At 62.2% G+C, this 57,671-nt stretch carries 44 protein-coding genes and 2 tRNA genes (2 of these 46 cut by a window edge); 26 read left to right on the forward strand and 20 right to left on the reverse strand.

The features are described 5' to 3' along the window. Both BW11_RS03120 and BW11_RS03125 read left to right on the forward strand, forming a co-directional pair. Positions 1 to 1,938, forward strand: the 3' portion of a protein-coding gene (locus tag BW11_RS03120; RefSeq protein ID WP_140444490.1) for a glucose PTS transporter subunit IIA. It extends 189 nt beyond the left edge of the window; 1,938 of the gene's 2,127 nt are visible here — the last part of the coding sequence; its start codon lies beyond the left edge, outside the window; the stop codon is at positions 1,936 to 1,938. Between the two features lie 33 nt (positions 1,939 to 1,971). Further along, on the forward strand, positions 1,972 to 2,805 hold the full coding sequence (locus BW11_RS03125; RefSeq protein WP_140444489.1) for a PRD domain-containing protein: 834 nt from the start codon (positions 1,972 to 1,974) through the stop codon (positions 2,803 to 2,805). Positions 2,806 to 2,816: 11 nt separating this feature from the next. On the opposite strand, the gene BW11_RS03130 is transcribed toward BW11_RS03125, so the two are convergent. Then, positions 2,817 to 3,941 (reverse strand): diacylglycerol kinase family protein, encoded by a 1,125-nt coding sequence (locus tag BW11_RS03130; protein WP_181162451.1) that lies wholly within the window; start codon positions 3,939 to 3,941, stop codon positions 2,817 to 2,819. A 124-nt stretch (positions 3,942 to 4,065) separates the two neighbouring features. Here BW11_RS03130 and BW11_RS03135 point away from each other — a divergent pair, with 124 nt between their 5' ends. Beyond that, complete coding sequence (locus BW11_RS03135; RefSeq protein WP_140444487.1) at positions 4,066 to 5,529, forward strand: class I SAM-dependent DNA methyltransferase; 1,464 nt, start codon at positions 4,066 to 4,068, stop codon at positions 5,527 to 5,529. A 323-nt stretch (positions 5,530 to 5,852) separates the two neighbouring features. After that, positions 5,853 to 7,073, forward strand: a complete 1,221-nt coding sequence (locus BW11_RS03140; protein WP_140444486.1) for a restriction endonuclease subunit S — start codon at positions 5,853 to 5,855, stop codon at positions 7,071 to 7,073. Between the two features lie 568 nt (positions 7,074 to 7,641). Here the strand turns inward: BW11_RS03140 and BW11_RS03145 are convergent. Further along, a complete protein-coding gene (locus tag BW11_RS03145; RefSeq protein WP_140444485.1) occupies positions 7,642 to 8,061 on the reverse strand; it encodes a PIN domain-containing protein in 420 nt (139 codons plus the stop codon). Further along, the gene (locus BW11_RS03150) at positions 8,051 to 8,344 is read right to left on the reverse strand and encodes a type II toxin-antitoxin system RelB/DinJ family antitoxin (protein ID WP_043164442.1); all 294 of its coding nucleotides are present in this window, start codon (positions 8,342 to 8,344) and stop codon (positions 8,051 to 8,053) included. The genes BW11_RS03145 and BW11_RS03150 overlap by 11 nt, the downstream gene beginning before the upstream one ends. 219 nt (positions 8,345 to 8,563) lie before the next feature. Here BW11_RS03150 and BW11_RS03155 point away from each other — a divergent pair, with 219 nt between their 5' ends. From BW11_RS03155 to BW11_RS03170, 4 genes are all read left to right on the forward strand, one after another. After that, positions 8,564 to 12,235: a DEAD/DEAH box helicase family protein gene (locus BW11_RS03155; RefSeq protein WP_140444484.1), complete on the forward strand. Its 3,672-nt coding sequence runs from the start codon at positions 8,564 to 8,566 to the stop codon at positions 12,233 to 12,235. Positions 12,236 to 12,289: 54 nt separating this feature from the next. Further along, positions 12,290 to 13,576, forward strand: coding sequence for a serine--tRNA ligase (serS, locus tag BW11_RS03160; RefSeq protein WP_043167619.1), 1,287 nt, complete (start codon positions 12,290 to 12,292; stop codon positions 13,574 to 13,576). A gap of 115 nt (positions 13,577 to 13,691) precedes the next feature. Further along, a tRNA-Ser gene (locus BW11_RS03165) sits at positions 13,692 to 13,779 on the forward strand. A 350-nt stretch (positions 13,780 to 14,129) separates the two neighbouring features. Then, positions 14,130 to 14,966: an SGNH/GDSL hydrolase family protein gene (locus BW11_RS03170; RefSeq protein WP_140444483.1), complete on the forward strand. Its 837-nt coding sequence runs from the start codon at positions 14,130 to 14,132 to the stop codon at positions 14,964 to 14,966. A gap of 30 nt (positions 14,967 to 14,996) precedes the next feature. On the opposite strand, the gene BW11_RS03175 is transcribed toward BW11_RS03170, so the two are convergent. Both BW11_RS03175 and BW11_RS03180 read right to left on the reverse strand, forming a co-directional pair. Then, the gene (locus tag BW11_RS03175; RefSeq protein WP_373453050.1) at positions 14,997 to 15,716 is read right to left on the reverse strand and encodes a LuxR C-terminal-related transcriptional regulator; all 720 of its coding nucleotides are present in this window, start codon (positions 15,714 to 15,716) and stop codon (positions 14,997 to 14,999) included. A 91-nt stretch (positions 15,717 to 15,807) separates the two neighbouring features. Then, the gene (locus BW11_RS03180; protein ID WP_258184501.1) at positions 15,808 to 17,142 is read right to left on the reverse strand and encodes an ATP-binding protein; all 1,335 of its coding nucleotides are present in this window, start codon (positions 17,140 to 17,142) and stop codon (positions 15,808 to 15,810) included. 245 nt (positions 17,143 to 17,387) lie between these two features. Between BW11_RS03180 and BW11_RS03185 the strand changes: the two genes are divergently transcribed. The 3 genes from BW11_RS03185 (at position 17,388) to BW11_RS03195 (ending at position 21,817) form a co-directional block, all read left to right on the forward strand. After that, the gene (locus tag BW11_RS03185; protein WP_140444481.1) at positions 17,388 to 19,256 is read left to right on the forward strand and encodes a PspC domain-containing protein; all 1,869 of its coding nucleotides are present in this window, start codon (positions 17,388 to 17,390) and stop codon (positions 19,254 to 19,256) included. Continuing rightward, positions 19,249 to 20,037 (forward strand): hypothetical protein, encoded by a 789-nt coding sequence (locus BW11_RS03190; protein ID WP_140444480.1) that lies wholly within the window; start codon positions 19,249 to 19,251, stop codon positions 20,035 to 20,037. Before BW11_RS03185 ends, BW11_RS03190 begins: the two co-directional genes overlap by 8 nt. 76 nt (positions 20,038 to 20,113) lie before the next feature. After that, positions 20,114 to 21,817 (forward strand): alpha/beta hydrolase, encoded by a 1,704-nt coding sequence (locus tag BW11_RS03195; RefSeq protein WP_258231280.1) that lies wholly within the window; start codon positions 20,114 to 20,116, stop codon positions 21,815 to 21,817. 4 nt (positions 21,818 to 21,821) lie between these two features. On the opposite strand, the gene BW11_RS03200 is transcribed toward BW11_RS03195, so the two are convergent. The 4 genes from BW11_RS03200 to BW11_RS03215 form a co-directional block, all read right to left on the reverse strand. Further along, positions 21,822 to 22,475 carry a DUF4125 family protein gene (locus BW11_RS03200; protein WP_140444479.1) on the reverse strand — a complete coding sequence of 218 codons (654 nt, stop codon included), beginning with the start codon at positions 22,473 to 22,475 and terminating at the stop codon, positions 21,822 to 21,824. A gap of 75 nt (positions 22,476 to 22,550) precedes the next feature. Beyond that, positions 22,551 to 24,701 (reverse strand): DUF4037 domain-containing protein, encoded by a 2,151-nt coding sequence (locus BW11_RS03205; RefSeq protein ID WP_140444478.1) that lies wholly within the window; start codon positions 24,699 to 24,701, stop codon positions 22,551 to 22,553. 93 nt (positions 24,702 to 24,794) lie between these two features. Further along, positions 24,795 to 25,982, reverse strand: a complete 1,188-nt coding sequence (locus BW11_RS03210; protein WP_140444477.1) for an MFS transporter — start codon at positions 25,980 to 25,982, stop codon at positions 24,795 to 24,797. A gap of 75 nt (positions 25,983 to 26,057) precedes the next feature. After that, positions 26,058 to 26,131 (reverse strand) — tRNA-Pro (locus tag BW11_RS03215). Positions 26,132 to 26,368: 237 nt separating this feature from the next. Between BW11_RS03215 and lysS the strand changes: the two genes are divergently transcribed. The 3 genes from lysS (at position 26,369) to BW11_RS03230 (ending at position 30,144) form a co-directional block, all read left to right on the forward strand. Further along, on the forward strand, positions 26,369 to 28,045 hold the full coding sequence (gene lysS, locus BW11_RS03220) for a lysine--tRNA ligase (protein ID WP_140444476.1): 1,677 nt from the start codon (positions 26,369 to 26,371) through the stop codon (positions 28,043 to 28,045). 115 nt (positions 28,046 to 28,160) lie between these two features. Next, positions 28,161 to 29,261 (forward strand): 1,4-dihydroxy-2-naphthoate octaprenyltransferase, encoded by a 1,101-nt coding sequence (gene menA, locus BW11_RS03225; protein ID WP_258231281.1) that lies wholly within the window; start codon positions 28,161 to 28,163, stop codon positions 29,259 to 29,261. 142 nt (positions 29,262 to 29,403) lie between these two features. Beyond that, positions 29,404 to 30,144 (forward strand): phosphoglyceromutase, encoded by a 741-nt coding sequence (locus tag BW11_RS03230; RefSeq protein ID WP_043167709.1) that lies wholly within the window; start codon positions 29,404 to 29,406, stop codon positions 30,142 to 30,144. A gap of 283 nt (positions 30,145 to 30,427) precedes the next feature. Here BW11_RS03230 and phoU read toward each other — a convergent pair whose 3' ends face one another. Next, positions 30,428 to 31,108, reverse strand: a complete 681-nt coding sequence (gene phoU / locus BW11_RS03235) for a phosphate signaling complex protein PhoU (RefSeq protein ID WP_140444475.1) — start codon at positions 31,106 to 31,108, stop codon at positions 30,428 to 30,430. Positions 31,109 to 31,310: 202 nt separating this feature from the next. On the opposite strand from phoU, the gene BW11_RS03240 reads away from it, so the two are divergent. Then, the gene (locus BW11_RS03240) at positions 31,311 to 32,600 is read left to right on the forward strand and encodes a cell wall metabolism sensor histidine kinase WalK (RefSeq protein WP_140444474.1); all 1,290 of its coding nucleotides are present in this window, start codon (positions 31,311 to 31,313) and stop codon (positions 32,598 to 32,600) included. A 42-nt stretch (positions 32,601 to 32,642) separates the two neighbouring features. On the opposite strand, the gene BW11_RS03245 is transcribed toward BW11_RS03240, so the two are convergent. Next, entirely contained in the window at positions 32,643 to 32,897 is a 255-nt protein-coding gene (locus BW11_RS03245) for a DUF2530 domain-containing protein (protein WP_043167721.1), read from the reverse strand. Between the two features lie 52 nt (positions 32,898 to 32,949). After that, positions 32,950 to 34,098 carry a phosphoserine transaminase gene (gene serC, locus BW11_RS03250; RefSeq protein ID WP_140444473.1) on the reverse strand — a complete coding sequence of 383 codons (1,149 nt, stop codon included), beginning with the start codon at positions 34,096 to 34,098 and terminating at the stop codon, positions 32,950 to 32,952. Positions 34,099 to 34,409: 311 nt separating this feature from the next. On the opposite strand from serC, the gene BW11_RS03255 reads away from it, so the two are divergent. From BW11_RS03255 to BW11_RS03265, 3 genes are all read left to right on the forward strand, one after another. Next, positions 34,410 to 35,546 (forward strand): CHAP domain-containing protein, encoded by a 1,137-nt coding sequence (locus tag BW11_RS03255; protein ID WP_043167714.1) that lies wholly within the window; start codon positions 34,410 to 34,412, stop codon positions 35,544 to 35,546. A 170-nt stretch (positions 35,547 to 35,716) separates the two neighbouring features. Continuing rightward, entirely contained in the window at positions 35,717 to 36,490 is a 774-nt protein-coding gene (locus BW11_RS11955; protein ID WP_274518242.1) for a C40 family peptidase, read from the forward strand. Positions 36,491 to 36,708: 218 nt separating this feature from the next. Continuing rightward, positions 36,709 to 37,737, forward strand: a complete 1,029-nt coding sequence (locus tag BW11_RS03265; RefSeq protein ID WP_043167715.1) for a universal stress protein — start codon at positions 36,709 to 36,711, stop codon at positions 37,735 to 37,737. Between the two features lie 150 nt (positions 37,738 to 37,887). Here the strand turns inward: BW11_RS03265 and BW11_RS03270 are convergent, their stop codons facing one another. After that, positions 37,888 to 38,301 (reverse strand): OsmC family protein, encoded by a 414-nt coding sequence (locus BW11_RS03270; RefSeq protein WP_043167717.1) that lies wholly within the window; start codon positions 38,299 to 38,301, stop codon positions 37,888 to 37,890. A gap of 222 nt (positions 38,302 to 38,523) precedes the next feature. On the opposite strand from BW11_RS03270, the gene BW11_RS03275 reads away from it, so the two are divergent. The 4 genes from BW11_RS03275 (at position 38,524) to BW11_RS03290 (ending at position 42,828) form a co-directional block, all read left to right on the forward strand. Beyond that, positions 38,524 to 39,327 carry a thymidylate synthase gene (locus BW11_RS03275; RefSeq protein WP_181162456.1) on the forward strand — a complete coding sequence of 268 codons (804 nt, stop codon included), beginning with the start codon at positions 38,524 to 38,526 and terminating at the stop codon, positions 39,325 to 39,327. Between the two features lie 57 nt (positions 39,328 to 39,384). Continuing rightward, complete coding sequence (locus BW11_RS03280; RefSeq protein WP_140444471.1) at positions 39,385 to 40,053, forward strand: dihydrofolate reductase; 669 nt, start codon at positions 39,385 to 39,387, stop codon at positions 40,051 to 40,053. A 79-nt stretch (positions 40,054 to 40,132) separates the two neighbouring features. Beyond that, entirely contained in the window at positions 40,133 to 40,693 is a 561-nt protein-coding gene (locus BW11_RS03285) for a low molecular weight protein-tyrosine-phosphatase (protein WP_140444470.1), read from the forward strand. Between the two features lie 662 nt (positions 40,694 to 41,355). Next, the gene (locus BW11_RS03290) at positions 41,356 to 42,828 is read left to right on the forward strand and encodes an ATP-binding protein (RefSeq protein WP_258184475.1); all 1,473 of its coding nucleotides are present in this window, start codon (positions 41,356 to 41,358) and stop codon (positions 42,826 to 42,828) included. Positions 42,829 to 42,870: 42 nt separating this feature from the next. On the opposite strand, the gene BW11_RS03295 is transcribed toward BW11_RS03290, so the two are convergent. Beyond that, positions 42,871 to 43,209, reverse strand: coding sequence for a hypothetical protein (locus BW11_RS03295; protein ID WP_140444468.1), 339 nt, complete (start codon positions 43,207 to 43,209; stop codon positions 42,871 to 42,873). A gap of 1,040 nt (positions 43,210 to 44,249) precedes the next feature. Between BW11_RS03295 and BW11_RS03300 the strand changes: the two genes are divergently transcribed. Next, positions 44,250 to 45,494: a site-specific integrase gene (locus BW11_RS03300; protein ID WP_140444467.1), complete on the forward strand. Its 1,245-nt coding sequence runs from the start codon at positions 44,250 to 44,252 to the stop codon at positions 45,492 to 45,494. A gap of 109 nt (positions 45,495 to 45,603) precedes the next feature. On the opposite strand, the gene BW11_RS03305 is transcribed toward BW11_RS03300, so the two are convergent. Further along, positions 45,604 to 45,783, reverse strand: a complete 180-nt coding sequence (locus BW11_RS03305; protein ID WP_140444466.1) for a YjzC family protein — start codon at positions 45,781 to 45,783, stop codon at positions 45,604 to 45,606. A 303-nt stretch (positions 45,784 to 46,086) separates the two neighbouring features. Between BW11_RS03305 and BW11_RS03310 the strand changes: the two genes are divergently transcribed. Next, positions 46,087 to 47,148 (forward strand): ATP-binding protein, encoded by a 1,062-nt coding sequence (locus tag BW11_RS03310; protein ID WP_140444465.1) that lies wholly within the window; start codon positions 46,087 to 46,089, stop codon positions 47,146 to 47,148. An 85-nt stretch (positions 47,149 to 47,233) separates the two neighbouring features. Continuing rightward, on the forward strand, positions 47,234 to 49,426 hold the full coding sequence (locus tag BW11_RS03315) for a S8 family peptidase (protein ID WP_258231282.1): 2,193 nt from the start codon (positions 47,234 to 47,236) through the stop codon (positions 49,424 to 49,426). A 189-nt stretch (positions 49,427 to 49,615) separates the two neighbouring features. Here BW11_RS03315 and BW11_RS03320 read toward each other — a convergent pair whose 3' ends face one another. From BW11_RS03320 to BW11_RS03335, 4 genes are all read right to left on the reverse strand, one after another. Next, positions 49,616 to 50,353, reverse strand: a complete 738-nt coding sequence (locus BW11_RS03320) for an ATP-binding protein (RefSeq protein ID WP_140444463.1) — start codon at positions 50,351 to 50,353, stop codon at positions 49,616 to 49,618. Then, on the reverse strand, positions 50,350 to 51,945 hold the full coding sequence (istA, locus tag BW11_RS03325) for an IS21 family transposase (RefSeq protein WP_140444462.1): 1,596 nt from the start codon (positions 51,943 to 51,945) through the stop codon (positions 50,350 to 50,352). Before istA ends, BW11_RS03320 begins: the two co-directional genes overlap by 4 nt. 362 nt (positions 51,946 to 52,307) lie before the next feature. Further along, positions 52,308 to 52,832 carry a DUF5626 family protein gene (locus BW11_RS03330; RefSeq protein WP_140444461.1) on the reverse strand — a complete coding sequence of 175 codons (525 nt, stop codon included), beginning with the start codon at positions 52,830 to 52,832 and terminating at the stop codon, positions 52,308 to 52,310. Positions 52,833 to 53,215: 383 nt separating this feature from the next. Further along, on the reverse strand, positions 53,216 to 54,604 hold the full coding sequence (locus BW11_RS03335; protein ID WP_140444460.1) for a DUF2142 domain-containing protein: 1,389 nt from the start codon (positions 54,602 to 54,604) through the stop codon (positions 53,216 to 53,218). A 558-nt stretch (positions 54,605 to 55,162) separates the two neighbouring features. Here BW11_RS03335 and BW11_RS03340 point away from each other — a divergent pair. Beyond that, a complete protein-coding gene (locus BW11_RS03340; protein WP_140444459.1) occupies positions 55,163 to 56,419 on the forward strand; it encodes a site-specific integrase in 1,257 nt (418 codons plus the stop codon). A 332-nt stretch (positions 56,420 to 56,751) separates the two neighbouring features. Here the strand turns inward: BW11_RS03340 and BW11_RS03345 are convergent, their stop codons facing one another. Beyond that, on the reverse strand, positions 56,752 to 57,671 hold the 3' portion of the coding sequence (locus tag BW11_RS03345) for a sensor histidine kinase (protein ID WP_140444458.1). Its footprint extends 280 nt past the window's final position; 920 of the gene's 1,200 nt are visible here — the last part of the coding sequence; its start codon lies off the right edge, out of view; it ends in the stop codon at positions 56,752 to 56,754.

Raw genomic sequence — 57,671 nt, forward strand, 5'->3', positions numbered from 1 at the left:
GTCGTCATCGGCGGTCAGGTGGCCACCGTGTACGACGAGATCATGCACCTGCCCGAGATGGCGGGCGTCGGCGCCGGCAGCGTCGACGCCGACGCCGCCGACGGCGAGATGAGCGACGCCGAGCTCAAGGCCGCCAAGCGCAACGAAGGCGTGCGCGGCAAGGTCGCGTGGCTCGACAACTTCTTCGAGTACCTGGCCGACTCCTTCCGCCCGATCCTGGGCGTCCTGCTCGGCGCGTCCATCATCATCGCGCTGGTCAACCTGTTCATCTCGATCGGCGTGATCCCGAACGACGAGGCGAACACCGGCCTCATGTTCATCAAGGCGCTGTGGAAGGGCGTGTTCTACTTCCTGCCCATCATGGTCGCCTACAATGCCGCCAAGAAGCTCAAGGTCGACCCGTGGCTGGGCGGCGCCATCATGGCCGCGCTGATGACCCCGCAGTTCACCGCGCTGTCCGACACCAAGACGTGGGGCGACGCCGTGCAGTGCGTCACCAACGAGACCCTCGGCACCTCCTCCTGCACCGCGACCGTCTTCGGCCTGCCGATGCAGCTGTCCGACTACTCCGGCAACGTGTTCGTGCCGCTCATGATGGCCGCCGTGCTGGCCCTCGTCTACCACGGCATGAAGAGGATCATCCCCGAGAGCATCCAGCTGGTCTTCCTGCCGTTCTTCTCCATGATCATCGTCGGCGCCCTGACCGCCTTCCTCATCGGTCCGCTGGGCGTGTGGGTCGGCAACGGCCTCGGTGTCGGCCTCGCCTGGATGAACGGCCACGCCCCCTTCATCTTCGCCATCGCGATCCCGCTGCTCTACCCGTTCCTCGTGCCGCTCGGCCTGCACTGGCCGCTCAACGCCCTCATGCTCATGAACATCCAGTCGATAGGCTACGACTTCATCCAGGGCCCGATGGGTACGTGGAACTTCGCCTGCTTCGGCGCCACCGCCGGCGTGCTGTTCCTCTCCATCCGTGACAAGGACGACCAGATGCGCCAGACCTCGATCGGTGCGCTCGCGGCCGGCCTGCTCGGCGGCGTCTCCGAGCCGAGCCTCTACGGCATCCACCTGCGCTACAAGCTCATCTACTCCCGTATGCTCGTCGGCTGTGGCGTCGGCGGTGTCGTGATCGCCGTCCTCGGATGGCTGTTCCCGTCCACCATCGCCTCCGGCGAGACCGTCCACGGCGTGACCACCACCGCGTTCGCCTTCACCTCCCTGCTGACCATCCCGGTCTTCGACCAGATGTGGGTCTACGCCATCGCCATCGCCGCCGCGTTCATCACCTCCATGGTCCTGATCATCACCTTCGACTACCGCACCCCGGAGCAGAAGGCCGAGGTCAAGGCCCGCGTCGCCGCCGCGGTCGCCGCCAAGTCCGATGAGGGCTCCGTCGAGTCCGCCGCCGCCCCGGCCCCGGTCGCCGCTCCGGCCGCTCCTGCTGCCGAAGCCGCTCCGTCCGCTCCGGCCTCCCAGAGCGAGCCGACCACCGCAGTCCTGTCCCCGGTCAACGGCCATGTCGTCTCCCTGGACGACGCCGGCGATCCGGTGTTCGCCTCCCGCGCCCTCGGCGAGGGCGTCGGCGTCCAGCCGACCGACTCCATCGTCAAGGCTCCGGTCTCCGGCGTCCTGCAGACCGTCGCCGAAACCGGCCACGCATTCGGTCTCAAGACCGATGACGGCGTCGAGGTGCTCGTCCACGTCGGCATCGACACGGTCAAGATGAACGGCGAGGGCTTCGCCGTGGCCGTTGCCAAGGGCGATCGCGTCAACGCCGGTGACACGCTGGTGACCGTCGACTTTGATAAGGTCAAGGCATCCGGTTACAGCACCACCACCCTGATGACGGTGCTCAACACCGCAATGCTCACGGCGGTCACTCCGAAGACGGGTGTGGACGTCAAGGCCGGCGACGAGGTCATCGCCATCGAGAAGTAATCCGGGATTCGTCCCGGGATCGGGAGGAACGCCATGGAAGTACTTCGCGTCTTCAACAACAACGTCGTTCTGGCGAAGGACGGGAGGCGCGAAGTCATCCTCACCGGGCGCGGCCTTGGCTTCAAGGCCAAACCCGGCATGAAGGTCGACACGACCAAGGTGGCACGCGTGTTCGTGCCCGCCGACGGTCGCGGTCCCGACCACATGGCCCAGCTGCTGGGCGACATTCCTCCCGAGATCATCAGACTGGTCTCCGACGCCATGGACGAGATCGGACTCGGCGCCCAAGCGGCGCAGAATCCGACGCTCGTCATGGCGCTCGCCGACCACGTATGCGGCGTGTTGCGCCGCGTCAGGAACGGCATTCCGGCCGTTGCCTACCCATTGAGCGAAGAAGTGAGTTCCCTCTACGAGCGTGAATACACGCAGGGACGGGAACTGCTCGTCTCCCTTAATCGCAGACTTAACGGAGCGTTACCCGACAGCGAGGCCGTGGCGTTCGCGCTCCATCTGGTCAACGCTGGATTCGCGACCGGCGACCTCTCCCACACGTATGCGATGACCGGCGTCATCCAACAGCTGCTCGCCGTCATCGAAGGCACCTACGACATCAAGCTTGATGAGCATTCGGTCAACGTCGGCCGATTCATCACCCATCTGCGCTACCTGTTCGTGCGCATCCACCAGCACAGCCAGCTCGAGCGCGAACCCGAGGCGATCGTCACGTCGATCACCCAGTCCTATCCGAAGGCGTTCGACTGTGCCCGACGCATCGCCGCACTCATCGAACTGCGTCTCGACACCACACTCACCGAGGACGAGATCGCCTACCTCACCCTCCACGTGGCCCGTGTCACCGCCGCATAGCGGCATTGGATTCACTTTACCGGCGGGATCGTGCCCGTCGCCGACAGATCCGGCGTCACCTCCGGCACGCGTACGATCAGCGCCCTGCGCTCCACATCGAAGCGGATATGACGCGTCTCGGGCAGCATATCGCCGTCCACCTGCGCGAGAGCCGGCTTCTCCAACGTCAGCTCGGCGCTCACGCCCTGGATCTGGTCGATCGTCGAATTCGTCGACAGCGGATTCTGCTCCGCACGGCCCGTGATCGTCTGATGCACCACGTCGCCGAACAGGTTCGCCCAGCCGAGGATGCCACCGGTCGTGTCGATGATCTCGAAATCAAGCAGGCCGTCGTCGTACGAGGCGTTCGGCATCAGCGAGAACACGGGGATCTGCCCGCAGTTGCCGGCCATGAACGTGCGGAAGATGAGACCGCGCGTCGAATGGGTGCTGCCGTCGCGGCTGGTGATCGTCACGTTCGCGTGATACCGCGGCGTGAACAGGTTCTTGACGCCACCTACGAAGTAGGCGAGCCAGCTGATGTTCTTCTTGAGCTGGGGATCCGTGTCGTCGATCATCGCCGCGTCGAAGCCGACGCCGGCGATAATAAGGAACGCGTGCCCGTGATCCTCCTCCGGATGGTCCAGCAGCGTGAGCCTGCCCATATCCACCGTGCGCGAGCCATGCGAGGTGGCCACCGTCAGCGCCGCGTCGATGTCGTCCACCGGAATGCCCATGTTGCGGGCGAACAGGTTGCCGGTGCCGATCGGCACGATGCCCAGCGCGTGACCGGTGCCCGAGACGGCGGAGGCCACCGTCCTCACCGTGCCGTCGCCGCCGACCGCGATCACCACGTCAGCGCCGTGCCTCAGCGCCTCCAGCGCGCATGCGCGGCCGTCCTTGTCCAGCTGCGTGTCGATGAACTCGACCTCCGTCAACCCCTTCGATGCGCAGAACTCCTCGATATGCTGACGTCTCACCTCGGCCTGCGGCTTGGACGGGTTCACGATGAACGCGTAATGCACCTGATCGTCGTCGCGCTCGACAAGCTTCTCGGCAAGAAGCTGACGACGGTACGAACGGTACGCCAAGGCCGCCGCCACGAGGATGGCGACACCGATGATGACTGCAATGACGATGATGACGGCTGTGGGCATGACTCCCATTGTTCACGCAAACCCCACCGCGACATGCAACGCCACGACGAAATTCGACGATTCCTCTACGTCGGCTTCTTCTGGCTCCCCGTCAGGCCTCCCCGTCCCGCTATGATCGGATGTCATGCTTGGTTCCGAAGTACGCAACAAAATCGACCGTGTCTGGGACGCCTTCTGGTCCGGCGGCATCTCCAATCCGCTCGAGGTGATCGAGCAGATCACCTACCTGCTGTTCATGCGCCGACTCGATATGAACCAGCAGCGAGAGGAGAACAAGGCGCGCCGGCTCCGCCGCCCGATCGAACACGCGGTGTTCACCGAGGATCAGCGGAACCTGCGCTGGAGCGTCTTCTCGCAGAAGGACCCGGAGACCATGTACGAGATCATCTCCGAACAGGTGTTCCCGTTCCTGCGGATGATGGGCGGCGCGGAATCCTCCTACGCGGAGCAGATGAAGGATGCGCGATTCACGATCCCCACGCCGCTGCTGCTCGCCAAAACCGTCGACATGCTCTCTGACATCGATATGTCCAACACGGACGTGAACGGCGACCTCTACGAATACCTGCTCTCGAAACTCTCCAGCTCCGGTGTGAACGGACAGTTCCGCACGCCGCGACACATCATCCAACTCATGGTCGCGATGATGGCGCCGACCCCTCGCGATACCATCTGCGATCCCGCGTGCGGCACCTGCGGCTTCCTCGTCGCATCCGCCGAATACGTGCGCGAACATCACCCGGAGGTATACAGCGACCCGCTGCTGCGAGAACGGTACGCCACCGACATGTTCCACGGCTACGACTTCGACCGCACCATGCTGCGCATCGGCAGCATGAACCTCATGCTGCACGGCATCGACGATCCCAACGTCCACTACAAGGACTCGCTGAGCGCATCCGGCGACGAGGACGAAGGCCGCTACTCGCTGATCCTCGCCAACCCGCCGTTCTCCGGCAGCCTCGACTACGAGACGACCAGCGCGAAACTGCTGCGCCAGGTGAAAACCAAGAAGACGGAGCTGCTGTTCCTCGCGCACTTCCTGCGCATGCTCGAACCGGGTGGACGCGCGGCCATCATCGTGCCCGAAGGCGTACTGTTCGGCTCGACCGGCGCACACAAGAAACTGCGCAAGGCGCTCGTCGAGGAGCAGAAGCTCGAAGCGGTGGTCAAACTGCCGTCCGGCGTTTTCAAACCGTACGCCGGCGTCAGCACCGCGATCCTCGTGTTCACCAAAACCGACGGCGGCGGCACCGACGACGTATGGTTCTACGACGTGCGCGCCGACGGATACTCCCTCGACGACAAGCGCTCGCCGATCGAGGCCAACGACCTGCCGGACGTGCTCGAACGCTGGACGCATCGACGTGACGAGTCCGAGCGATCCCGGGCGCGGACGGAGCAGTCGTTCTGCGTACCGAAGGAGGAGATCGCCGGACAGGAGTACGACCTGAGCCTCAATCGGTACAAGGAGATCGAATACGAGGAGGAGGAACATCGGTCGGTCTCGGAGATCCTGGACGACATCGACTCGCTTGATTCCGGGATCGCGGCCGATGTCGCGGCATTGCGGGAGCTGCTTTCGTGACGGGTGTGATTCCGGCTCCCTCTGATGAGGGAGCTGTCGCGCGAAGCGTGACCGAGGGGGAGATCTCCTTCGACGTCAGCCGTGTCGGTGTTGGTCGTGTCGAGGCGGCGTATGCGATGCTCGACACACTCAAGGCCGTTCGGCCAAGCCTACGGTCGAGCATCGCATACGCCGCCCCGACACTCGTTGCGTGGGGATGTTGTTTTCTCTCGGCTCCCCTTGTCAGGGGAGCTGGCCCGCGAAGCGGGACTGAAGGGTAGTTCGGTTGGTTGAGAAATGTGCGGTGCGGAATAATGGTTCGTGGGTGTTGAAAGGGTTATTCGATGGCTGATTTCATGAGTGACCCCTCGAAGATGAAGGTGAATATGTCGCGAAACGGTGACGGAGAAAAACCGCGTATGGTGAAGCTGGGGGATGTTCTTCATCATTGGAAGGATATGGTCCATGTTGATGACCCGCTTTCGGTGCCGTTGATTTCTGTGAAACTGTATGGCAACGGTGCTGTACGCCGTGAAATTGGCGATGGTAAGGCTCCCAAGCCGTTCACGGGTAATCGCGGCCACGCTGGTCAATTTGTGTTTTCACGGATTTGGGCTCGTCGTGGTGCCATGGCACTTATTCCTGAAGAGTTGGATGGAGTCGTTGTTACGAATGAATTCCCGTTATTCGATGTTGATGAGAAAGAACTTGATTCAAGATACTTGAACTATCTTGTTCAGACTCAGTCATTTTTGGGAGAATTGGAACGAATAAGCGCTGGGGCATCAGGGCAGAACCGAGTCAAAGAAGCAGCATTCTTGAATATCCACGTTCCTCTGCCGTCGCTGGAGGAGCAGAGGCGGATTGTGGCTGTGCTTGATCGGGCCGATGCCATTCGCGCCAAGCATCGTCAGATCCTTGTAGATCTTGACGAGCTTAAGCAGTCATTTTTTGATGAAATGTTTTTGAGTGATGATTTCCCGATTGTTGAGTCGGGTGATCTGATGCCAGTGATGCGTAATGGACTATCTCCTTCAAAAAGCGGAACTGTAAGCGCTCGGGTTCTTACCTTATCGGCAATTACTCAAGGGAAGTTTGATGTGAGCGCTGTAAAAGAAGGAACTTTTGATACTGAGCCTCCTGCTGATAAGCGTGTAACCGGTCAAGATTTCATGATGTGCCGAGGGAATGGTAATAAATCACTAGTTGGTGTTGGCGCATACAGTAATAAGGATTGTCCGGATCTTGTTTTCCCTGATACGATTATTGCAGGACGAGTGAATACGGACAAAATATTATTGCCTTATTTGGAAATAGTTTGGCATAGTGGGTCAGTTCGTAGTCAAATTGAGAGGTCGGCGAGGACAACGAATGGAACATATAAGGTCAATCAGCAGGCGCTTTCACAAATAAATATCCCCCTGCCGCCGATCGAGTTGCAAAAAGAGTTTGCTCGGCGGGTGGAGTCAATTGCGGCGGCTCGGGCCAAGGTCGAGCGGGCGCTGGCCTTGGACGACGAGCTGTTCGCCGCTTTGCAGTCTCGGGCCTTCCGTGACGCCTTGTGACAGGGGCGGATCTGATATATGGACATGGTGCGTCGGCTGCGGCCATCTCGCCATGCCGAGGGGTGCAACATACAGGTGATTCGCTCACGCGGAACGCCGGATGTCGCCGTCAGGAAATCGTCGCCGATACGGTGCGGTCACAACGTGCGGTCACAACGTGATTCCGGCTTGCCTTTTGACGTGTTGTGACAATTTTCGTTGTCACAACGTATCGGAATCGCTGCGAATCGTACGTTGTGACAAGAACGGCGGATTGACGACGATTGACGACCGACGCCGGATCGTCAGAACGCTTGGAATTCCGCCATTTCATAGACTGCGTCATTTGTGTGATCGCATTCGTCGCCGGCGATCCGTGTCACAACTCGAAAAAATCGACGTGAATCGCACGTCGTGACAGCTTTTCTTGTCACAACGTGACCGGAACTGACGTGAATCGCACGTTGTGACAATTCTCCCCGCCTTTCTCCCTGCCGCAGAGTCCACCGATGGTCGCGACGTGTGCATACGCAGGGCGTCGCAGGCCATACGCAGGCTGGCCTCCTTGACCGAAATCAGCGGAAGCGGTTCACCGGGGGAACAGTTTGAGGTACTGGCGGGCGGTCATGCTCTTTACCGATGAATGGGCGAACGCCCCGGAATCGCGGGTGATGATGAAATCGATGTCATTGCGTTCGGCGACGGCGCGGATCAGACCGTCCTCGAAATCGGGTTCGTCGGAGTAGGCGGAATCGTCGCACTCCCGCTGACCGACGGGAAGGACGTCTAACAGCACCAGAAAATGGCGGATGAGCTGTCTGCATGCGGGTTCGCCCAGCGGCTTCCTGCACAGGTAGTAGAAGTCCTTCAGGGAACCGGAGGTCACGTATCCGGCGGCCTCGGACTTCGCCACCCGTTCCATGAGGGCGGTGGCGGGGTCGTGCTCCGGACGGTTCGCGACCGCGTAGTCCACAAGGATGTTCGTGTCGAACAGGAGCCTAGATGTCACGGTTCTCGAACTCCTTGCGCATGTCGTCGTAGGTCATGGTGTCCAGCTCGGTGCCGCGTGGCAGGTTCGCGATGATGTCCTGGGCGTCCTTGAAGGCGGCCAGTCGCGCCTGCCTGCGCGTGTTTCCCGAATCGTCGAACTCGGGGACGACCCCCGTGTTGGCGATGCTCTCCCACAGGTCGCGGATCAGCTCGTTGGGAGTGAGACCGGCCTTCCTGATGTAGTCGTTGGCCACGGCCTTGACCTTGGCGTCGACACTTGCGGAGACTGTAGCGGTCGCCATCGCATCCTCCTGTCTACTATCTACATATAGATAGTAGACAGTCTATTCGCACGCCTCGCGCCGGTCAATTCGTGGCACATATGGAATCGCCCTTCGCCTCATGCCGATATTCATGTTTTTCTGATGGGAATCCATCGGTGATTCTCGCGTGCGGAACGTACACTGAACAGCAAAAGTGGCGCAATGACGGCGTCGGCGTGAGGGGAAGGATGGCAAGTGATGGGCAACTTCGATTTCGTGCGTGCGGTGTTCCCGAACTGTGCGGACGACTGCATGAAGGCCGAATCGTACATCTTCTCCGACCCGATAGCGGCCTGCGCCTTTGCGAGGCGCGCCATCGACGTGCTGGTTGAGTACCTGCATTACGACGTGCTTGATCTGGACAAGCCGGATCATGACAACCTGGACGGGCGCACCAACAATCCCGAATTCAGGCGGCATGTCGATTCGGCCATCATCAGAAAGCTCAACATCGTCAGGAGAATCGGCAATATCGCCCTGCATGACGAGGATCCGAACATCTCCGTGGAACAGGCCAATGTCGTTGCGCGTGAGCTGTTCCAGATCATGCTGTGGACTGGATACCGGTTCACAGCGTCGCCGGACAAGGTGCCGCTGGATCGGCAGTTCGATCTGAACCTTGCCAGACGGGCGATGGCGCTCAATCCTCAGCAGCGTAACAAGTTGATCGCGAGCATAAAGAACGAACGTGAGAAGCACGCTCAGGAGATCGCCGAGCGGGACAATCGAATCAAATCGCAGGATGCGACCATCCTCGCGCAGCAGGCGGAGCTTGAGCGAATGCGCGAGCAGATCAAGGTCATGCAGCAGACGGTCAAGCCCGACAGACACGATTACACCTATAAAGAGGACGAGACGCGAACGGCCCTCATCGACCTGATGCTCGCCGAACAGGGGTGGAACCTGCGGGACGCGCGCAGTCGCGAATTCAAGGTCGAGAACATGCCGAAGACCGCGAAGAACCCCAGTGGCGTCGGATATGTCGACTACGTGCTGTGGGGCGACGACGGTCTGCCACTCGCCGTTGTGGAGGCGAAACGCACCTCCATCAGCCCGTCGGAGGGGGAGCAGCAGGCGCAAGCGTACGCCGACGCCTTGGAGGGGCTGTACCACAGGCGTCCCGTCATCTTCATGACCAACGGATACAAGACGCGCATCTGGGATGACCGGGGCAGCGGTGACAAGAAGTCGGTTGGGTATCCGCCGCGTGACGTGGAAGGATTCTATAAGAAGGACGAACTGGAACGGCTCATCGCCCGTCGGAAGGATGCGCGCGTGCTGTCCGCCGAGCCGATCTCCCTGCGCATCGCCGGACGGCCCTACCAGCAGGCGGCCATCAAGGCGGTCGATGAGGTGTTCGACGCTCGACAGCGTGCGGCGCTGCTCGTCATGGCCACGGGCACGGGCAAGACCCGAGTCGTCGTGTCACTCGTCGAACAGCTGATGAAGGCCGGATGGGTCCATCGTGTGCTGTTCCTCGCGGACCGTACCGCGCTCGTCAATCAGGCGTCGAACGCGTTCAAGGACAAGGACCACGGTCTGGGAAAGACCGTGCCGGTCGTCAATCTGCTCGAGGATGACAAAGCGGCTTCGGGCCGTGTGTACCTGAGCACGTACCAGACGATGATGAACCTCGTCAACGCCCGTGAGCTGGGAGAGGACGGCGGTGACGGCGGTGCGCGCGGCAAGTCGCTGCGCTTCGGCCCCGGCTTCTTCGATCTGGTCATCATCGACGAGGCGCATCGTTCCGTATACGCGAAATACGGGTTCCTGTTCCGGTACTTCGATTCGCTGCTGGTGGGGCTCACCGCAACGCCGAAGAACGAGGTGGACCGCAACACGTACCGGCTGTTCGGGTTGGAATACGACGAACACACCGGAGGCGTGCCTACGTTCGCCTACGATTTCGAGCAGGCGGTGAAGGAAGGCTATCTCGTGCCGGCGCGGGTGCTGCCCGTTAACACGAAGTTCATGGATCGCGGCATCACCTATGACGAGCTGTCGCCCGAGGAACAGGAGGAGTGGGACTCCAAGGACTGGGATGAGACCGGCGAAGTGCCGGACAAGGTCGATGCGAACGACGTCAACCGTGTACTGTTCAACGAGGACACCATCGACAAGATCCTCGGCACGCTCATGACGCACGGCATACACGTCGAAGGCGGCGACACGCTCGGCAAGACCATCATCTTCGCGCGCAACCAGGCGCACGCCGAAGCCATCAAGGCGCGATTCGACGCAGGCTGGCCACAATACGGCGGCACGTTCGCGCGCATCATCACGCACGCCACGCGCGACGCCCAGGCGCTGATCGAGTCGTTCGAGGACCCGGAGGGGGAACCGCATATCGCCATCAGCGTCGACATGCTCGACACGGGCGTCGACGTGCCGGAGGTCGTCAACCTCGTCTTCTTCAAACCGGTGATGAGCCGTACGAAATACTGGCAGATGCTCGGACGCGGCACACGCCTGTGCGCGGACCTCTTCGGGCCGGGCAAAGACAAGACGGAGTTCCTCATCATCGACTGCTGCCGCAACGTCGCCTTCTTCAACGAGCATTTCGAGGAGAGCAACGGCTACACAGGGCGATCCGCGAGGGAACGCCTGTTCCTGCTGCGGCTGGGGCTGCTGGAGACGCTTGATCGGGCTTCGGCGGAGAATGCGGGGAACTCGGAGCGTCTGGCATCGGCCGCGTTCGGCGGCTCCGACGACGATCTGACCCACTACCGCAGTGGGCTGGTGCGCATCCTCAATGGCACCGTCGGCGGCATGGACCCGGACGGCAACGTGCTGGTCAGGCCGCATCGGCTCGACATCGAAACCCTCTCGAACAAGGACTGGTGGACGTCGGTCACGAACGACAAGACGGTGCGTGCGGCGGGACTCGCCGGACTGCCGACCACGTTCGACGACGGCGAGAACACCGGTACGATGTCGAACCGCACGAGCGCGCGCTGGTTCGATCTGCGCGTGTACACCTACGAGCTGGCGCTGCTGCGTGCCAAGGCCGAAGCGGCGGGAGCCGCGGGCGGTGTCGACGGCGTCGACGGCGGCGCATCGGGATATGGCGTCGAGGAACCGGGCATCTCCCCGGACAAGGCGTGTCAGGACATTCGCGGTGTCGCCGAGCAGCTGCTTGACCCGCAAAAGCGCAACATCCCGGCCATAGCGGAATGTGCCGAGCTGCTCGAAGCGGTGGCAGGCGAGGACTGGTGGACGGACGTCACCGTGCCGATGCTGGAGACTGCGCGCAAACGCATCCGCACGCTCGTACGCTATGTGAACAACACGCGACGCAACATCGTCTTCACCGACTTCGAGGACGAACTCACCATCGAAGCGGAATCAGGCGTGACCGGCGGAGGCGACGTCGCCGCGGTCGATATGGAACGCTTCCGGGAAAAGGCGGGAGCGTTCCTCAAGGAACTGGAGAACGACATCACCCTCGCGCGCGTGCGCATGGGAAGCCAACTCACCGAACTGGACCTCCGACGGCTCGAACGCATGCTACTCGATAACGGCGTGGGCAGCGAACAGGACATAGAGGCGGCCGCCGAACTCAGCGGCGGCTTCGGCCTGTTCATCCGTTCGCTCGTCGGACTGGACCGGAACGCCGTCGAAATGGCGTTCGCACGGTTCCTTGACGGCAAACGCTACAACGCTAGGCAGATCCGCTTCGTGAACCTCATCGTGCGCGAGCTCACCGCGAACGGGGTGATGGATGGCAGCCGGCTGTACGAGCCGCCGTTCATCGACATGGACGCGAACGGCCCCGAAGGGGTGTTCCCCGACGGACGGGACATCGACGTAATCTGCGACATCCTCGACGGTGTGAGGCGTACGGCCATCCCGTTGCAGAAAACGGCGTGACGGGACGGCGATACGCTCGTCCCGCGTGTCGGCTTACGGCGGTAGGCTTGGCGCATGCTTGATATTCAATTCATTCGCGAACACGCCGATATCGTCAAGGAATCCCAGCGCAAGCGCGGCGAATCCGTCGAACTCGTCGACGAGGTGCTGCGCTCCGACGAGACGCGCCGCTCCTCCCTCAAGGAGTTCGAGGCCGCCCGCGCCCAGCAGAAGGAGATCGGCAAGAAGGTCGCCGCCGCCCCGGCGGACGAGAAGGCCGCACTGATCGCCCAGACCAAGGAGCTCGCCGCCAAGGTCGCCGAATACAAGGCCGCCGCCGACGCAGCGTCCGAGGAATACACCACCGCGATGTGGAAGCTGTCCAACATCGTCGAGCCGGAGGCTCCGGAAGGCGGCGAGGACGACTACGTCGTCGTCAAGAAGGTCGGTCAGATCCGCGACTTCGAGGCCGAAGGCTTCGAACCGAAGGACCACCTGACCCTCGGCACCAACGTGGCCGGCATCGACATGCGCCGCGGCGTCAAGGTCGGCGGATCCCGCTTCTACTTCCTGCGCGGCGCGGTCGCCCGCATGCAGATCGCCATGCTCACCATGGCCGTCGATCAGGCCGAGAACCACGGCTTCGTGCTCGCCATCACCCCGACGCTCGTGCGCCCCGAGGTCATGGCCGGCACCGGCTTCCTCAACTCCCACGCCGACGAGATCTACCGTCTGCGCGAGCCCGATGACCAGTACCTCGTCGGCACGTCCGAAGTGGCGCTGGCCGGCATGCACGAGAACGAGATCCTCGATCTGTCCAACGGTCCGCTGCGCTACTGCGGCTGGAGCTCCTGCTACCGCCGCGAGGCCGGCGCCGCCGGCAAGGACACCTCCGGCATCATCCGCGTCCACCAGTTCGACAAGGTGGAGATGTTCGTCTACGCCAAGCAGGAGGACTCCTACGCCGAGCACCAGCACCTGCTCGAGATGGAGCAGGAGATGCTCGCCAAGGTCGAGGTGCCGTACCGCATCATCGACACCGCCGCCGGCGATCTCGGCTCTTCCGCAGCCCGCAAGTTCGACTGCGAGGCATGGGTGCCGACCCAGGGCCGCTACCGCGAGCTCACCTCCACCTCGAACTGCACCGAGTACCAGGCTCGTCGTCTCAACATCCGCGAGCGCACCGAGGACGGCTCCACCCGTTCGGTCTCCACGCTCAACGGCACCCTCGCCACCACCCGCTGGCTTGTCGCGATCCTCGAGAACCACCAGCAGAAGGACGGCTCCATCGAGATCCCGAAGGCCATGCGTCCGTACATGGGCGGCAAGGAAGTCATCGAGCCCACTAAGTGGGAGGCGTGACGCGCCCTGCGCCGTCCGTCACGCCTGCTGTGTTTCGCGACGCGCGCGACAAGAGGCCGTCCCGTCTGTATAATTGAACGTCGTGCGCGATGCCGAAATGGTTCGCGCGCGTCACGGGTAGATGTCTGAGTGGTCTAAAGAGACGGTCTTGAAAACCGTTGAGGGGCAACCCTCCGCGAGTTCGAATCTCGCTCTGCCCGCCATCGGGGTTCCGGGTTCATGCCCGGAACCCCTTTTGTTGTGTTGCGTCTGTTCGTGACCTCCATTACGTGGTCTGACGTCACATCGCGCGATGAAATCCCCATGGAGTAGTGACGCGATTTTGCGGATTGGCGGAATAAAGCCGTTCTGCGACACCGCGCCATGGGATAAACACCGCGCCATGGGAATTTCACCGCGCCATGGGTGCCAAAACCGCGCCCAAACCACGCAGACGAAATGGAATTGGCCGTTTCCTTTGAGTGATTCCCGTACATATAATGCGTCGCAGGCACCTGAAGCTGCGGATGAAGCGGTGTGCCGAATCAGTCGGGGACGTTAAGGGAAGAAGAATATGTCGTTGCCGTTATGGGAGAGGCCGATCGCGTTGGCCGAGGCGTTGATGGCGAAGCACACCGTCAAATTGGCTCCGGAGCCTGCGGGAGAGCGCGAGGGGCTCGTCATCGTCTCGCACGCGGTGCAGTCGGATGCGGTGCAGGCGCAATCCGGCTCCGCAAGCGACTCCGTCACCGATGTGTTCGCATCGTCACGGGATTCGGTGGATCGGTCCGATCCGTCCGCAACCAGTCCGATCACGCTGGTCACGGTCGGTGACTCGCTCACCGTCGGATGCGGCGTCGCCAGCCAAAGCGAGGGACTGACTCCCAGCATGGCCCACGCGCTCGCCGCCAAGGTGGGGCGTCCGGTGCACTGGGCGACCCATGGCAAACTCGGCGCCACGATGCGCCGCGTGCGCTTCCGTCTGCTGCCGGAGGTTACGGAGAGCCCCGATCTGCTCGTGCTGTGCGCCGGATCGAACGATCTGATGGCGCGACGCAGCATGAAGGAGTGGCGTGCCGACCTCACCGCCGCCATCGACGAGGCCAAGGCGTTGTGCCCGCACGTCGTGGTGATCAGCTCCGGTCAGGTGTATCGTTCCCCGGCGCTCGGCCGTACGCTACGCAAGGCGATTCTCGACATGACGGATGCGCAGACCGCGGTCAGCCGTGAGATCTGTGCGGCCAAGCAGGTGACGTTCGTTGACATGACGCATTACGACACCGGCCTGACCGACGCCGAGTTCTGGGCCGACGACGATTTCCACCCTTCCAAGCGCTGCTATCAGCTGCTCGCGAACGGGGTCATCGAGCAAAGCGCGCCCGATCTGCTCGATTTCGCCAAACAGGCCTGACAGCAGGCCTGACAGGGGAAGCTGGAGGGCTCACACGATGCGGCGGTCGGCGGCCCAGCGGGTCAGTTCGGTGCGATTGGACAGCTGCAGCTTGCGCAGCACCGAACTCATGTGCGTCTCGACGGTCTTGATGGAGATGAACAGTTCGGCGGCGACCTCCTTGTAGGTGTAGCCGCGTGCGATCAGCCGCATGACCTCCTGTTCGCGAGCCGAAAGCCGGTCGAGCTCATCGTCGTGGATGGGCGAATCGGCTCCGAAACCGGCTCCGGCCGTGCCGTCTGCCATACCGCCGTTGCCGAATCCCACGGCGCTTCCAATACCCTCTCCGCCTCCGGTGGCCCCGGCCGAACCGGATCCCGCTCCGCCCTGGAACACGGACAGTACGAATCCGGCCAGTTTCGGCGAGAACACCGCATACCCCTCATGCACCTGCTTGATCGAGGAGATCAGGTCCGCGCCCGTGATCGTCTTGGTCACGTAGCCGCGGGCTCCGGCGCGGATCACCGAGCCCACGTCCTGCGGCGAGTCCGACACGGACAGTGCGAGGAACGCGGAGGCGGGGGAGAGCGGATGCGATTTGAGCAGGATCTCCGTGCCACCTGCGCCCATGCCTCCGGGCACGTGCACGTCGAGGAGCACCACGTCCGGCTTCGTCGCGGCGATCATCGCGATCGAACCGTCCACGTCGGCTCCCTGTCCGACGATGTCGAACGTCGACGAGAGTGTCGCGATCACGCCCGCGCGGAACATCTCATGGTCGTCAACCACCGCCACGCGGATCGGTTTGTCGATTCCGGGTTTGTCGATTCCGGGTTTGTTGGTTCCGGCTTCACTTGTCGTGTCAGTCGTCGGATTCTGTACGTTCATCGCTTCGCTCCTTGCCTTGCATTGCGTCTGCCTGCGACCTGCCGTCCACCCTGATCGGCATGTGCATGCGCACCTCGGTGCCCCATCCTGGCCTCGATACGATCTCCACTTTACCGCCGCGGCGTCGGATGCGTCCGATGATCGATTCGCGGATGCCCAGACGATCGGGAGGGATCGCGTCCACGTCGAAACCGGCACCGTGATCGCGCACGAACACCTCCACCAGCGCGGGTCCCGCCTCGCAGTACACCGATATCGGTTCGCCGCCGTGCGTGACCGCGTTGACGAGCGCCTGCTGCGTCGCGTCGAGCAGCGCGTCGGTCGCGGCGCTCGGGCGCGCGTCACCGACCGTCACCACTTCGATCGGCCTGCCGTGCTCGTCCTCGACATGCGCCGCGATCTCCTTCAGTCCAGCGCCGACCGACCGGTCGGACGTGACACGCGTCTGATACAGCCATTGCCGCAGCTCGCGCTCCTGTCCGCGCGCCAGTGTGAACACGGTGTCCGGTTCGCTGCTGTGCAGCTGGATCAGCGCCAGCGTCTGCAGTACGCCGTCGTGTAGATGCGCGGTCATGTCGGCGCGCTCCTCCTCGCGTTCCTTCGACGCGCGTTCGGCAGTCAGCGATCGCAGCATCGAATTGGCCCACGGCAGGATCGCAAGCACCACGCCGACGAGCAGCAGGAATCCGGCGAGGATGATCCGCTTCGGATAGGAGAGAAGCCCCGAGTACATGACGTTCGTCACGTAGCTCACGTAGGCGAGGAAGATGAGGATGATGCCGCCGACCATGGTCGGCAGCTGTCCGGTCCTCGCGTCGAATCGCGACCACGCCACCAGCAGTCCCGCCGCGGCGAGCAGCGCCGCGGGAATGAGTTCGCCGTGGTTCGTCACGCCGAGTACGAGACTCAACGCGATGAGCGTCAGACCTGACAGTGCGAGCAGCGCCGGTTTCGGCGCGCGTTTAAGCGCCTCCGTCACCGTTTCGGCCGTGCCCAGCGCCGTTTCCTCACGTGATTCGGCTCTCGTCTTGCCGGTGGCCATATCGCGATTGCCGCGTGCGAGGGGCGCGTCGGACACTTTGGCCGACTGCGATCGCGCGGCCGCGGCGGCGGCCGGATCACCCACCGGTACGAACATCCACAGGAACAGATAGGCCACGATGCCGGCCCCGAACAGGAACGTCATGAGGACGAACGCCAGCCGGACCCACGCCACGGAAACACCCAGATGCAGACTGATGCCCCGGCAGACGCCGGTCAGCATGCGGCCGTGCTTCGGCCGCATCAACGGCAGCCGTGCGGGCAGCATCGGGGGCAGCTGCGGCTGAGAACGTGCGTACGCGGCATGCACGCCGTACCTGCAATATTCGGCGTACGCGTCGTTCGCGCGGCCGTGCGGCGTCGGCTGGGCCTGTGACGAGGGGGTCGGGGTGGAGGTCATGCTCCCATTGTGCCCGATTCGGGGCGGTTTCCAAGGGTTTTGAGCCCGCGTTCAGGGAAGAATCAGGGTGTTCCCGGACGCCTGTGCAAGATCCTGACTGCTGTAATGGAAGCATGAACGACAACAAGAATCTCAAGGAACGCTTCTTCTCCTGGATACGCTCCACCGGCGTGATGCGCGGCGATGGCCGCTGGATCGGCGGCGTATGCAGTGGTCTGGCCGTCCGCCTTGGTTGGAGCCCCGCGCTGACCCGCGCGCTGCTCCTCGCCTCGACCCTGCTGTTCGGGTTCGGCGCGGCCCTCTACGCCATCGCCTGGGCGCTGCTTCCCGACGCCCGCAACGGACGCATCCTCGCCGAGGACGTCATCGCCGGACAGTGGGATTGGACCTGCGTGGGCGTGATCGTCATGTTCGCGATCGCGCTGATCATCCCCGGCGCCGGATGGGTGGCGATCGCTCTGGCCGTCATCACGCTGTGGGCGATCTGCCAGAGCAGCGTCCGCCAGCAGCACGGCTACGGCTTCGGCGCGCGCAATGGCCGCGGCGGCGGTCCGAACGGCGGCAATGGTCCGCAGAGCGGACCGCAGCCCGGCATGCAGGGACCGGGATTCCCCGGCGCGAACCCGTATGGCCAGCCCCAGCCGGGCGTGAATCCCAATCCCGTCAACCCGCCGCTGTGGCAGGGGGCGCCCAATCCGACGGCACCGATCGGTGTACCCGTGAACCCCGATGGGCGCCCGATCCCGAACCCGATGCAGCAACCGGCGCGGCCGGCGGCCGGCGCGATGCCGGCATCCGGGTTCCCCGTCGGCTCTCCGACACCGCCGAACACCGCGTATCCGTATGCGTCGGCGGTCCCCGGCTCCCCGTACATCGCACAGCCGACCGCCGCCTCCACCGCACCCTCGCGTCCGCAGACGGCTGCCGCGGCCAAGCGCCGTCCTCGCCGCAAGCCGGCCGGTCCGCTCGTCGTGCTGATGGTATTGGGACTGACGCTCGTCTCCGCCGCCTGGCTGATCCTGCACGTGTACGCCGGCGGCATGCACACCGCCGGCGCCATCGAAACGGTGCTGGCCCAGTCGACCATGTGGATCTCCGGCGTGTGCATCCTCATGGGGCTCGTGATCCTCATCCTCGGCATCGCCGGAAGACGATCCGGCGGCATGATCCCGCTGTCGATCATCGCGGCGGGCGCAGCGGTGGCGATGGTCATCGCCACCATCGCCTACGGGGGCACGGTCAACGGGGTGCTCTCCGATGCGCGCCGCAGCGGCTACACACAGGTGCAGATGGGCGGCAACCACGGTTTGTCCAACGCGAACGGCATGATCGCGCTGCAGGAGAAATACAAAGACGCCAAGGTCAACTACTGGGTGTCCGACGCCAGCCCCAAGACCTACTCGCAGCTCAAGAACGGCGTCTGGTTCGACGGCACCAACTACTTCGACGCCACCGCCAACATCGACCTGAGCCGGTTCAACCGCTGGTACCACGCCGACGGGGACAAGAACCGCTTCATCAACTGGTGCCCCGCCGGACAGATCAACCTCATCGTGACCAACGCCAACGTGCAGGTCACGCTCCCTGACGGCTGCCCCTACAGCTTCGGACGGGACGGCATGCTCCTTGACGAAGCCTCGGCGATCGGCGGATGGGGGACGCTGGTCCGGGACAACAACGTAATGTTCGTAACGCCTGGGTATTCCGGATACGAGTGGAGCTATCGTCCGGACGACTGGTTCAACAACGGCAAATCCGATGACGACGTCTCGTTCCAGATCAACTTCCTGCAGGGCAATTCCGGCAAGGTCTCGGTGGTATACGCCTCGGACAGCGGCATGCCGTCCTACACGGACTTCGTCAAATCCCACGTGAAGAACGACGACTGGGCCTCGGTCGACGCCACCACGAAACATCACTACGACGTGGAGACCGGCAGGTCCGGACCCACCGCCGACGACAAGGAGGACACCAATGAGTGACGACACCACCAAGGTCCTGCCCATGCACGATGCAGGCGACGAGAAGACCACCGTCCTGCCCGCGGCGGCCCCGACCGAACCGACCGAACCGGCCGATACGACCGTACTGCCGGTGCCGGAAGCGGCGACGGCCGCCGATTCGGCCTCGTCGGCCGACACCGAGGTGATGGAGCCGACGATCGCGGTCACATCGCAGACCCGCGAGGACGAGCAGACCACGCAGGCGCTCAGCCAGATCCCCTCCACGATCGACGACTTCGCCGATACGACTCCTTCAATCGCGAGCGTCGAGCCGATCCCGCTCGACGTGCCGCTGTCCGAGGCGATCCCCGCGGCCGCGCAGGCCTCCGCCTCGCCGTTCGTGTCGACGGCTCCCGATCCCGCGCCTGTGCTGGAATCCTCCGGTGCGACTCCGGCGCCGCAGGCCGAAGCCTCGACGCCCGTCGAGTCTTCCGCGCCTGTCGAGTCCTCCGCGCCCGTCGAACCCGAACCTCCGGTCTCCGGGCCGCGGACTGCGGCCCCGACCCAGAACAACCCCGAACCGCCCAAGGGCGCCAGCAGGTCGACCATCGTATTCGGCCTGATCATGCTGCTCATCGGCGCGTTCGGCATGTTCACCGGACTCAATCCTGCGGTGCTCGGCAAGTGGTTCTACGACATGACCCCGCAGACGGCCATCGCGATCATGTGCGCGGCGGTCGGCGTGATCCTGCTCGTCGTCGCCCTGATCTGGTCCATCGCCAAGGCGGTGGCGAGCCGCAAGGAGAAGTCGAAGCGGTAATCAACACAATGAATTCATCCGACATATGTCCACAGGACGCTCCCGGTCGGACTGAAGAGGCCTACAGTAGGGAACCATGATGGAAACGGTGAGGAAGACACTCTCGGCGGTCGCGGCCACCGTAGTGCTCCTCGCCGTTTTCGCCGTTCTCGGCCAGCTGATGATGCCGCGATGGAACGTCGAACCCTATCGGGACCACATTCCGGTCGCCTCGCCCGACACGGCCATCGCCCCGCGATCCGCGGCGATTGCGCACGAGGGCACGTTCCGGACGCGCGAACGCGACATCACCATCCATCTCGATGACGGCGCCAGCGTGCCCGCCGTCCTGCGCGAACCGGTCGGCGCGCCCGGCAATCGCCCCGCCTGCCTGTTCGTGCACGGTTCTGGCACCGGTGACGCCGAGGACTTCGGCGATATCGCCAACGCGATGAGCTCCGCCGGCATCGTCACCCTGGTACCGGCCAAACGCACCGACGACTACACGCCGCTGCACCGCGACTACTTGCGCTTCGCCCATGACTATTCGACGGCCTTCGACTTCATGAGGCTGATCCCCGGCGTCGACCCGTCGCACTCCGGCGTCTACGCCGAATCGGAGGGCACATGGATCTCGATGCTCATGGCGCAGCAACGCCACGACATCGCCTTCTCGATCCTCTCCTCCGCGCCCGTATTCAAGGGCCGCGAACAGATGGCGATGGCGTTGAGCGCCTACATGAGCCAGGCCGGCGTACCCAAGCCCGTGGTGCGGGACGCCGCCAAGCTCATCTCCCTCGACTTCGCGCCGTTCGACTTGAGATACGCAGATTTCGACGCGGAATCCACCTTCGACGGGCTCACCATGCCGATTCTCGTCAACTACGGCGTATACGACACCGCGATGCCGATCGAACAGGGCGCATCGACCATCGTCGACCAGGCGGCACGCCACGGCAATCGCAACGTGACCGTCCGCTACTTCGCTGCCAATCATCAGATGCGCGCCGGAACCGGACTGTTCTCGCCCGGACTGCCGTTGGCCGACGGGTATACGAAGGCCCTGTCCGACTGGGTGAACGGAATCGCCGTCGGCACGGACGCGCAGGGATGGGCCACCCCGCAGGTGGCCGGCGTGCGGCCGCATCAGAGGTACGCCGCGCCGGATGTGATCAGATCAGGCATCATCGGCTCGCTGGGCGTGCTCGTCGCTCTCATGGCCGCGCCGATCCTGTGCTTCGTCATTGCGGCGATCGGGGGAGTATGCTTCCTCCTCGCCGAAATACTGCGCAGACGCAGAATCGCCGCCTCGAACGCCGACGGCACCGGTCACGGACGATTCCCCGTGGTCGACAAGCATGGTCGGGCATTGCGCGCATGGCCCGGCACCAGCCGCAGTTTCACGCGCATGGTCGGCTATTCATGCGGGCTGCGGGCGCTGCTGATCGTCGGAAGCGCGACCGCGACGCTGACCCTCGCCGCGCTCGCCGGATACCTGTCCTACGTCGGCGTGGCCGCAGTGCGTGAATGGCGCAGCCCCGGAATCATGACGATCGGGTTCAACGGGCTGCGCATCGTATCCCTGCTGCTTGCGGTGCTTACCGGATGGCTGATCACCTGGCTGTGGCATTCGTGGAGGATACGCCGCGCGTACATTGCGCACGGACTGTATCCTGCGGCACGTCGCACCCGCTCCTCATGGATCCTCGGCCGGTGGCATTGGCTGCTCGCGTCGTTCGTCCTCGCCGGAATGCTGGTGACCTTGACCGTCCTCGCCTTCTGGGGCCTGTTCTCCCTCTGACGTCCTACTGCGCCGCCTCCGCCTCATCGAGATCCGCGAACCCGCCCAGTCGCACCGTATGGAGAATCGTCTCCTCGGTGAGATTGCGACCGGTCTCCACGCGATCGGCGATCATCGCCTCATACATCGCGAACGTCGCATCCGAATACGTGCCGAGTTCGCCGCGCAGATACGTCTCGAACGACGTGGCCTGCGTCGTGTCCTCGGCGGTCGTCAGCACGCGCATCGCGACTCCCAGCTTCGGCCAGCGTTCGCGGAAGTCGCGCGCCCAGCCGACCTGCGTCGCGATCACCCGCTCCTGCCGTGCGACGCGATCGTCGGACAGGCGCGGAATGTACGGTTCGATGTCGCGCGCGAACTCGACCGGCGCGGTCGAGGCCATCATGCGCCCGTACTTCTCGGTGATCAGATTGCGTCCGATCCGATCCGCCTCGTCCAGATCGCGCGCATAGCCGGTCAACAGCGGCGCATCCCAGGTGAGGAACTGCGCAAGACGCATCTGGTGGAACACCGGCCAGTTGCCCTGACAGGCGGCACGACCTCCCTCGTTGTTCGTGCGCTGGAACTGATCCCACTCATGGCGGACGATGCGCTCGCGCAGGTCGGTGAGATCGTTCGTCGGTGATTCCGGCGTCTTTGCCGATGTGATGTCCGTCATCGGTTCCTCCTTCCCCGAAGGTGTTTCACGGGGTGTTTCACGATTGTTTCACGGGATGTTTCACGTATTCGCGTATCACAGACTGTGCAGGCAGGGCGCGTCAGAGCCGATATGCTCCTCGACGTACGGGCGCTGCCATTCAAGGAACGTCTCATCCGAGGTCGTGAGCCCCTCGCGGCGCAGCTCCTTGACGATGTCGCGCGCGATCGACTCGACGATCGACTCGATCCGCTCGGCAGCCGGCGCCGAACCCTTGCCGCCCTCGCCGAATCCGGCGCCGCCATAGCAGGCCGCCGACGACAGCCGCATCACCGTCTCCAGCCGCTCGCACACATCCGGCAGCAGCGTGAACATCCTGCCCGAAAGCCTCCTGAGCGCCGCGAACCGCCACTTGTAATACGGTGCATAGCCGACGATCAGCGGCTTGTTGATAAGGAACACCAGCGACGAACAGGCGTCGACGAACTCGTGGATCGACATCCACGCCGCATCGCCGTCACCGCGCTTCAACGAACGCGGCAGATTGTACTGACCGGCCTGCGCGATCATGCCGAGCCGCTTCGAGATCAATGCGAGCCTCACGTCGTCGGGCATGTCCTTGAACGTCTGACGTGCCTTCGAGAACGCGCCCAGCGGGTCGGCGAACACCTCGCCGTTCGTCGCGGCGGCCAGCGTCGCCTCGTCGAGCAGCATCCACTCGTGCGGCGCGTCGGCGGCCGGAGCGGCGGCATACCCGGTGATCGACTCGAAGAAATCGCCGATGCGGAACACGCCGTCACGGCGGAACGCGCCCTGCGCACGCGGGGTCGCCGCACCGGCGGCATTCGCGCGCGTGAACCCGCGGAAATCGGCCGGCAGCGCCTCGTAGTCGGCCTGCAGACGCTCGCCGATCGCCGCGTAGTCCTCGTCGGTGAGCCACAGGCAGAAACGCGGGCCGAAATCGTGGTCCTGCGAGTACGCGTCGTCGAACCCGTAGCATTCCGATCCGTGGCCGACCAGTCCCGCGGCGATGCGGTCCGCGTATTCGGGGTATTTCGCCCGGATCATCGGCCTGCCGATCTCCTCCCAGTACGCGCGGGCGAGCTTGAGTCCGGAGACGGCGGGGGAGGAGGTGGCGGCGGTTTGGGTAGTGGCCGAGGCCGAGTCTGCCGCGGTCTCGGGACCGTCGTCGGGCCGCCCGTTCTCCGTGGCGTCCGACGGCTCCGGCGCATCCGCCGGCTTCGTCGCGACTCCCGTATCCGTGGTGTCCGCTCCAGCCTGTTTCCCGGCCTGCGCCTCGGCCTGATCGAGATTCGACTTGGTGATCCGGTAGTAGTCGGTGTCCGTGCCGTAGCACTCCTCGATCACTGCAAGGGAACGACGGTAGTACTCGACCGCGTCCGCGTACCGATGCTCCGCGTACCTGACCTGCGCGAGCCCGGCCAGCGCCGACGCGTAATGCGCCGAATGTTCCAGATGGCCGGTCGCGTAGATCTCCAGTGCCTTCGACGCATGCCAGTCGGCGCCTTCGAGCTTGCCCTCCTGAAGCAGCACGAGCGCCAGATTCGTATGCGAGGAGGCCACGTCGATGTCCGCGTCCGGGTTCACGCTCGACGATTCGATTACGCGCAGTGCCTCGCGCAGCTCGAGTTCGGCCTGGTGGATGCGGTCGGTCTCGCTGTAGAGCATCGACAGGTTGTTGTGCAGCGCGGCGAGTCTGCGATCCTTCGGATCGAAGTTCTTCTCCGCGCACGCGAGGGCCTGCTTGTACAGGTCCTCGGCCTGATCGTAGTGTTTCGCGGCGCGCATCGCCGTCGCACAGTTGATGAGCGTCGTCGCCCACGCCTCGGAGCCTTCGAGCCCCATGCGCAGCGCCAGTTCGATGGCGCGCTGGACGATCCACTGGTTCTCCTCGTGACGCCCCTGCGACCGGTAGAAGCCCATCGTCTCGTTGAGCACGGTCAGCAGACCCGCGTCGTCGCCCGCGTTCTCCGCGTCGACCATCGCCTGCTGGAGATAGGGGCCGGCCTTACTTGCGGCGTCATGCGCCTCGAAGATCGCATCCAGCCCCTTGAGGAACTCCTGCGTGTCGAACGCGGCCGGCGACCGCTCCGCGTCCGACACGTCCGTCATGTCCTCGCCGGCGTCGTCATCGTCGTCGGCCTCATCCGGATCCCCACCTGCGAACGCGGCCAGCAGCTGCTCGGCCAGCGCATCCTTCGCGTCGTCCCGTGCGTCATCACCCATGTCGTCTCCTTCGTCGAAAAGCGTCTATCACCCAAGTCTAGAAGACGTCGCAGGAGAGGATGGAACGGCATCTGTGAACTACGTCACCTGCGATCACACATGGATCTCGCGCATGCGCTGGAGCGCATCGGTGTCGGTCTCGCACTTCCATGAGTAGAAGGCGAGCAGCCCGACCGCCAATGCCGCGAGCGGCACACCGCCCAGACCGGTGAACCGGTAGTCCATCGCGAACGAGGTGAGCATCGCGCCGCCGACGACCGAACCGACCGCGTTGCCGAAGTTGAACGCGACCTGCACGGCCGCGCCCGCGATCAGCTCGCCGCCGCCCTGACCGGCCTCGGTCATGAGCAGCTGCTGCGGTGCGGAGATGAAGAACAGGCCGAATGCGATCCAGAACGTGAGAATCGCCGTGGTCACGCGGTTGCCGGGCACAAGCAGCACCATGAGCAGACCCGCGCAGGAGATCGCCTGACCAAGTGCCGCGGTGCCGGCGTGACGCCAGTTGTCGGTGATGCGCCCGCCGATGATGCCGCCCACGACCATGCCGAAGCCCGCCAGCATCATCATCAGCGGCACGAGACCCGCGGACCATCCTCCGGTCTTCTGCAGCCACGGGGAAACGTAGCTCCACCAGCAGAACACGCCGGCATTGCCGGTGAACACGGCGGCGAGGATCACCCACGGGCCACGGCGCCTGAGGAATCGGAACTGGCCGAGGATGCCGGTGTCCTTGACCGGCGGCACGAACGGAATCCATGCAAGAGTCAGCATGATCGTCATCGCCGCCCATGCGGCGAGCAGGCCGAACGCGAGACGCCAAGACATGAACTCGGCCATTAGCGTGCCGGCGGGCACGCCCAGCATGTTCGCGACGGTCTGGCCCGTGACCATCACCGACACGGCCTGTGCCTCCTTGCCCTTGTCCGCCAGGGTCTTGGCGATCAGCGTGGCGGTGCCGAAGAACGCGCCGTGCGGAAGCCCCGAGATGAATCGGGCTGCGAGCAGCATCACGGCGTTCACGCTCATCGCGCTCATCGCGTTGCCGACCAGCGCGATGAGCATGAACAGGATGATGAGGTTCTTCGGCGGCACTTTGCGGCCGAACACGAGGATCAGCGTGCCGACGCACACGCCGATCGCATAGGAGGAGATGTAATGGCCTGCGGTCGGGATGTCCACGCCGGTCGCCTTGGCGGCCTGCGGCAGGATGCCCATCATCACGAATTCCGCCGCGCCGAGGATGAACGCGCCCGCGGCCAGCGCCAGAAGACTCTTCTTCATGGATTGTTCCCTTTGATCATGTTTGGACATGAAAAAAGGGAACCACCGATTCGTCATCAGTGGTTCCCTCAGTTGTCGGGCTGGCGGGATTTGAACCCGCGGCCTCTTCGTCCCGAACGAAGCGCGCTACCAAGCTGCGCTACAGCCCGTTTGGCAACGTCCGCTATATTACATGCAAGTCGCTCTCGCGCAAATTCGGAGTGGTTTACGGCGTGTCGCAAGTGATTCCAACGGTTCTGAGAAGTCAGGAAGGTCTGTCGCATCGAAAAACAGCCGATGATTTCATCGCGATGAACGGTCGCTCACGATACGCAGCCACATACGGGAGGGCGGCGGGGCCGGACGGCGAGCGGACGTGTATCCCGGCATCGCTACACTGAGGGTTTATGTGTGAAACCCAAGAACCCCAAGCAAATGAGGAAGAGAACGCCGTTCCCGCGATGACCACCGTGGAGCGCGCGGAGATGCTCCTCAAGCAGGACGCGGTCATCCGCGAGAAGATCAAGGGCGGCGCCACGCTGGACGAGGCCGTCGACCCCTCCAACAAGGAGTTCGGCCCGCTCGCGCACCCCGAGCAGGTGCAGATGCGCGTCGCCAAGCGTGCGATGATGCTCGAAAGCGGCATCAACCCGTACCCGGTCCACCTCGACGTCACCGACACCATCGAGGGCGTGCGCGCCAAGTACGACGGCAAGCTCGAACCCGGTCAGGAGACCGAGGACATGGTGGGCATCGCCGGTCGCGTCCTGTTCATCCGCAACGCCGGCGGCCTCAACTTCGTGCAGCTCGCCGCGGGCGACGGCACGAAGATCCAGGGCATGATCTCCAAGAAGGAGATCGGCGCCGACTCGTTGAAGCAGTTCAAGCAGCTCGTCGACCTCGGTGACCACCTGTACCTGAAGGGCCGCGTCATCGCGTCCAAGACCGGCGAGCTGTCCGTGTTCGCCACCGAGTGGGCCATCGCCTCCAAGGCGCTCCAGCCGTTGCCCGCCCTGCACAAGGACCTCAACGAGGACACCCGTACCCGCAAGCCGTATATCGGCATGATCGCCGACGAGAAGATCCGCAACATGGTGCGCAACCGCTCCAAGGCCGTCGCCTCCCTGCGCCACACCTTCGCGAGCCACGACTTCCTCGAGGTCGAGACCCCGATGCTGCAGACCATCCACGGCGGCGCCGCGGCCCGTCCGTTCACCACGCACATGAACGCGTTCGACCTCGACCTCTACCTGCGTATCGCCCCGGAGCTCTTCCTCAAGCGCTGCCTCGTCGGCGGCATCGACCGCGTGTTCGAGATCAACCGCGACTTCCGCAACGAGGGCGTCGACGCCACGCACGCCCCGGAATTCACGATGGTCGAGGCCTATCAGGCGTACGGCACGTACGACACCATCGGCCAGCTCGTCAAGGAGCTCGTACAGAAGACCGCGATGGACGTCTACGGCTCACACAAGGTCACCCTCCTCGACGGCACCGAATACGACTTCGGCGGCGAGTGGAAGACCATCAGCATGTACGACTCCCTGTCCGAGGCACTCGGCGAGGAGATCATCCCCAACGGCGGCCCGGACAACCCCGGCACCTCCGTCGAGCATCTGGGCGAGATCGCCGACAAGCTCGGCGTCGAGCGCGACGAGGTCGAGAACCACGGCAAGCTCGTCGAACACCTCTGGGAGCACTTCTACGAGGACAAGCTCTACGAGCCGACCTTCGTGCGCGACTTCCCGGTCGAGACCTCGCCGCTGGTCAAGGGCCACCGCACCAAGCCCGGCGTCGTCGAGAAGTGGGACCTCTACGTGCGCGGCTTCGAGCTGGCCACCGGCTACTCCGAGCTCAACGACCCGGTCGTGCAGCGCGAACGCTTCGTCGCACAGGCTAAGGACGCGCTCGCCGGCGACGAGGAGGCGTGCGACATCGACGAGGACTTCCTCGAGGCCCTCGGCGTCGGCATGCCGCCGGCAGGCGGCATGGGCATGGGTATCGACCGACTGCTCATCGCCCTGACCGGCGCCACGATCCGCGAGACCATCACCTTCCCGCTCGTCAAGCCGCTCGTCGGCTGACCGTTGGCCCGGGCGGATCCTAGCCGCCACCGGCCATTCGACAGACCAAAAGCGCCCCGTTCCCCGCGGGGCGCTTTTTCGTTACATGCCCCGCGCCCTCCATATACTGAAAGCTATGACGATGGGATTGTGGATTCAGGGTGCGCGCCCGAAGACGCTGCCATTGGCCATCTCACCGGTCGTGGCCGCCTCGATGGCCATGTGGCCGACCGTATTCGAAGGCGTATGGGGCGGCTCCTACCTGCACAGGCCATGCCCGGTGATCGGCGGCAGACCGTCCTTCGACCCCAACGGCGACTACGGCCAATGCCTGACCTCACCCGGCTGGTACGCCGCGGTCACGCTGCTGTGCGTCGGCGTGGCCCTGTTCCTCCAGATCGCCGCCAACTTCGCCAACGACTATGCGGACGGCGTGCGCGGCACGGATGACGCGCGCGGCGGCGAGGAATCCGCCACCGGCAAGCCGCAACGCCTCACCGCCTCCGGACTGGTCCCGGCGAAGCACGTGCTCGCCGCCGCCGGCGTCAGCGCGGCGCTCGCCTGCGTGTGCGGACTGGCGATCACCGTCCTGACCGGACACTGGTGGTTCATCGCACTGGGACTGGTCTGTCTCGCGGCCGGATGGTATTACGTCGGTGGCAGACACCCCTACGGATACCACGGTTGGGGCGAGGTGTCCGTGTTCGTGTTCTTCGGACTCGTCGCCACCTGCGGCACCTCCTACGCCCTGTCCGACGAAGTGCCGTTCCTAGTGGAGTGGACGGCCGTCGCGCTCGGGCTCGTCGCGGTCGGCGTGCTGTGCGTCAACAACCTGCGCGACATCGACGACGATGTGGCCCACGGCAAACACACGTGGATGGTGCGGTTGGGCCGGGAGCGCGGCACCACGTTCGCCTCCGTCATACCGATCGCGGCCGTGGCGATGCTCGCGCTCGCCTACATGTCGCGCAATCCGCTGATCCGGGTGGCATGGATGGCGGCCGACCCGATGTGCGGCATGACCGGCGACGGACGGACGGTGTGCACGGGTGTGTCGTGGATCGATATCGTCCTGGCAGCCGCGTCCACGGCGATGCTCGTCGTCGCGATCGTGCTGTGCATCCGTCTGTGTCGGGGCCTGCGCGGTCGGCGCTACCGGTCGGCGCTGCCGATGGCGTCGATGCTGTCGCCGGTGCTGGCGTTGGGCTTCGGATTCCTCTACCTGATGGGCGCGTGACGGTCGGGTGACCGGGGCGTGACCGGTGCGTGACGGTCGGGGACATGCTTCCCGGAGTACTTCGGGAAACGTCGGCTGAACGTTGCGCAGAAACTTGGGATGAATGTTCGTGTCCGGGCGGCATGGGCGGTAGACTGGCCGTATGACTTACAAACTAGTACTGCTCCGTCACGGACAGAGCGCATGGAACAAAACCAACCAGTTCACCGGCTGGGTCGACGTCCCGCTGACCGAGAAGGGTGAAGAGGAAGCCAAGCACGGTGGCGAACTGCTCAAGGAGAAGAACGTCCTTCCGGACATCGTCTTCACCTCCCTGCTGCGTCGCGCCATCAACACCGCCAACCTCGCGCTGGACGCCGCGGATCGCCTGTGGATCCCGGTCGAGCGCAGCTGGCGTCTCAACGAGCGTCACTACGGCGCTCTGCAGGGCAAGAACAAGACCGAGATCCGCGAGGAGTACGGCGACGAGAAGTTCATGCTGTGGCGTCGCTCCTACGCGACCCCGCCGCCCGAGATCGACCCGAACGACCAGTACGCCCAGAACCACGACCCGCGTTACGTGGGCGATCCGGTTCCGGAGGCCGAGTGCCTGGCCGACGTTGTCAAGCGCGTCGAGCCGTACTTCAAGTCCGACATCGAGCCGCAGCTTCGCGCCGGTAAGACCGTCCTGATCGCCGCTCACGGCAACTCGCTGCGTGCCATCGTCAAGATGCTCGACAACCTGTCCGAGGAGGAGATCGCCAAGGTCAACATCCCGACCGCCATCCCGCTGCTGTACGAGCTGGATGAGGACTTCAAGCCGGTCAAGCCGCGTGGCGAGTACCTCGACCCGGAGGCCGCCGCCGCCGGTGCCGCCGCCGTCGCCGCTCAGGGCCAGAAGTGAGCCTAGGCCGCCGCTGACATAGGTGTAACAGCGCGCTGCAAGTAAGGGGGACGTTCCCAAGTGGAACGTCCCCCTTGTCATGTCTTGGCTCCCCTTGTCAGGGGAGCTGGCACGCGAAGCGGGACTGAGGGGTAGTCGAGGAGAGCCTGAAATACAGAGCCGAGAAAACAAAACGACGCAAGACCAACAGGCCATTGCGTCGTTTCGGGCCTCCCCGTGGGGAGAAATCTTAAGTTATCGAGATTCTCGAGATCGGATCACCGAATCGGGATTCGCTCGGGATTCACTCGATGGCGCCGTCCTCATCGCGGGCCGGCTCCTTGGACGGATCGAAACCGGAGACGATGAACACCACGCGGCGGGCGGCGGAGACGGCGTGATCGCCGAGACGCTCGAGGAAGCGGCCGATCAGGACCACGTCGATGATCTGCTGACGGGTCAGATCGGTGTTCTCGTCGAGAGCCAGCTCGAAGGTGTTGTGGTGCAGGGCGTCCAGCTTGTCGTCGTTGGCGATGATGCGCTCGGCGGTCTTGGCGTCACGGTCGGCGAGCATGCTCACCAGATCATCGGACGTGCGGTCGAGGAAGTCCTGCATCTGCTGGAAGGTCTCCTTGGCCGAATCCGGCAGCGGGGAGGCGGGGTAGGTGCGGCGGGAGATCTTGGCCACGTGCTTGGCGAGGTCGCCCATACGCTCGAAGGTGCTCGCCAGACGCATCGTGGAGACCACGACGCGCAGATCGGTGGCGACCGGGTTCTGCTTGGCAAGCAGCTTCACGCACTGGTCGATGACGCTCTCCTCGAGGGCGTCGAGTTCGATATCGCCGTCGATAACGCTCTGGGCGGCTTCGACATCCTGCTTGAGCAGGGCATCGCCCGCTCCGCGGATGGACTTGCGCACGCCCTGAACCATGCGGTCGAGGTCGTCGGCGACGGCCTTCAGCTCCTCATTAAAGATAACGCGCATTGTCTTTTCAGCCTTTCGTTCTTTTCCGATTACTCAGTCAGATAGCAACCACTCTTCAGTCTATTATTCCGTGTCGGCAATTGCGACAACGTAGCGCAAAGGCCATCTGATGTTGGTTGGCCGTTTACTGGAACGTTCACCTTAAGTTCAGGTTCACGGCATGTCGTCTCCGGCCTCTGCGCCGGTGTGGGAAGATGGAGACATGTACGATTCCCCTGTGCCCTCGATGATCGTCTCGACGGTGTTCGGCATCCTCGGCGTGGCCATGGTGCTCGGCATCATCCTGTTCATTTTCGACCATATCGAGCCGCTTGTCGAGCGTGTCCTCAAAGGCGTGTCGATCACCGAATGGATCGGCGGGAAGGTCGGTGGCGGGATCCGTCGCCTGCCGCGGCTGCATCATCGCAGGCGTTCCGGTGCCGATGACGACCATGAGCTCGAGGCGTCCGCCGAATCGCTGCTGTCGATCCTGCCGAGCGCGTCGCTGATCGTCGATCGTCAGGATGATGTCGTCCGAGCCAATCCGCAGGCGTATCGGCTCGGCATCGTGCGCGACGACAGCATCGTCGAGCCATCGGTCCTCGAGGCGGTGCATGAGGTGCGCGATCATGGCGGCAGGCGCCGGTTCGATCTGGAGACCGAGACGCCGGAACGCTTCGTTCAGTCCCTTCCGGGAGTCGACGGGGCCGGGACGGGGCCGAAGAGCGGCGTGCGCAGGCCGAACTGGCTCAAGGTGACTGTCGGGCGCGTCGATGAGCGGTTCGTCGTGGTGATGATCGACGACGTGAGCGAGACGGTACGGTTCTCGCAGATCCGCGACTCCTTCATCGTCAACGTCTCCGAACAGCTGCTCGCGCCCACCGAGGCGCTGGCGAGTCTCGCCGATGAGATCGAGCGCGACGACGGGGATCCGTCGAGGATCCGCGCCGATGCGTTGCGCGTGCGCGTGACCAGCAACCATCTCAACCACATGGTCTCCGATCTGCTGCTGCTCATCAAGGCGCAGGAGCCGATCGTCCCGTCGGCCGCGAACCGGCTCAACGTGATGGACCAGTTGGAGGCCGTAACCGTGAAGCTGCAGTCGCGGGCCGCGGATGCGGGCGTGCGGCTGACACTCGACGGCGATCGCACGCTGGTCATCAACGGCGAGCCGGATCAGATCCGCACGGCCGTCACGAAGCTGGCCGAGAACGCGATCATCTACTCGAAGAAGGGTGGATATGTCGGCATATCGGCCGAGAGGGACGATTCCGGGCGATACGCGGTGATCCGAGTGCTCGATCAGGGCAAGGGCATCTCCAAGAGCGAGCAGGAGCGCATCTTCGAGCGTTTCTACCGTGGAAAGGACCAGAACGAACGCAGCGCCGACGGCGTGGGGCTTGGCCTGTCGATCGTCAAGCATGTGGCGCTGACGCATCACGGCACCGTCACCGTGTGGTCGGCGCCGGGGCAGGGCAGCACGTTCACGCTGTCGCTGCCCCTGGCGCGGTAGACCACCGCCTGTCTGCCCCCGGACCGCCTTACCGCCTTACTGCTACTGCCCGAGTCGGCGGTAGTCCCAGCGGTCGAAGTGCTCCCAGATGAGCATGAGCACACCGATGATCACGCCGGCGGTGCACACGATCCGTGCCGTCTGCGCGTTGAAGGACATCGCCTCCAGGATCAGACACACAATCAGGGCGATGGCCCATAGGCCGGTGCCGATGAGGAATACGGTACGAAGATCCACACGCACCGGCTTGGGGGCCGGACGGCGCACGGACGGGTCGATGATCGGCGCGAATCGCAGTCGCCATGGCTTCCTGGTCGTCATGGTAGAGGCCTCGTTCCTTCGGTGTCCGTCAGTGCTGGAGTCGTTCGACAACGTAGTCTATGCACTGCGTCAGCGCGACCACGTCGGAGGGTTCCACGGACGGGAACACGCCAATGCGCAGCTGGTTGCGGCCCAGCTTGCGGTATCCGGAGGTGTCCACGATGCCGTTCTCGCGCAGCGCCTGCACCACCGCGGACGCGCTGATCGCATCGTCCAGATCGATGGTGACCACCGAATGCGAGCGCGCGGCCGGATCGGTGACGAACGGACGGGCGTATTCGCTGCGTTCCGCCCACGTGTACAGCAGCGAGGCGGACTTGGAGCAGCGGGCGGTGGACCATTCCATGCCGCCGTTGTCGTTGAGCCAGCGCACTTGGTTCTCCATCATGATGAGCGTGGCCACGGCGGGCGTGTTCAGCGTCTGGTCCTTGCGGGAGTTTTCCAACGCGCTCGTCAGCGACAGGAACGGCGGCACCCAGCGGCTCACGCCGGGCAGGTTCACGTTCGCCTCGACGCGTGCGGCGCGTTCGATGGCGGCGGGGGAGAGCACCGCGACCCACAGGCCGCCGTCTGAACCGAACGCCTTCTGCGGGGAGAAGTAGTAGGCGTCGGTCTGGGAGACGTCCACGGGCAGGGCTCCGGCGGCCGACGTGCCGTCGATCAGCGTGATCGCGCCCTGCTCCGCGCTGCCCTCGACGCGCTGCACCGGTGCCGCGACGCCGGTCGACGTCTCGTTGTGCGCCCAGCAGTACGCGTCCGCGTATTCGGTGAGCTCGGGCAGACGGTAGGTGCCGGGTTCGCCCTTGAAGACGACCGGCTCCTCCAGGAACGGCGCCTTGGATGCGGAAGCGGCGAACTTGGAGCTGAACGATCCGTATGCGCCGAACGCGGCCTGACGGGTGATCAGGCAGGCGCAGGCGATCTCCCAGAAGCAGCTTGCGCCTCCGTTGCCGAGCGCGATCTCGTATCCGTCGGGCACCTTGAAGAACGATTCGAGCCCTTCTCGGATGGAACCGACGAGCTGGCGCACCGGCGTCTGCCTGTGTGAGGTGCCCAGCAGGGTGGTGGCGCCAGCATCGAGCGCGGCGACCTGTTCGGGGCGGATCTTGCTTGGACCGGAGCCGAAGCGACCGTCTTCGGGCAACATATCGGTGGGAATCTTCACTGCATTGGACATGCCCTCCACCCTAGCCAACCGTGGGGATGGAGGGAAGAGCCGACCGTATTTCGGGCGTTCCCCCTAGGGGGACGGAAAACGCGAAAAAATTCTTCGTCACTTCGGAAATCATTCCTCCTCAGCCTTTGTGCCGACTGGAAAAACGACGATGAACATCGGATGGATGATGCATGTCCCCAGCGCAAAGTAAAACGATTGACGCGCCGTTTGGATTTGTTCAAAGACCGGGGCGCGTTGTATGGTGTCGAATCGAGACGGTGATGTGGCGTCCCCTAAGGGTCGCCCAAACGGCCCGCAAGGAGTGATTCTGTATGAAGCATGCTGCACACAAGGCGGCTAAGACTTCCATTCGAAGCAACGGTACGTCCGGTTCCGGTAATCTGTTCACCGCTGCTCGCGGTTCCCACTCTCGCAGGACCGTCATCGCCATGCAGATGGCAGGCAACAACGGCGCCGTGCTCGGCCTCGAGCCGGCGGTCGCCGAAAAGCTCAACGAGCTCGCCCCGATGTCGCGTCGAGCCATCCGAGAGGCCGCACGTGCGGCCGAACGCCGCAACATCATCGTGGGTTCCGCGTCCCTCGCCGCGCTCGCCGGCACCGCCGCGACCACGCTGGCGTTCGCCAACCCCACCGATGATCTGCTGCCGCTGGCCGATGATCCGGCCACGACCACCACGCAGATCCAGCGTCTTGGCGCCACGGCGTCAGCCTCCCGCTCCGACGTGCGCGTTCCGCTCGTCGGCACCGCAGACGGCCAGTCCGCGCAGTCCTCTTCGACCGCCGGCACCGATTCGTCCGCGACCACCTCCGACAAGACCGCCGACTCCGCCGCCGATTCCGACTCCGTCGCCGCCCAGGGCGATGCCGCGAAGTCCGATACCGCCGATTCCGCGGTCGCCTCCGAAGGCACCTCCTCCACCGCCGACGGCACCACGAAGCAGACCTCCAACACCGGTTCGTGGTCGCTGAGCGACTCCACCGCTTCCCTGGACGTCAAGCAGATGTCGAAGTCGCTGGCTAACAACCCGAACGTGGCCAAGCTGATGGATGCCGACAGCAGCGTGCTGCCGGCCGGATTCGACCCGAACCACGCCACCGGAGACACGGGCAACGCCTACGAGTTCAGCCAGTGCACGTGGTGGGTGTACCTCCGCCGCCACGATCTGGGCCTGCCGGTCGGCTCCTACTTCGGCAACGGCGCGCAGTGGGCGGACTCCGCCAGGGCTCTCGGCTACTGGGTCGACAACACCCCGCGTCACGTCGGCGACATCATGGTCTTCCGCACCGGTCAGGAGGGTGCGAACTCCGTCTACGGCCATGTCGCCATCGTCGAGAGCATCAATCCGGACGGTTCCGTCACCACGTCCGAGAGCGGCTCGTCCCTGCAGGGCAAGACCATGTCGCGCACGTTCACGAACGTGTCCGACTTCCAGTACATTCACTACTGATCGTTTTTCGATCGCTTTTCGATCGCTTTCGCTGATCGTCATTGTGTCCGGGATCGTCATCGTCGATCTGTGATCCTCGTCATGGTTACCGGCGTGTCGTCACCGACGACGACCATGAGGCAATATCAGGGTTGAGGTCAGGGATCACCCGATGCTATGGTGGTGCCCTGATGAAGACCTTGAAGAACTATCTTTCCATGGTGATCGCCGTCGTGGCCCTCTGCACGACGTGCATTGCGCTCGCACCGGCCGCCACCGCAGCCGATGCCTCCGGTGTCGTCTCCTCCGAACGCTCGTTCCCGAAGGCCGCCGCCGCTCGCAAGAACCTGCTCAAGGAATCGACGTCCACCGACGTCGAGCAGGATTCCAATTGGGGTGGCATCGAATCGCTCGATGTGCCCAAGACCAAGTCCCAGGCCGAGAAGGACGCCGAGGCCAAGGCCCAGCAGGAGGCTGCCGCCGCGGCAGCCGCTGCAGCGGCAGCAGCTCAGGCGGGATCCTCCTCCGCCAGTCGTTCCGGCAACCGTAGCTCGCTGGGCGCCTCCACCACCACCGGAACCGGTGCCTCCAGCTTCGATCTTGGTTCCGTCGAGGCCCCGACCAGCTCCAATGGTTCGGCCGTCGTCTCCTACGCCGCCCAGTTCCAGGGCGTGCCGTATGTCTACGGTGGCACCACGCCCTCCGGCTTCGACTGCTCCGGCTTCACCCAGTACGTCTACGCCGCCTTCGGCATCAGCCTGCCGCGCGTCGACAACCAGCAGCGCGTGTGGGCTCAGTCCAACGGCACCAAGGTGTCCAACCCGCAGCCCGGCGACCTCATGTGGCGCCCCGGCCACGTGGGCATCTACGTGGGCAACAACATGATGATCCACGCGCCGCGCCCCGGCAAGAGCGTGTCGATCGTCCCGGTGTACGCCTCCTTCGAGTACTACCGCATTATCTGATCGCTTCCTGATCGTATTTGGCGGTCGCTGGTAGTTCGACGGCACACATCGCCCTGATCTTCATGAAACGCCTCCCGATGGGAGGCGTTTTCCTGTTTTTGGGCGATTCCCGCCGTGCTGTTCACACACGGCGAACCCATCCGGGGGTATTCTTGGGAATCACAGGGGGCGACGTCGCCAACCGCGTCGTCGCATATATATCCTTTAAGGAGGTCGTCATGATCAACGACAAAGCGATCCTTGTCGGCGTTGACGGATCGAATGCCAGCTACAAGGCCACCTGGTGGGCGGCCAATTACGCCAAGCACGCGGGACTCACACTGCAGATCGTCTGCGCGTATTCGCTGCCCAGCTACGCCGCCGTCAGCTTCGATGCCACCTACACCGCGATGGGGGACGACAACGCGGCCCACTCCGACGCGCAGGAGATCCTCTCCAAGGCCAAGGCCATCGCCGACGAACAAGGCGTGGAGGCCGCCACGCTCATCGTGACCGGTGACCCGGCATCCGTGTTCGTTGAGCTGAGCCGCAACTACAACCTGATCGTCATCGGCAACCGCGGCAAGGGCGGACTCGCCGAACGACTGCTCGGCACCACCTCGTCCTCGCTGCCGGCCTACGCGTACTGCCCGATCGTCGTCGTGCCCTACACCGATGACGACGGCAACCTGATGCACCTGAACAACACGATCACCAAGGTGGCCGTCGGCTCCGACGAATCCAAGTGGGGTCTGAAGGCGCTCGACATCGCCGCGTCGTTCGCCCACGCGTGGGGAGCCGAACTCGACGTGATCTCCGCCGCGCCGCAGGTCAAGGGCGCCGACGACGCCGTGTACGAGTCGTACATGGACGATCTGGAGACCCGCGTCAAGCCGCTCGAGGAGCAGTACCCCGATCTGGTGATCAAGAAGCGCATCGTGTCCGGCTCCGCCGTGGATACGCTCACCAAGGCCAGCTACGACCATGACGTCGTCGTCGTGGGCTCCCGCGGCCGTGGCGGCTTCACCGGCCTGCTGCTCGGTTCCACCAGTCAGGGACTGATCCAGCACGCCGCCGGTCCGGTCTACGTCGTGCCGCGCAAGTACGTCGAGGCTGCAGAATCGCGTCTCGACACCGTGCCGAGCTCGCCGGCCGAGGTCACCCCGAAGCCGCTCGACGACATCTCCGGTGTCGAGGAGATCCCGGTGCCCACCGCCAAGCCCGAAGTCGTCAACGAGATCGAAAAGACCATCGACCCCGAGCACTGACCGGCGGCCCTTGGCCCACTCCTCTTTTCTCCGGCCCCGCTGACGGGACGTTGCCGTGAAGGCCGTGAAGCAAATGGAAAAGCTCCCCACCCGGGGAGCTTTTCCATTTCCATTTATCTTTACCGTCAGTTTCGGTAATCGCGTCCGCACTCAGTGCTTGACCGTGACCTCCATGCGCACCGGCGTCTCCTGCACGTACGTGTGCTTGACCGTGCACGCCTTGTCGATGTGGCGGGTGATGCGCTCCTTGAGCTTGTCGGCGTCCTCGTCGCTCAGACCCGCGTCGGAGGCGTCCACGACGACCTGCTCGTTGAAGTTGATGAACGCGTCGCTGTCAGCGTCGTACGTGCCATCCACGACGATCTTCGCGCCCTTGCCCTCGCCCAGAGCGTTCTCGACCGCGAACTGGCTGGAGAGTGCCGCGCAGCCCGCCAGGGCGATCTTCACCAGATCGCCGGGCGTGAACTGGCCGCGATCCTTGCCGAACTTGATGTGCGCGCCGTCATCGCTGAACGCGTCCCAGGAACCGTCCTTGTTGCGCTCCACCCACAGTCGCTTGCCCATAATGACTCCTCATTGTCGTGTCTGTATTGTGATTGTGCGCGCGGCGCGCCTGCCGTGCCGCGATATCTCCCAATCTAGCCCATATGTCGCTTCGTGAGGCACCGATGCGATCGTATTCGGTCATGACGGTAGTCAGCTACACTGGTGGACATGGCTTTGACCGAAGAACAACTCGCTGACATCCGCTCCCGCATCCCCGCACGCCCCGTCACGGACATCCCCATGCCCTATGAGGATCTCGTGCGCCGGATCCTGACCGAAGGCACGCTCAAGTCCGATCGCACCGGCACCGGCACGATCTCCCTGTTCGGCCAGCAGATGCGCTTCGATCTGTCCCGGGGTGCCTTCCCGCTGCTCACCACGAAGACCGTGTTCTTCAAGGGACTCGCCTACGAGCTGCTGTGGTTCCTCAAGGGATCGCGCAACATCCGCTGGCTGCAGGAGCGGGGCGTGCACATCTGGGACGAGTGGGCCGACGAGAACGGCGACTTGGGCCCGATCTACGGCGTGCAGTGGCGCAGCTGGCCCGCACCCACGCCCGAGGACCCGAACCGTACGATCGACCAGATCTCCAATGTGATGGACCTCATCAAGCATCACCCCGATTCTCGCCGCATGGTCGTCACGGCGTGGAACCCGGCCGAGGTCGAGCAGATGGCACTTCCGCCCTGCCACGCCCTGTTCCAGTTCTACGTGGCCGACGGGCGCCTGAGCTGCCAGCTCTACCAGCGCTCGTGCGACATGTTCCTCGGCGTGCCGTTCAACATCGCCTCCTACTCGCTGCTCACCCTGATGATGGCACAGCAGGCGGGACTCGAACCGGGGGAGTTCGTGTGGACCGGCGGCGACTGCCATGTCTACGACAACCACGTCGATCAGGTGCTCGAACAGCTGTCGCGCGAACCATACCCGTACCCGAGAATCGAGATCGACAAGGCCGATTCGCTCTTCGACTACCGATACGAGGACTTCCACATCCTCGATTACCGGCATCACCCCACCATCAAGGCACCCGTCGCGGTCTGACGGTCGCCGCGTGACACTAAACTTGCCGCTAGCCGAAACGCATTCAAGGAGTATGAAATGGAGCATGACAGTAGCCGAAGCGGCTATCACGAACCCGAGCCCGGAGAAGCCGGGCTTGAGGAGATCGAGGACTGGGGTGACGATTTCCCCAAGACGTTCTCAATCAACCTGATCTGGGCCGAAGCCCGCGACAAGGAAGGTCGTCCGGGTGCCATCGGCTTCGACGGGGGCATGCCTTGGCACTTGGCCGAGGATATGAAGCATTTCAAGGAACTCACCGTCTCGCATCCGGTCATCATGGGTCGACGCACGTGGGAGTCGCTGGGGGCGAAGTACCGCCCGCTGCGCAATCGCGACAACATCGTCGTCTCCCATGACGCCTCGTACCGTGCGCCGGGGGCCACCGTCGTCGACAGCCTCGAGGACGCGCTCGATCTGGCACGTCAGGAGGCCATCCCGGATGACGGCATCGACCGTTCCGAGATCTGGGTGATCGGCGGGGCGCAGCTGTTCGAGGAGGCGCTGCCGGAGGCGAACAAGGTGTACGTCACCCTGCTCGACACCAAGGTGGACGCTGACACGTACGCGCCGGACATCGCCGCGCTCGCCAAGGCCGGACACTGGGATGTCGCCGACCGCTCCCCGTGGCTCAAGCCGGACAAGGAGAAGGACGGCAAGGACATCCGCCGCTACCGTTTCCTGACGTACGTGCGCGCCGCGCGCTGACACGACATCGAATCAGCAACGCCGAATCAGTGAACCTGCGAACCGGCGAACCGACAAGGACTGCAAGGATACATATTTCATGGCCGATAACCGCACCAGCGACCATAAGAGCGACCACAAGTACACGGTGATGACCGTCTGCACCGGCAACATCTGCCGTTCGCCGATGGGGGAGATCATCCTGCGCCACTACTTCGACGAGCGTGGACTCGGGGACCTAGTGGATGTTGAGTCGAGCGGCGTCTCCGATGAGGAGTGGAGTCATCCGATCGACCCGCGCGCCGTGCACGTGCTGCGCGAGCGCGGTTACGGTGACGAGATCCCGCGCAACCACTTCGCGCACCGCATCTCGCGCGACGAGATCGCCCGCACCGATCTGTTCCTGCCGATGACCGCCGCGCACATGCGCTCGCTGCTGCGTCTGCTGCCGCCGGGCAAGCGCGCCGAAGTGCACATGTACCGCAGCTTCGACCCGAATCTGCCCAAGCCGCCGGCCGGCCGCGAGGACACGATCGATCTGGTCGACCCGTGGTACGGCGGCCCGCACGAGTTCGAGGTCGCCATCGACCAGATCGAACAGGTCGCCCCCTACATCGTCGACTGGGTCGCTAGGCAGCTCAAGGCCGAAGACAAGGGTTGAGTGGTTCGAGAGGCCGACTGAGGGCGGGCCTTATAGCTCCAGTTGCGGTCGTCTCCGCCAGCGAGCCTCCGTAGTTGGCACATAACGGACTCCCGAAAGCCTTCGGAAGTCCGTTATCCATAAGAAGACCGTATCTGCTTGCAGCTAACCGACGCCAACGGCGTGATTCGCGTCCGTTTCATACCAGAAAAGCGCTGAAACCCTTGAGTTTCAGCGCTTTTCATGGCTTTTGCCACAGGTACCCCCAGAGAGGGTCGAACTCTTCGTGACGGTGGCGTCATAGCGCCAATCCGCGGAAAATGGCGGTTCACGCACATGTCATGGCTCACGCAGACGTGGGTGCATCATGCAGATGCGTGTCAAAAACGTGTCAAAACAAACCCGGTAAAAGCCGGTGGATGATCGGCGTGTTGGGGTATCTGGCTGGTGCAGTCGGTGCGCAGTCGGAACAGAAGAAAGTAAGTAATTCCAATAGTTAGTCCAGTGAGAACAAAAAACTATTTTATAGAGGTCGCATAGACAGAGGGCGTGCAGGTGGACTGGTCGCTATGTGCCGGGGTGGTGGTGTCGTGCGGCTTTTGGTTTCTTGTGTTGTGGGTTCGCTCGGGTATGCTCGTGGCTTGTTGTAGATGATTCCGCCGGTGAGGGGGACGGTCATGGACATGAGGGCTGACAAAGCGACGCTGTTCGCCCGTATGGACGAGGGGCAGTACTTCGACCGCAAGAGCGCGCGTATCAAGCCGGAGGACGTGTCCCGGCATCTCATCGCGTTCGCGAACGCCTCGGGCGGCCAGCTGGTCATCGGCATCGAGGACGACGGGAGGATCACCGGGTTCAAACGGGACAACGCCAGACCGGTCGAGTCGTTCGAACAGATCCCGATCACGCAGTGCGCCCCCACGCCGCAGGTGAGCGCGCGGCGTGTCCCCTGTGTGAACACGGCCGGGGAGAGCGACATGATCCTCGTGCTGGACGTGGCCCCGTCATCGAACCACGTGGTGGCGAAACGGTCGAACGGCGACGTGTACCTGCGCGAGGCGGACCGCAGCGTCCTGTTGGACCGCGAGCAGGTGCGCGCCCTGGAGTACGACAAGGGGCAGCGATGGTTCGAGGACGAGCCGGAGCCCCGGTCGGGCATGGATGACGTCGACCACGGGGTGCTGGACCGGTACAAGCGGGCCATCGGCGCGGCCGACATCCCCGCTGAGCGGGTACTGCGCAGCCGCGGCTTCCTTGTTGACGGACATCTGACGAATGCGGGCGTGCTCCTGTTCGCGCAGTATCCGGCGGCGTTCCTGCCGTCGGCGCGCGTGCGCGTCATCAGGGTCGACGGGACCGAGCTGCATACCGGTCGCGGGTTGAACATCGTCAAGGACAGGGAGTTCGACGGGCCGCTGCCCGACGTGGTGGCGCAGGCCAGCCAGCTGATCGGGTCGCTGCTGCGCGAGTTCCAAGTGCTCGGTGATGACGGACGGTTCCGCACGGTGCCCGAGTACCCGCGGTTCGCGTGGTTCGAGGGGCTGGTGAACGCAGTCGCGCACCGTGACTATTCGATCCGCGGCGAGTACACGCGGGTGATGATCTTCGACGATCGGCTGGAGGCCACCAGCCCGGGCGCGTTGCCGAACCGGGTCACGTTGGAGAACATGCGCACCACCCGGTACGCGCGCAACCCGAAGATCTGTCATGTGCTCACCGCGTTCGAGCTGGTGCGCGAGCTCAACGAGGGCGTGCACCGCATGTACGAGGAGATGGAGGAGCTCGGCCTGCCCGACCCCGAGTACAGCGAGCCGAACGATTTCAGCGTCCGGCTCGTGCTGCGCAACAACATCAGACGGCGAGTTCCCTACCTGAACGGGCGGCAGAACGGGCCCGCCACCGTCGTCAACCTGACGGAGATCCCCGCCGAGGGCCTGACCCCGACCGAACGCACGGCCCTCGCCCTCGCCATCGACAACGGGAAGGTGATGACCGGGGCATTGGCCGAAGCCGCCGGAGTAAGCGCCAGGACCGCATCGAAAACCCTGAAGGAACTGGCCGGCAAGGGGATCCTGCAATGGCATGGTTCCGGGACTCGTGACCCCAAGCAGTACTACACGTATTCGGAGCAGCATGTTCGGAGTATTTCGGAGTAACTTCGGAGTATTTCGGAGTAACTCCGACATGGTGACGCCGGATTACGGCATTTCGCCGATGAGAGACGAGTGCAAAGCGCCGGTCCGGTCAGCGTCTTGGATGGTGATCTCGAAGGTCATGCCCAGCGCGGTGCAGTAGTCGGGCAGGAGATCGAACAGCCCCTCGGCGTCGCCATGTTCGGGGCTCCACAGCGCCGAGACGCTCAACTCGGTACGCCGGTTCATCTCGTCGAGATCCACACCCGCCTCTAAGCGCATCGCGACCATCCGCTCGCAGACCCGTCGGCGCTCCGCGCGGTTGGCGGCATCCAGACGCTCCGCACGCTCGTCCTCGTCCGACAGGGCGAGGGCGGCGGGCTCCCCATCCAGCAGATCGATCACTCCGCACGTCCCCGACGCTTTCGACACCGTCATCCAGACCACCGTGAGACATGTCGAACTTCCGCTTGTACGCATCGAACTGCCCGCCCACTGCAGCATACGGAGTCGTCGGGGATGACGCCCTCGTCCAACGCCCGCAGCAGCACGCTTGTATGGCGCGTCCGTGCGCGCTGGCTGGGGGCCGACGGGTCCTGCATGAGCCCGCGCGCCTGCGTCTCGTCCATGTAGCGCAGGGTGTCCAGCATCGTCTTCGCCTCGCCCGGATGCGCGCGAAGCCACGAACGGGACTCCGACACGGGAACTCCATGCCATGGAACTGCGCCGTCCGCGTGCTGCTCATTCTCGTGGCTTCCTGTACTTGTATCGGTTCGCGGCCGGTCAGGGGAAGCTGTCGGCATGCCGTGCTGACGGCCGGAAACTATGGATACCTACGCCGACCTGTATGACAGCGAGCTCGACGACTACGCCCGACGCATGGACCTCACGTACTCGGCCGACTGAACGGCCGGGGTGTGCGCTCACTGCGCCAACTGCGCCAACTGAGCAATTAGGCCGATGCTCGGTGCTCCCACTGCGTCCCCACTGCAAGCAAGACGAATCCGTGTCAAACGCGTGTCAAAACGATATGAGAAACCCCTTGAAAACGTTGGTTTTCAAGGGGTTTAGAGCCGTACCCCCAGAGAGGGGGCTACGGCCCTGTGCAGTACAGAGACACATCTACCGATCGAAAAGTGCGTCTGTTCCTTTTTATCTGTTACAAATCCAGTAATAGCAACGGTTTCCGGTTCCTGCCTGTAGACATGCGGGCGATGTTGCTCATTGTCGTCATCTTCATGAGGCTGATGGCCGAAACGGCCTGCGATCAGTGATCAATAATCTTAAAAACCAATGATTGCAAGGCTTCGTCCCGGATAGGTGCATTTTTAGGTGCAGCATCCCGTTGGAGCCGATTCAGAACGGTTGATGGCATTTTTAGTGGCATTTTTCAAGATCGATTATGCCGATGCCATCGGCCGCGCATTTAAGCAAGGAGCATCATCATGTCCGCAAGGACGAAGAAGGACGGCACTGGGCCGTCATCGGCTCGTCGGAGCAGGTTCGGTACTGTGACGCCTCGCTACGATGCCGAGGGCACCCTCATCGCATGGCAGGTGCGATACCCGGATCCGAAGCGCCCGGGCAAGAAGGTGCAGCGCCAGTTCAAACCGGATATGGAGCATGAGGCGCACCGGTGGCTCGAAGAGGAATGGCATCTGGTGGAGCTGGACCGCAAGAACATCCGGGAATGGGTACATCCGTCCGAACGCCGTCGCAGGAAGCGGGCGAATCTCATACTGTTCGAGGATTACGTGACCCAGTGGGCGGAAGGCTACCGATTGCCGAACGGCGAGAGGATAGCTGGTGGCACCCGACGCAACCTGTATCTCGACATCGCGCACTTCATGCCGGGCTTTAAAGGCAAGCTCCTGACCGAGATCACACCGAAGGACATCAAACGCTGGTACGACTCGCCGCACCCCGAAGGACAATGGGCGTTTCGCCGCTCGTGCATGCGCTTGAAGGCGGCGTTCGCCAGCGCCACGAAAATGAGCATGGACGGCTCCCCGCCACTGATCCGCGACAACCCGTTCATCTTGCCCATACCGCCCGCACCCCGCTCCGCCAGGGAGGATATTCCACCGGTCACACCATTGGAGCTCAGGCTGATCGCGGAGAACATGCCCGACTACACAAGACTGGCGGTGATACTCTCCACACTCGTCGGAGGACTTCGTTGCGGTGAGCTATGTGGACTGCAGGTCAAGGACATCGATCTGAAATCCAAACGTCTGACCGTGCGCCACTCCGTCAACAGGGGGTATTCGGATTGCGGATCGACGCGCATCGCCAGAACCAAGACCGATTCCAGCCGACGCACCGTGCCCATCCCTGACGGGCTCGTTCCCCTGATTCATGACCATCTGCGCAGGCACTGCGAATGGACGGACCCGGAAGCCATGGTCTTCCGTCCCAGACGCGCCTCCGTGATGAGCCAGACCACCTTGGAAGGCCAGTTCCGCAAAGCCAGGGAGAAAGCCGGTCGTCCCGACCTGACCTTCCAATCCCTGAGAGCGAGCCACGCGACGCTGCTCATGCTCAAGGGCGGCACCCTGAGGGAGGTCATGGACGAACTCGGCCACGTCAGCGAGAAGGTCGCCATCAAGCACTACCAGCGCATCGTCGCGCAACACCGCAACCAGATCGTCAACCAACTCGCCGAAGACTTCATCAAAGCAGCACGATGACGTTTATTAATCGGTTTGATTGGTTGGGCAGTCTCTGACGAAAGCATACAAGAGACTGCCCAACCGCCGCATCAGCGATAGGTGAAGCGTCCGTACACTGAACGGCAGTTCAGTGCCTTGCGGCGGAACGGCGCTGCCACAGATGCCCGCTTTCCTGCGTCGGCGGGAGCCGATCGCCTTGGTCGATGTGTACGATGCGTGGATTGGTGACCGCGCCTCCACGCGGTCCGACTTCCACGTAGGTTCCCGGACGATGGTTGTCCTCACCGGGCTTATGGTTTGCGACCATAGTGGGTCTCCTTCATAATCAGGAGCCCTCGCATTCACATGGACTGCCATGAGGCAATCCCATGCGGTAGACTTGCGATGTCGTTTCTCAATGACATGCGAGTCCGAGGGCTCGTTATGGACTCCGGCTTGCTCCAACAAGCCGGAGTTTTTCTTTATCGCGGCCCGTGCGAGCCGCAGCTTCAATGTAGCACCGGAAACAGTAAAAGACAAATCTTACTTGATTTGAGACACAGATGTCTGTGATTAAGGGTATGCTTGACGAATAGAAAATGGGATCAAGCGGATAATGAGGGCGTATAGCATGAAGAAGAAAGACGTGTTGAACCTGATCCGGTATCACGCCGAGCATAATGATGCGGCGTTCCGCAATGAGGCGTATGGCATAGCTAAGGATTTCGACCGTTCTGGCGACGCGCAACTGGCCTCCTATATCATCGCACTGCTGTCGGATGCCAATACCTTCACTCCGCAGGCCGCAAACCACTCTGTGCGGTCGGAGTTCCTTATGAAGCGTCCTGTAGTGAAGGCATCGCTGCCCTTGCCGGAAGCCATCACGAACGATATTCAAGGAATCCTCAACGCGATCGGCCGGAACGTCGGCATCCACCGATTCCTGTTCCATGGGCCGGCCGGCACAGGCAAGACGGAGTCGGTCAAACAGATGGCGGCCATCATGCAGCGCGACCTGTATGTAGTGGACTTCAACTCTGTCGTGGACAGCCGTCTCGGCCAGACGGCGAAGAACATCGCAAAACTGTTCGGCGAGATCAACGGATTCATCCAACCGGATCGGGTGGTGGTGCTGTTCGACGAAATCGACGCGCTGGCGTTGGATCGCGTCGACTCCCATGACGTGCGAGAGATGGGCAGGGCCACGTCCGCGCTCCTGCGCCAGATGGACGATCTGTCGGATCAGGTCATGCTGTTCGCCACCACCAATCTGTTCACCAAGTTCGACAAGGCGTTCGTCCGCCGTTTCGATGCCGTCATCGATTTCGGCCGGTACACACGCGAGGACCTCGCCGACGTGGCCGAAAGCATCATGAACGACTATGCCGGCCAGTTCTCGTTCATCGGCAAGAACATACGACTGTTCCGCAAAATCCTCTCCCTGGCAGAACGGCTGCCGTATCCGGGAGAGATGAAGAACCTCATCCGCTCGTCCATCGCATTCAGCAAACCCAACGACGAATTCGACTATCTACGACGCCTGTACGTCGCGCTGGTACCTGACGGCGCGAAGAGCCTCCAGGATGTCCGCGCACTGTACGGGCAGGGATTCACACTGCGCGAGACGGAGATACTGACGGGCATCTCACGCAGCACCATCGCACGGGAAGTGAAGGAGCACGGCAATGAATAACATCCTGCGACTCAAGGGCAAATTCCAGACCAGGAAAGCCCAACGACCGGGCGCGCCCACGCTGCCCGCACACGCGAAGGTCACTGTGGACGATGTGAATGACAAAATCAGACAGCTCAATGCCGTGCGTGATTTCTGGAAGCGGAATAAGACAGCCGTCGCACCTCTGGTCGAAGTGCACTATAGGACCGTGGTGGCGAAAAGCAACCGCATCCGCCAACTGCTATCCGGACCGGGGAAAAGGGCCAATGACACCATTGTCGGCGCACGATTCGAAACGATCGACGACATTGATTGCCATGTCATCACCCACTACGTGACCATGCAGATCCTCGACTCGACTCTCGTCGATCTGACGGCATGCCGGACGATACTCGAACATCATGGCGGCAGTATCGACGCCGCCGGACTCGCCGCACTCACCAAGGCCGGTCTTGGCCGTATCGATTCGAACGCCGGTCTGGGCAAGACCGCATTCGCCCAAACGGTCCGTGACGTGTACTACGTCAGGCGGTTCGATGTCAAACAGCATGCCGATGTGCAGCTGGGCCGCTCCTTGGTCACCATATACGACACCGGTCGCGACGTTCCCCAGACCGTGGCACTGCTGAACTCCCTCGATGTGGACGTGATTTCGGCGAACCTGCTCGACCCCACCACCATCAGCATGACACCGGACCAGTATGACGCCCTCATCGGCACCGCACCGTACTTGGTCGCCATGTCATTGAAGGACACTTCGCAATTGGAGTTCGAACCGACTTTAGCGCGCGATAAATACTCGCCAGATATCCCTGAGCCAGGCAACGAGCCGGTCGTCGGCGTTATCGACACACGATTCGACACGAACGCGTATTTCTCCGACTGGGTCGAATACCATGACGAGATCGATCCAGAGATGGGCGAGGGACCCGACGACTACGCTCATGGCACAGGAGTCTCGTCACTCATTGTGGACGGCCCCACATTGAATCCAAGCCTCGATGACGGGTGCGGCCGTTTCCGGGTACGGCACTTCGCCGTCGCAAGGGAGGGGCGGAACAGCTCGTTCGCCATCCTCAGAGCGATACGTCGCATCGTCGCCGCAAACCGTGACATCACCGTCTGGAACCTGAGTCTAGGTTCGGCCTTGGAGGCGCCGAAGAACTCCATCTCGCCCGAGGCGGCCATCCTGGACAAGCTGCAAAACGAGTACGGTGTAATTTTCGTCGTTGCCGGGACCAACAAGCTCCCTACCGACGGCAAGGACAAACCCAAGCGTATCGGCGCACCCGCGGACTCCATCAACGCGCTGGTTGTCAACGCCACCTCCGTACTCAAGGAGCCGGCAAGCTACACACGGGAAGGCCCGGTACTCCGTTTCTTCCGCAAACCCGATCTCTCGTGCTTCGGTGGCGATGACATCGAACGCATGGCCGTCTGCAGGCCCGGCGGCGGCGTCGCCCTGACCGCGGGTACCTCGTTTGCGGCACCGTGGATCACACGTAAGATGGCCTACCTAATCCACGTCATGAACCTGTCAAAGGAGACCGCTAAGGCCCTGCTCATCGACTCCGCCTCCGGATGGGGGGCATTCCCGGCTCATGGCATCAAACTCGGCTATGGCATCGTTCCCACACGTATCCAAGACATCCTGACCACGCCGTCCAATGAGATACGGTTCATGCTCGAGGGCACCGTCAACGCCTTCGAGACCTACAACTGGCGCATCCCCGTGCCGATCGCGAACGGGAAGTACCCGTACATGGCGAGGGCGACGCTCTGCTACTTCCCGAAATGCGATAGGAACCAGGGCGTCGACTACACGGACACCGAGCTTGATCTTCACTTCGGGCGCATGAAGGCCGATGGCATCGACTCGCTCGACAATAATGTGCAGGGCGACCCGACCGCGCGAACCTATGAGGGTGATGCGCGCAGGCTCTACCGCAAATGGGACAACGTGAAACATGTCAGCGACATCGAGAAGACCCGCTTCGTGCCTCGAACCACCCGGGGCATCCCGTACTGGGGCTTCAAGATCCGCAAGACCGAACGCTTCGACCCGCCGATTGACGAGAACGGCGGCATGGGTCCCAACGCGGGCGATGGCATGCGCTTCGGCATCGTGGTGACCCTGCGCGGCATGGACGGACGTAACCATTATGACGAATTCAAACAGAACTGCCAGCTACAGGAGGAACCCTGGATCGTCGAGGAAATCGACATGCAGACCAACATCGAGCTTTACCATGAAGCGGATGTGAATATCGAATTCGACAACGATGATTCTGAATAGGAATGAGAATGCCTCTATATGAAAGATTAAATGTATAACGGCAAAGAGCGCTCGATATGCCATGAACTGATTATTTGGCTTGTTGGGCATCGGGTGTTATTGCGGGTGGGCATCGCGATTAGTGGGAGACGGCACCACTGTCGGCTGTGATGGGCTTCGGTGGTGCCGTTCGTGTCGGTGGCGATGTGGCTATTGATTGTGGGTGTGGGCTCGCATGTTGTAGTCGCCTGTTTCGATCCAGGTGCTGTTGTGGACGATGCGGTCGAGGATCGCGTCGGTCCTTGGGCTGCGGTCGAATCTGCCGGGCCAGTCCTTCTGACGGTATTGCGTGCAGAAGATGGTGCTCGCGGTGTCCTCTCGGCGTTCCATGATCTCGTGGATGAACCGGCTCATGGATGTGTTGGGTTTGTCGATGAGCCATTCGTCGAGGACGAGGAGCCGGTAGCCGCTGATCTTGCGGATGAGTTTGGCAGGTGCGCCGGGTTTGAGGTTGGCGGTCTCCCATTGCTCGGTCAGGTCGGGCATGCGGATGTAGAGGGTGCGGTAGCGGTTGCGGCACGCCTGGCGGGCGAGGGCGTTGGCTATCCATGTCTTGCCGGTGCCGGCGAATCCCTGGATGACGACGTCGCGGTGCTGCTCGATCCATCCGCAGGTGGCCAGTTCGTTGAGTTGCTGGCGGTTGAGGCCGCGTTCCTCGACGAGTTGCAGGCTCCTGAGATCGGCGTCCGGGTAGCGGAGCCTGGCGCGGCTGACGAGCCCGTCGATGCGGGATTGGCAGAACATGGCGTACGCGTCGTCCACGGCGATCTGGAGGCGTTCCGTGGTGCTGGCGGCCTCCAGCGCGGCGTCCTGGCGTTCGAACGCGTCGAGCAGTTCGACGGCGTTCATCTCGCGCATCTTGCGTTTGGTCTCGGGATTGATGTTCATCGCCGTTCCCCCTCGTTCCGGTCGCGGTCCCAGTAGCCGGAGGCCCGGATGTATCCCTGTTCGTCGGCCTCCTGCACGCCGGGCAGTTTGATGCGCAGCTCCTCGCCTTCCTCGACCATGTGGTCCTGGCCGGTGTCGAGCAGTGGCCTGATGTGCCTGTAGCGGGGCGAGCCGATGCAGCGGCGGGCCACGTCGCACGCGTTCTCCAGCCGTTGCGCCCCGTAGCGGCGCGACAGGCGCAGGATCGCCAGGGCCGGGTCGATGGCCTGGTCGTCCGTGCGGGACTCGTTGAACAGGTTGCCGATCACGATGACCGTGTTCGCCCCGATCCTGCGAGCCCAGTCCATGACGCGGGCTCGGTCCCACGGCTGCCATTCGACCAGGCCGGCCACATCGCCGGCGTTGGTGGCCCACTGGTTCGATACCCCGGACGCGAACAGGCGGTGGGTGCTCACGCGCGTGCCGCCGTCCCAGATCTCCAGCATGTGGTCGGAGACCTTCAGATCGACCCGGCGGCCGATGCACCCGGCCGGAGCGGAATACCAGTTGCTCCGGTAGGACACATGGCAGTTGGACTGGACCTTCCTGCCGCCCTCCCACGTGCATACCTCGTACGGCACGGCCGGCAGCGGCGTCATCATGGGCCGCTCCTGCGCCTCGAACACCGACGCACGCGACCCGTCGCGCTTCTGGAACAGGGCCTTGTTGTGCTCCGCCAGCCACAACACGACCTGCCCGTTCAACTCGTCGAGGGAGGCGAACGACTCGTCGCGCATCGCGCCGATCACGCCCTTGGTGGCCTGCCACACCTCGTTCTCGGCCGAGCTCTTGTCCCTCGGTGAGCGCACCCTGCCCGGAATCACGGCCGCGGAGTAATGCTCTGCCATGGCCCGGTACGCCTCGTCGGGCACGACCTCGCCGTCCCGCGGGTGGCTGACGACGCCGGTCTTGAGGTTGTCGCACACGATCCTGGAGGGCGCGCACCCGAAGAACGCGAACATGTTCACATGGCATTTGAGCCATGTGGCCTCCTTCATATCGCCGGTGGCCTCCACATACGCGTACCTGCTGTACGGCAGCACGCCCACGAACAGGTACGCGCGCGACGCCTCGCCAGTGGCCGGGTCAACGATCCGCATGGCCGGACCCGCCCAATCGACCTCCACGCACATGCCGGCCTTGTGCGCCACGCGCGAGGTCGCGCCCAGACGCGCCGCGTACCCGGCATACCGCTTGCAGAACCGGTCGTAGCTCATCGACGGCCTGCCCCCGGCCGCGCACCGGTCCCGATACTCGGCATGCAGCAGCTTCAACGTGACGCCGACCCGGCCCAACTGGCGATGCACGTCGGCCCAATCGGGCTGCTCGTACACGCTCGCCTGCTCGCCGCGGCCGGGAAACAGCAACGCGTACACCTCGTCATCCGTTTTCCCCTCGACGTCCGTCCAGCCGATACCGAGACGATCCGCCTCGTCGAACACGCTCATCACGCTATGCATCGACATACCCTGCGACGACGCTATCGCCCGTCGGGACAGCCCCTGATCGCGAAGCCTGAGCACAAGCCTCGCCCTTATCCTGCGCACCGCCATTGGGACGCTCCTTCCATCGCACGACCATCATGCGATGAAACACAAGCTAGAACCCCGACCAGTGCCCCACCTCAATAACACCGGTGCCCAAGCGCAATATCACCTGCCAAACCCCTGTGATGCCCACCCGCAATAACCCCGCGGCTCAGAAACGCAAATATTCAATGAACCAATCTAAGCCCGAATTACCCAACAATAATGGTGGTTTGCGAAACTTAGTTTTGCAAACCACCATTAGTTTGGCTCTGTTGACTAGTTCTTTTTATGCAAGAAGCGAATCAAGGAAATGAGAGCCACAATTCCCAGCACATCAACTCCGAGACTGAGAATAATGGCGATAGGAACAAGTACCTCGCTCATTTTCAGATTCCATCTGTGACTCTAACATTGTTGTCAGAGCCGGTAACATCAGCTCGTAGCCAGGCAGTACCGCTATACCATCCTTGGATGCTATAGGAATACTTTTGCTCGGCCATTGTCGATGTATGCGTCAAGGTGCGATCGCTGTAGGTTCCGCCGACTAGATTGACCCACCAACTGTCTGCGCTAGTGATTTTGTTGTTGGACACGTTGATGTAATAGCCATCATAAAATGCCAGCCATTCCCTATAGATCTTCCATCTCTTTGTGGATCGTGCTGTCGTTGCATTTTCAATTCCGATAGTGACGGTATCTCCCGAATTAGTGGTCGTCACATATTCGAGTTTCTCTCCAGGCTTGAGCTGGTCAAGACCCTTAAAGATAACGGAACCATCTTCACCGGCCACAGCGGTCGGCTGAATCTCTGCCGCATACGTAGGGCTAGTCCCTGCGAACACAAGTGCAAGACTGGAGACTAGTACCACCATGAGAATGGAAACTCGGCTGATAAAAGACCTATATTTCATTTTGGACTCCTTAGTTTGTCTTCGTTGACTGTCTTCGTTGACATTGTCTTCGTTGACATAGAGCGCCGTTTTTATTCTTTCATAAAAGCCGCTGATGCGAGTCAGCGTTGATGTCTTGCCTTGGCGTACGAACCTCTCAAATTAAGTGCTATCGAGTGTCTTCATGATTACCTCCATCGGTATCCTTTTGATATATCTGCCGCATCCGGATGCAGTAACTCTATGATGCAACCTCTGCGAAATTGGTGCTCTCTTAGGATATGAATTGTCATCTAAAGATGACTTCGATGTCACAGAGACCAATGGTTGCAACCACAAGCTTTCGGATAGGAAGCGGAAAGAAACCGTCACACTGACGCCAGCTATGTTAGCCAGAACCCCTATCAGCCCGCCACGCGGGGTTGACAATTCTTCCTCCTCTCTCGACGATGACACATTCGTGGCGCCGGAGGGCAATATACGCCTGCAACAGACTTATTCATGACATGTTGGTGGACCGATCGAAGCGCGGCGGCGCATTGCACGGCCAGCACTGGTACCAGCGGCAAAAAGTAGCGACTGTTGATGCCTATGACGCCTTGCTGTCCGTCGAGTGTGAACTGCATCCATACTGCAGCGTAGATCAGCGTCACGCATCCCGCGGTCGTTGCCCATGATGTCAGCCAGAACAGCAGATAACGGCGATCCTTGCGCCATACGATTACGGTCAGCAGTAGGGCTGTGGCGGAAAGCGCCCAGAACAGGAACAGCAGCGGTGGTTCCCACCATGACCAGCCCTGCAAGCTGACAATGCTGTAGAGCATCCTCGGCAGAAACATGTGTGGAGCAGTCAGGAGTTCCCGCCGTCGTCGAGCCACTTCGACGTACGGCACACGCGACGGGTTCGTGGCGAACCCGGTCCCGACGCTTACCCATGCGAGCAGCAACAGAACAGCCAGCGTGCATCCGCCAATAAGGATGAGGCGTGAACTCGCGTTCATACGCCGGCGGATGGCCATTGGCAGCAAGACCATAAGCAGGCATGGCGCATACGCGAACTTCGCTAACGTGATGATGCCGGCGGCCGCGACCAACGCAGCGCAATGCACAGCGCCGAAGCGATCGCCTTCCGCGCATCGAACCAGCAGGCAAGCCAACGGAAGGGACATGGCCACCAGCGTCGAATCAGGAGAGAACATGAACGAGAACGGCATCGCCATCCATACGGCCAATATCCCGGCCAGCCATCGAAACCAGCGCAGCGCATCCCCGGTCAGCAGCCGCAGGCAAGCCCATACCGATACGAGATAGACGACCAATTGGAACATTTCGGCCATATAGAACCGGCATACCGCATTCAATCGCAGCAGAAGCCCCACGAGGAAGGCGGCAATCTGCGGCAGATACGCGAACGGCGGATACACTGCGGTGTTGTCGAACGGCACCTCACACCGGGTCCCGTTGCAGGTGCTGATGGATGCCGGATCCACCAATCCGGACACGTAATCGCGGTCGTTGGCCAGCGAGAACGCGACGACGTCTTCACCGATCCAGCCTCCCACGTTTTGCGTCGCGTCGGGATGATAGTCGGACGCAGCATGCACCGGACGAGCCAGCACGTCGCCGTTGAACATTGCATCCACCCGATACACATGCGCCCACACATCTGCGGTCGTCCCCGGGCGTACCAGTAGAATGCCCAACACCCCGCACAACATCACCAAAGCGAGAACAATGATTGTTCCATGGTTTTTGGGCAGCCAACCATTCCGATCGATCGAACACGAACGCATGACATCACCGCCACAGATCACGCAGCCGGCGCTGTGCCGGATCAATTCTTATGGTGAATGTGCATATGGGAATGAGCTAATCAGAAGGGAAATCTGTCATCGAAAGATGACAGCAGTCGATGGCAGATGCCGATAGATGACAGCATAGAAGTCATAGTCGCTTAGATGCAGTTCCGACCATCACCGATAGGCATACGGCAAGGATTGCTACATCGGCCCTCAGTCAAATGCTTGACATTCATGGATATGACGCCGCGCATGGGAGCGTATATTTCATTGGCATAAATGTCGCGCCTACAGCACGTCAGCCATCCTCATGTAGTAATTGCTATGGATCTTTGGCATCTGCCAACCGATGTCATTTTGTCTGCATTTATCTTCAATTTATGCGAATAACGTTTCTCGCCATAGATGGCAGACAGCATATGAAAAGCGTTCGCCATGTGTATGTCATCTCAAGATGACATACACATGGCGAACGCTCCCCGCCAACGGCATCTGCCCCAATCTCCCAAAAGGCGCACACACGGTGCGTCTTTTGCTATCAAGGGAGATTGCATGCCCAGAAATAGGCGTCATCGGGAAAACCATCCAACAAGAACCAGAAGCACATGGGGAACCGTCATCCCGCGTTTTGACGCAAACGGGAAAATCACTGCCTGGCAGGTTCGATACCCCAACCCGTTGGCCCCAGGCAAGCGGGTCCAACGGCAGTTCAAACCCTGGCAGGAGCTAGATGCAAGAACATGGCTCGAAGAGGAAAAGCACCTAGTTGACCTGCACAACAAAGGAATATCCGAATGGATTCATCCGGCACAACGAAGAAAAGCCAAGGTGAACGAGCATAAAGAGCTGGACAGCCATCGGATTCTGTTCCGCGATTATGTTGAACAATGGGAAGCGAACTATCGGCTCCCTAATGGCGAGGAGATAGCAGGTGGCACACGTAGGAATCTTCAGCTAGACATTAGGCATTTCATGACGGATTTCGAATCTCTTCGACTCGAAGAAATCACTCCTCTCGCTATCAAATCATGGTATGACAAGCCTCACCCGGAAGGGCAATGGGCTTTCCGCCGTTCCTGCATGAGATTGAAGGCAATTCTTGAATCTGCCACAAAGCCCGGACTGGATGGATCGACGCCATTGCTGCACTTTAATCCATTTATTTTCCCGATACCTCCAGCACCTAGATCATCGCGTATTGATGTGTCTCCAGTAACGCCTCATGAACTGATGCTACTGGCGAAAGCCATGCCAGAATACACGAGGCTGTCGGTCTTTCTCTCGACTTTGGTCGGAGGTCTGCGTTGCGGCGAGTTGTGCGGTTTGCGCGTCATGGACATAGACCTCAATAACCAGACGCTGCATGTCCGGCACTCCGTTAACCGCGGCAACACGGATCGTGGGGAGATCCGATATAGCAGAACGAAAACCGAATCCAGCATGAGAAATGTGCACATCCCCAGTGCGCTAATACCGATGATTCGTCAACATTTGCATGACCACTGCGATACAGGTGCGCCGGAATCACCGGTCTTCGTCCCCAGAAGAGCGAAGATAATGTCACAGACCACGTTAGAGGAGCAGTTCGCCAAAGCACGCGTAAAAGCCAATCGTCCCGATCTGACGTTCCAAGGACTGAGAGCAAGTCATGCAACACTGTTCATGCTTCAGGGGGGAACCCTCCGTGAAGTCATGAACGAATTGGGACACACTAGTGAAAAGGTCGCCTTACGACATTACCAGCTTACAGTCGCTAGCCATCAAACCCAGATCGTGGATAGCTTGGCTCGAGCATTTATGGATGTATGACCTAAGGGTGCCATGCTCATTGGAAACGGGTGCAGGTCTCGTTCTCGAACTGCGCTTGCACCCAGCATGAGTCGGATCCTCGCAAGAAGAACTATGCAAGGATGTCGTACAAAAGATGACAAACGAATGGGCAATGAAGCAGAAACCACCCAGCTATGTCATAGTACAGGTTACGGAAAGGAATACTATGAAAGCAATTGCCTCTATACTGGTTTTCGTATCGCTGACGACGTCTGGATTCCCGCTGGGAAGCGTAGCCGGAGACGGATCTCACGAAAACAACGCTTCTACGAGCTATTCCACTCGTATCTATCCGGGTTGCCCCCCCGTTCCTACATTGGTTTTGCCATATCGGCGGCTGATGTGATGGGAATTCGGGCATGAAATTGCCATGTCCCGTCTTCGGAAGAAACCTTTGAACCGCCACCTAGGGAGCTTATACGCTCCCTATGCAACCTCAATCCGTTACTGGACGCAGGTTTATCGGGGAACAGATTATCATCCGATACTTCGTTGACCTGATCTATATGGATTAATGAACCGCTGCAATTGATGGAAATATAGTATTCTCCATTCGGTTTTGCATGGGCGGCGGTATTCGTATATAACTCCTGCAGCAATGACTCCATTTCTCTGAAACAATCGAAGCTCATGTCGCTTGGAATCTTCGGTGACAGCTTTGTCTCTCCGGAAAAACCCAACCTTCTGAGAGACCGATCTCCCTGTTCCGCAATGGCCTGAATCCGACCGGCAAAAGATACATTCGTCGTATTCATGACTTCCTTATTTTCGCCATTCATTACATTGATAACGGTTCTGACTTCGTGTAATGTCTTAATGATCATGGCGCGAAATTCGACGACTTCGGCTTCGGTGAGTGTCTTCTCATGGCTGAGGAACTTGTTATCCAACAGTATCGCCATGTATGTCAGATTTCCTGTAATCGAGTCATGGATTTGACTGGCGGCGATGTTCTCCTTTCTCGTCATAGCAAGATATTGCTGCATCTTTTCGACTTTAAGCTTTTCCTGTTTGGCATGATTGGCAAGATTGTTCCAGGAAACGGCTCGTCCTGCAAAAAACGCCAAGAACATGGCGAGCAGTAGCATGACATATTCATTGGGAGAGGTACCGGTGGCATCGAATCGCCACATGCGCACCGCGGCTATGGATAACGGGTATATTGCCCCATATGGTGGCTTGATGTACAGACCGACATAGGCCAACGCAAGCCATGTTCCCCATAGGAAAC

It is taken from the genome of Bifidobacterium sp. UTCIF-38 (assembly GCF_006454495.1).
GTDB classification, from domain to species: Bacteria; Actinomycetota; Actinomycetes; order Actinomycetales; family Bifidobacteriaceae; genus Bifidobacterium; species Bifidobacterium callitrichos.

Excerpts from the sequence above, each read along its gene's own strand:
- BW11_RS03125 (WP_140444489.1), top strand. The coding sequence starts at position 1,972 with ATGGAAGTACTTCGCGTCTTCAACAACAACGTCGTTCTGGCGAAGGAC.
- BW11_RS03130 (WP_181162451.1), bottom strand. The coding sequence starts at position 3,941 with ATGCCCACAGCCGTCATCATCGTCATTGCAGTCATCATCGGTGTCGCC.
- BW11_RS03135 (WP_140444487.1), top strand. The coding sequence starts at position 4,066 with ATGCTTGGTTCCGAAGTACGCAACAAAATCGACCGTGTCTGGGACGCC.
- BW11_RS03140 (WP_140444486.1), top strand. The coding sequence starts at position 5,853 with ATGGCTGATTTCATGAGTGACCCCTCGAAGATGAAGGTGAATATGTCG.
- BW11_RS03150 (WP_043164442.1), bottom strand. The coding sequence starts at position 8,344 with ATGGCGACCGCTACAGTCTCCGCAAGTGTCGACGCCAAGGTCAAGGCC.
- BW11_RS03155 (WP_140444484.1), top strand. The coding sequence starts at position 8,564 with ATGGGCAACTTCGATTTCGTGCGTGCGGTGTTCCCGAACTGTGCGGAC.
- serS (WP_043167619.1), top strand. The coding sequence starts at position 12,290 with ATGCTTGATATTCAATTCATTCGCGAACACGCCGATATCGTCAAGGAA.
- BW11_RS03170 (WP_140444483.1), top strand. The coding sequence starts at position 14,130 with ATGTCGTTGCCGTTATGGGAGAGGCCGATCGCGTTGGCCGAGGCGTTG.
- BW11_RS03175 (WP_373453050.1), bottom strand. The coding sequence starts at position 15,716 with ATGTTCCGCGCGGGCGTGATCGCGACACTCTCGTCGACGTTCGACATC.
- BW11_RS03180 (WP_258184501.1), bottom strand. The coding sequence starts at position 17,142 with ATGCTGCCCGCACGGCTGCCGTTGATGCGGCCGAAGCACGGCCGCATG.
- BW11_RS03185 (WP_140444481.1), top strand. The coding sequence starts at position 17,388 with ATGAACGACAACAAGAATCTCAAGGAACGCTTCTTCTCCTGGATACGC.
- BW11_RS03190 (WP_140444480.1), top strand. The coding sequence starts at position 19,249 with ATGAGTGACGACACCACCAAGGTCCTGCCCATGCACGATGCAGGCGAC.
- BW11_RS03195 (WP_258231280.1), top strand. The coding sequence starts at position 20,114 with ATGATGGAAACGGTGAGGAAGACACTCTCGGCGGTCGCGGCCACCGTA.
- BW11_RS03200 (WP_140444479.1), bottom strand. The coding sequence starts at position 22,475 with ATGACGGACATCACATCGGCAAAGACGCCGGAATCACCGACGAACGAT.
- BW11_RS03205 (WP_140444478.1), bottom strand. The coding sequence starts at position 24,701 with ATGGGTGATGACGCACGGGACGACGCGAAGGATGCGCTGGCCGAGCAG.
- BW11_RS03210 (WP_140444477.1), bottom strand. The coding sequence starts at position 25,982 with ATGAAGAAGAGTCTTCTGGCGCTGGCCGCGGGCGCGTTCATCCTCGGC.
- lysS (WP_140444476.1), top strand. The coding sequence starts at position 26,369 with ATGTGTGAAACCCAAGAACCCCAAGCAAATGAGGAAGAGAACGCCGTT.
- menA (WP_258231281.1), top strand. The coding sequence starts at position 28,161 with ATGACGATGGGATTGTGGATTCAGGGTGCGCGCCCGAAGACGCTGCCA.
- BW11_RS03230 (WP_043167709.1), top strand. The coding sequence starts at position 29,404 with ATGACTTACAAACTAGTACTGCTCCGTCACGGACAGAGCGCATGGAAC.
- phoU (WP_140444475.1), bottom strand. The coding sequence starts at position 31,108 with ATGCGCGTTATCTTTAATGAGGAGCTGAAGGCCGTCGCCGACGACCTC.
- BW11_RS03240 (WP_140444474.1), top strand. The coding sequence starts at position 31,311 with ATGTACGATTCCCCTGTGCCCTCGATGATCGTCTCGACGGTGTTCGGC.
- serC (WP_140444473.1), bottom strand. The coding sequence starts at position 34,098 with ATGTCCAATGCAGTGAAGATTCCCACCGATATGTTGCCCGAAGACGGT.
- BW11_RS03255 (WP_043167714.1), top strand. The coding sequence starts at position 34,410 with ATGAAGCATGCTGCACACAAGGCGGCTAAGACTTCCATTCGAAGCAAC.
- BW11_RS11955 (WP_274518242.1), top strand. The coding sequence starts at position 35,717 with ATGAAGACCTTGAAGAACTATCTTTCCATGGTGATCGCCGTCGTGGCC.
- BW11_RS03265 (WP_043167715.1), top strand. The coding sequence starts at position 36,709 with ATGATCAACGACAAAGCGATCCTTGTCGGCGTTGACGGATCGAATGCC.
- BW11_RS03270 (WP_043167717.1), bottom strand. The coding sequence starts at position 38,301 with ATGGGCAAGCGACTGTGGGTGGAGCGCAACAAGGACGGTTCCTGGGAC.
- BW11_RS03275 (WP_181162456.1), top strand. The coding sequence starts at position 38,524 with ATGCCCTATGAGGATCTCGTGCGCCGGATCCTGACCGAAGGCACGCTC.
- BW11_RS03280 (WP_140444471.1), top strand. The coding sequence starts at position 39,385 with ATGGAGCATGACAGTAGCCGAAGCGGCTATCACGAACCCGAGCCCGGA.
- BW11_RS03285 (WP_140444470.1), top strand. The coding sequence starts at position 40,133 with ATGGCCGATAACCGCACCAGCGACCATAAGAGCGACCACAAGTACACG.
- BW11_RS03290 (WP_258184475.1), top strand. The coding sequence starts at position 41,356 with ATGAGGGCTGACAAAGCGACGCTGTTCGCCCGTATGGACGAGGGGCAG.
- BW11_RS03300 (WP_140444467.1), top strand. The coding sequence starts at position 44,250 with ATGTCCGCAAGGACGAAGAAGGACGGCACTGGGCCGTCATCGGCTCGT.
- BW11_RS03305 (WP_140444466.1), bottom strand. The coding sequence starts at position 45,783 with ATGGTCGCAAACCATAAGCCCGGTGAGGACAACCATCGTCCGGGAACC.
- BW11_RS03310 (WP_140444465.1), top strand. The coding sequence starts at position 46,087 with ATGAAGAAGAAAGACGTGTTGAACCTGATCCGGTATCACGCCGAGCAT.
- BW11_RS03320 (WP_140444463.1), bottom strand. The coding sequence starts at position 50,353 with ATGAACATCAATCCCGAGACCAAACGCAAGATGCGCGAGATGAACGCC.
- istA (WP_140444462.1), bottom strand. The coding sequence starts at position 51,945 with ATGGCGGTGCGCAGGATAAGGGCGAGGCTTGTGCTCAGGCTTCGCGAT.
- BW11_RS03330 (WP_140444461.1), bottom strand. The coding sequence starts at position 52,832 with ATGAAATATAGGTCTTTTATCAGCCGAGTTTCCATTCTCATGGTGGTA.
- BW11_RS03335 (WP_140444460.1), bottom strand. The coding sequence starts at position 54,604 with ATGCGTTCGTGTTCGATCGATCGGAATGGTTGGCTGCCCAAAAACCAT.
- BW11_RS03340 (WP_140444459.1), top strand. The coding sequence starts at position 55,163 with ATGCCCAGAAATAGGCGTCATCGGGAAAACCATCCAACAAGAACCAGA.